Here is a 56052-nt window from a genome sequence, read left to right on the forward strand (position 1 = left end):
GCGGCGGTGGCCTGGAGCACCTTGGCGCTGTGCTCCATCTGCGCCAGCGCCGGCAGCTGGTCCGGTTCCGGCTCGTCCTTGAGCTTGGCGTTGTGCTTCTGCGCGGTGCCTGCCAGGTCCGCCTGCAACTGCCGGCTTTGCTCGACCTGCGCCTGCGCCTCGCGCGAATCGAGCTGGTTGCCGCTGGCGCCGCTGCGCGCGTCGGCCGACAGCAGCATGCCCTGCCCTGCGCGCAGCGCGGCGCTGTGGGCGGTCTTCAGCTCGGCGCCGAAGCCGGCCGTCGGCAGGCGCTGGTTGTCGGTCTGGTGGCGCAGGTGGCCCAGGTTCAGCTCGTCCGTGCCCTGGTGGGCGGCCGCGTGCCGCTGCAGCGCCACGCGCGGCTCGCCCGGGTGGTCGTCGAACACCAGCTGGCTGTAGGCGCCGGTGCCGCTCTGGCTGGCGTTCATGGCTTGCGACTTGATGCCCGACAGCACAGCCGGGTGGGCGTGCGCGCCGCCCTCGCCGGGGAACCAGGGCGGCGCGTTGCCGGTGGCCGGCCCCGCTCCCTGGCTGACGCCGTTGTTCTGCGCATCCGGCTGGCCGGCGCCGTTGTAGACGCTGCCGATCACCACCGGGCGGTCGATGTCGCCGTCGACGAAGTCGATCAGCACTTCGCTGCCGACGCGCGGCACGGCCACCGAACCCCAGTTGGCGCCCGCCACCGGCGCCATGGTCGTGGCAATGCGCACCCAGGTGCCGGCCTGGTCGTCGCCTGGCGCGCCGGCGTGGCCATCCGGCGCGGGATGGGCCAGGCGGCTGTGGCTCTGCTCGCCGCGCTGCCAGTGGAATTGCACCTTGATGCGGTGGTCGCGGTCGGTGTGGATCACCGCGCCCGCCGGGCCGACCACGATGGCGGTCTGCTGGCCTCGCACGGTCGGCTTGGGGTGCAGCAGCAGGCCGTGGCCGTCCGCGTCGGTGCTGCGGTAGGGCACGCTGCTCGGGATGGCGTCGATGCGGTTGCGGTACAGCGGCCGCTCGCCCTTGCCCTGGCCTACCGCGTGCAGGCTGCGCGGGGCGGACTGCTCCTGCTCGCGCGTTACTGCCGCCGCCAGCGCGCCGGCGCCCAGCGCCCGCAGCGCCGTGTGCTGGAACTCGCTGCTCAGATTGTTGTGCGCCAGGTGCACCACACGCACGATGGCGAAGTTGCTGTCCGCGCCTTCCGGCATGACGGCGCCGTCCAGGGTGAAGGTGGTGCCGGGGCTGAACGTGCGCACGGTGCCGGCGCCGGTGTGGATTTCCCGCTGCGCGGCCAAGGCCTCGGCCTGGCGGTCGGCGATGCGCTGGCCGTGCTCGCGCGAGGTGTAGGCGTAGGCTCCTGGTGCGTCGCGGCGCAGCGGAGCATCACCGGCGCCGGCGGCGACGGCGCTGACCGGCCGGGCGCTGTTGCTGCGGTAGTCCCAGCTGGCGATGTCGACGCCGCCGGCATTCCAGCGCTGTTCGCTGCGCCAGCGGTCCAGCGCGTCTTCCTTCATCACCGCGCCGGGCTGGGTGTAGCGCACGGTGGCCTGGGCGTTGGGCTGGAAACTGCCGTTGTGGTCGGCGATCACCATGGTGTGGCTGCCCAGCGCCGGGCTGTCCGGTTCGCCGCTGTGCTCAAAGTAGTAAAACAGGCCCTCCTCGCGCATCAGCCGCTCGGCAAAGGCCATGTTCGATTCCTGGTACTGGCAGGTCAGCGAGCGTTTGGGGTACAGGCCGCGCTCGGCCACGTCGTAGCGCCACTGCGGCACCAGCTTGCCGGCCCCCTGCAAGGCGCCGAACACGGCGTCGAGGATGTCGAACACGGCCATGTCCTGGAACACGCGGCTGTCGCGGCCGGCGGCCAGGAAGGCGTACCAGGGGGCGATGGTCAGTTCGTAGCGCGCCAGGCCGCCGTCGGCGCCCAGCATGTGCGCCGCCGTGACGTGGCCGTGGAAGGGCCGCAACTGCCCGCGGCTGGCGGCCGTCATCAGTTGCAGCAGCACCGGCTGGCCCAGCAGCGACTTCAGTGCCACGCCCGCGTCGCTCGACAGTGCTGCCACCTTCAGCTCGTAGGGCTGGCTGAGGGCCTCCTCGCCGCGCAGGCATTCGGCCACCAGGCGGTCCGGCCCCAGGGGCGTGCTCAAACGCAAGATGCGGTTGTCCTGGGTCAGGCTGTCTGGCGGCGTAAACATGGGATGAAGGCCTTCAAAGATGTAGCAAACGGACTAAATTAGTAAATTACTATGTTTAGTCCCGGCATTACACCTGAGATGGTTCATCGTGGCAAGAGCGATCCAATTGAATCGGGGGTCACTGTTCCCTGAGCAGCCGGTCGAATTGCTCGGCCGGCATGGGCTTGGCGAACAGGTAGCCCTGGCCGTAGTCGCAGCCGGCCTCGGCCAGCAAAGCGCGCTGTTCGGGCGTTTCGACGCCCTCGGCGATCACCTGCAGGCCCAGCTTGTGGGCCATGACGATGATGGCTTCCGACAAGGCCATGTCGCTCGACTCGGGCGCCAGGTTGCGGGTGAAGCTGCGGTCGATCTTCAGGTAGTCGATATCGAACTTCTTCAGGTAGGACAGCGAGGAATAACCGGTGCCGAAGTCGTCCAGCGCCACCTGGATGCCGCCGTCGCGCAGCTGCAGCAGCTTGTCCGTGACGCTGCTGCTGGCGTCGAGCAGCAGGCCCTCGGTGATCTCGATCACCACCGACTGGCCCGGCAGGCCCAGTTCGTCCAGCAGCGCCAGCCAGGCCTCGTAGCCGCCCTCGCGCTGGAATTCCAGCGGCGACTGGTTGACGCTGACCTGGAAGGCGGGATCGACCTCCTTGCGCCAGCGCTGGATCCAGCGCGCCGACTGCTGGAACACCCAGGCGCCGATCTCGACGATGAGCCCGCTGGCCTCTGCCAGCGGTATGAATTCGAGCGGGCTGACCAGGCCGCGCTGCGGATGGCGCCAGCGTATCAGCGCCTCGGCCTTGTGGATGCGGCCGCTCTTCAGGTGCACGATGGGCTGGAAATACAGCTCCAGCTGGTTGCCCTTGACGGCGCCGCGCAGGTCGTTGGTCAGGCGCATGCGGTTCAGCGCGGCCACCTGCAGCGCCGGCGTGAAGTAGCTGAAACGGTTGCGCCCGGCGCCCTTGGCCGCGTACATGGCCTGGTCGGCGTGCTTGAGCAGGTCTTCGATGGAGCCGGCGTCGTCCGGGTACAAGGTGATGCCGATGCTGGCCGACACGAAAGCCTGCTCCTGCCCCAGGGGGAAGGGCGCCAGCAGGCTGTCGAGGATGTTCTGGGCGATGCTCTCGACGCGGCCGATCTCGGCCAGCTCGCCGAGTATCACGGTGAATTCGTCGCCGCCCAGCCGCGCCACCGTGTCGGATTCGCGCACGCAGGCGCCGATGCGGCGCGCCGCGTCGATCAGCAGGATGTCGCCCTGGTGGTGGCCCAGCGTGTCGTTGACTTCCTTGAAGTGGTCCAGGTCGATGAACAGGATGGCGATGCGGGTGCCGTCGCGCCGGCTCTTGACGATGGCCTGCTCGAGCCGGTTGAGGAACATGCGCCGGTTCGGCAGCTGGGTCAGCGGGTCGAAATTGGCTTGCTGCCAGATCAGCGCCTCGGTCTGCTTCTTGTCGGTGATGTCCTCGATCATGCACAGGTGGTGCGGCTGGGGCGCGTCGAGCGCGGTGATCGACGCGTCCACCCACACCACCGAGCCGTCCGGCCGCAGCAGCCGCTTGGCCAGCTTGAAGCCGGCGATGCGGCCCGCCTGCAGCTGCCCCACCTGGTCCTGCTCGGCTTCCACGTCGTCCGGATGGCTGATGTCGCGCCAGCTGCTGGCCTTCATCTCCTCCAGCGTGCGGCCGGCGATCTGCAGGTAGCGCGGGTTGATGTCGCGGAACTGGCCGCTGACGGTGTCGATCAGCGCGATCCCCATCGGCGCCGCCTCGAACATGGTGCGGAAGCGCGCCTCGCCCAGGCGTATCGCTTCCCTGGCGCGCCGGCGCTCGCGCGTGAGCAGGGCGAAGTGCACGGCGGCGCCCAGCACCAGCAGCACGCTGGCCGCCGCCAGCACGCGGTACAGCCAGCCGCGCGCGCGGCTGCCGTCGGGCTGGTACAGGAAACCGTCGAAGCTGGCGCCGCGCGGCAGCATGCCGAGGTCGGTGTAGATGTCGGCGATGTGCTGCCAGCGCTCCGGGTTCATATAGCCGATTTCCACCAGCACCGGCTGCACCAGCGGTACCATGGCGCGCGCCTCGTACAGCAGGTGGCGGCGGTCGTGCCGGCGGGTGTATTTGTTCAGGATCAGGTCGGCGACCTCCTCCTGGTGGCTCATCGCGTAGACCCAGCCGCGCATGCTGGCGGCGCGGAAGGCGCGCACGCGCTCCGGGTGGTCCTTGAGCTCGCGTTCGCTGGTAAACAGGTTGTCGCCGTAGAAGTCGATGCCGGCGTTGCGCGGGCTGTAGATATCGTAGGGGAAGCCGGCCCGGTCCATCAGGTCCGGCTCGTTGGTGACGTAGACGGACATGGCGTCCACCTTGCCCGTGATCAGGTCGTCCGGATTGTAGCTGTGCTCGACCCGCTGCAGGCTGGACGGCGCGATGCCCTCCTTGCGCAGGTAGGCCATGACCTCGTCGGTGCGGGACAGCGCGCCGCTGGCCGGCCCCACCATCACCCGCTTGCCGGCGATGCGGTGCACGTCCGGCGCGGCGCTGGTCTGCTTCATGGCAAGCGCGTAGGGCGAATGCTGGAACACCACGCCCAGCACCACCAGCGGCTTGCCGGCCATGTGCGCCAGCAGCAGCGTGCTGTCGCCGACGCCGTACTCGGCCTTGCCGGCCAGCACGCTGCGCTCCGGTTCGTTGCCGTCGTGCCCCTCCAGGATGCGCACGTCCAGCCCGGCTTCGCGGTAATAGCCTTTTTCCAGCGCCGCGTAGTAGCCGGCGAACTGGAACTGGTGGGTGTGCTTGAGCTGCAGCGCCACCGCCTCCTGCGCCAGCGCGGCCGGCGGCACGGCGCACGCCGCCAGCAGCCATAGGGCCAGGCTCAGTAGGCGGCGCGGCGAAATGGCGGCTCCCTGGGTTCGGGCGGTTACTGCACCAGCAGAACCGGCACCTTCTGGTCCGTGTTCTGGCCGTTGCCCAGTTGGCCGTCGGTGTTCGCGCCCCAGGTCCACAGCGAATTGTCGACCATCATGCCGACCGTATGCAGCTCGCCGGCCGCGATCGCGGTCCAGCCGGTGGCCGTGCCGATCTGCACCGGCGCGAGCTGGTTGAGCAGGCTGTCGTTGCCGACCTGGCCGTTGCCGTTCGCGCCCCAGGCCCACAGCGTGCCGTCGGTGCGGATCGCCACCGTATGGCCCAGGCCGGTCGAGACGGCGGTCCAGTTGTTGGCCGTGCCGGCCAGCACGACCTGCTGCGGCGCATTGGCGTTGATGACGGTGTTCAGGCCCAGTTGGCCGCTGGCGTTGTCGCCCCAGGTCCACAGCGTGGCGTCGCTGCGGATGGCGGCCGAGTGGCCGCCGCCGGCCGCCACGCTGGCCCACACCGCCGTGCCGACGCGCACGGGCGCCGTGTTGCTGACGGTGCCGCCGGTGCCGAGCTGGCCCGTGGCGTTGCCGCCCCAGGCCATCAGGGCGCCGTCGCTGCGGCGCGCCAGCGAGTGGGTGTCGCCCGCCGCTGCCGACGTATAGGTATCGGTCAGCACGCCCGCGCGCACCGGCGCCAGGCGGTCGATGGTGGTGGTATCGCCCAGCTGCCCGGCGGCGTTGCGGCCCCAGGTCCACAGCAAGCCCTTGTCGTCGATGCCGATGCTGTGCGACTTGCCGGCCGCGACATACAGCCACTTCGCGGTGCCGATCTTGGTCGGCACCAGGCGGTTGGTCTGCGTGCCGTCGCCCAGCTGGCCGTTCTGGTTGAAGCCCCAGGCCCATAGCGTACCGTCGGCGCGCAGCGCCAGGGTGTGGAATCCGCCCGTCGCGACCTGCTTCCAGGTGGTGTTGGCGCCAGCCACCACCACCGGCTGGTTGCGCGCGATGGTGGAGTTGTCGCCCAGCTGGCCGTACAGGTTGTTGCCGAAGGCGTACAGGTTGCCATCCTGGTGGCGCGCCACATTGTATTTGCCGCCGGCGGCCACACCCGCCCACTGGCCCTTGACCGTGATGCCGGTGCTGGCGCTGACCGTGCCGACGGTGGCCGTCACGGTGTCGCTGCCGATGCCCTTGCCCGTCACCAGGCCGGTGTCCGCCGCCACCGCAGCCACCGTGCCCTTGGCACTCCAAGTGACGCCGGTGGTGATGGCGCTGCTCTTGCCGTCCGAATAGGTGCCGGTGGCAAGCATTTGCTGCTTGGCGCCCGCGAAAATGGTCGGATTGGCGGGCGTGACCGTGATCGAGGTCAGCGTTGCCGTTGGCGTGGTCGGGGTCGCGGGAGTGCTGCCGCCGCCGCCGCCGCCGCAGGCGGCCATCAGCGCCAGCACGGGCACCATGAAGAGGGTTTTCAGGCTCAGGGTGTTTTTCATTGTCATCCAGTCGGTATCGCGCACGCAAGGCGCGAGTCAGCCGCCAGTGTAGCCGCATCCCGCGCCCCGCGATCAAGGGAGGTGGGCTGAATTATCCATGCTATTGGGGAAAATGAGGGGAGAAAACAACAACAGCGCCCGGGGGCGCTGTTGCGGGCACAGCGCGAACGCTGCTGTTGCTGACTAAGGCTTACTTCCGGCCGCGCGGCGGGGCGGCGGGACGGCCGCCCTTGGCCGGGGCGGCCGCAGGCTTGGCCTTCACCTTGATCGTGTCCAGGATGGACGCGCGCACCTTGGTGTCCACGCTTTCGCGCGCGGTCAGCGAACCGGTCAGCGCGTTGGCGCGGCCGCCGCGGCCGGCCGCCGCCGGCGCCGCCACCACGGCGCGCGCGCCGCGCACGCCCGGCACGGTGCCGGTGGCGCGCGGCTTGGCGCCCGGTGCCGCCATCGGCATGGCGCGCTTGCCCTCCGGCGCCGCCTTCAGGTTTTCCTCGCCCGCCGTCCACGACGGAATCAGGTGCTTCTCGCCGTTGCCGATCAGGTCGCCGCGCCCCATCTTCACCAGCGCCTCGCGCAGGATGGGCCAGTTCTCCGGGTCGTAATAACGCAGGAAGGCCTTGTGCGCCTTGCGCACCTTGCCGCTGCGCGCGGTCTCCACCACCTCCGAATCGGCCGTCACCTTCTTCAGCGGGTTCTTGCGCGAGTGGTACATGGTGGTCGCCATCGCCATCGGGGTCGGCATGAAGGTCTGCACCTGGTCCAGCTTGAAGTTGTTCTTCTTCAGCCACAGCGCCAGGTTCAGCATGTCCTCGTCGGTGGTGCCGGGGTGGGCCGCGATGAAGTAGGGGATCAGGTACTGCTTCTTGCCCGCCTCCAGCGAAAACTTCTCGAACATGGCCTTGAACTCGTCGTAGGCGCCGATGCCGGGCTTCATCATCTTGGAGAGCACGTTCGACTCAGTGTGCTCGGGCGCGATCTTCAGCAGGCCGCCGACGTGGTGGGTCACCAGTTCCTTGACGTATTCGGGCGAACGCACGGCCAGGTCGTAGCGCAGGCCGGAGCCGATCAGGATCTTCTTCACGCCGGGAATGGCGCGCGCCTTGCGGTACAGCTGGATCAGCTTGCTGTGGTCGGTGCCCAGGTTGACGCAGATCGACGGATAGACGCACGACAGGCGGCGGCACGATTCCTCGATCTTCTTGTCCTTGCAGGCCAGGCGGTACATATTCGCGGTCGGGCCGCCCAGGTCCGAGATGGTGCCGGTGAAGCCCTTGGTCTTATCGCGGATGTGCTCGATCTCGCGCAGGATGGACGGCTCGGAGCGGCTCTGGATGATGCGGCCTTCGTGCTCGGTGATCGAGCAGAAGGTGCAGCCGCCGAAGCAGCCGCGCATGATGTTGACCGAGAAACGTATCATTTCCCAGGCCGGGATATGGGCCTTGCCGTAGCTCGGGTGCGGCGCGCGGGCGTAGTTCATGTCGTACACGCCGTCCATCTCGTCCATCGCCAGCGGCAGCGGCGGCGGGTTGATCCACACGTCGCGCTCGCCGTGCGCCTGCACCATGGCGCGCGCGTTGCCGGGATTCGATTCCAGGTGGAACACGCGCGAGGCGTGGGCATACATCACCGGGTCGTCCTTGACGGTCTCGTAGGCCGGCAGGCGCACGACGGTGCGCATGTGCTGCTCGCGCAGCATCTGCTGGCGCTCCTCGCGCGTCATGATGCGGATCGGTTTCACCACTTCCGGCGCGGTGGCCGCGTTATCGGTGGCGCAGGCGCTCTTGTCTTCCTTGGCCATGGCGTACGGGTCCGGATGCACGTCCACCTTGCCCGGCACGTCGACGCGGGTGCTGTTCTGCACGCCCCAGTCCTCGCCCGGCAGCCAGCCGGCCGGCACCATGAAGGCGGTGCCGCGCAAGTCCTTGATGTTCTTGATGTCCTCGCCCGCGTTGAGGCGGTGGGTCAGGTCGACCAGCGCGCGCTCGGCATTGCCGAAGATCAGCAGGTCGGCCTTCGAGTCCGGCAGCACCGAGCGGCGCACCTTGTCGGACCAGTAGTCGTAATGCGCGATGCGGCGCAGCGAGGCCTCGATGCTGCCGATGACCACCGGCACGTCCGAATAGGCCTCGCGCGCGCGCTGCGAATAGACGGTGACGGCACGGTCGGGGCGCTTGTTCGGCTCGGCGTTCGCGGTATAGGCGTCGTCCGAGCGGATCTTGCGGTCCGAGGTGTAGCGGTTGACCATGGAATCCATATTGCCGGCGGTGATGCCGAAATACAGGCGCGGCTTGCCCAGCGCGCGGAAGGCGTCGGCCGAGTGCCAGTCCGGCTGGCTGATGATGCCGACCTTGTAGCCCTGCGCTTCGAGCAGGCGGCCGACCAGGGCCATGCCGAAACTCGGATGGTCGATATAGGCGTCGCCAGTGACAAGCACGACGTCGCACTGGTCCCATCCCAGCGCATCCATTTCGGCGCGGGACATGGGCAGGAAAGGCGCGGTGGCAGCGCGCGCAGACCGCTTGGGGACGGTCGCAAAGAGATTGGTGGGGGTCATAGGGACGCGATTGTACCGGAAATGCGCCGCCCCTGCTCAAGCGATAGGCACAATCAATTGGAAATTCTTTTTATTTTCAATAACTTGTGAAGAACGGGCAAGCATGTCGTCCGTACAAAAAATCACAGGCGACACCCTTGCCTTTGTCATTGCCTTTGTCATTAAGTTTGCTATAACTAAAACAACACCCCAAGGAGATCACTATGCGCCGCCGCCTCTACTTCCTGCTACCCGATGTCCCCAGCGCCCGCGCCATGCTGGACGAAATGCTGCTGGCCCGCATTGAAGAGCGCCACATGAAATTCATGGCCCGCGAAGGCACCCTGCCCGACGACATGCCGGACTGCAGCTTCCTGCAGCGCACGGACCTGATCCACGGCGCGCAGCTGGGCATGGTCATCGGCGGCATTGTCGGCCTGGCGGCCGCCATCTTCCTGACCGTGTTCCCGCCCGACGGCATCACGCTGCGCACGGCGGCCATCCTGCTGGTGGCCCTGGGCGGCGCGATCTTCGGCGGCTGGGCATCCGGCATGAACGCGGCGGCCGTGCCGAACAAGAAACTGGAACAATTCGGGCCCGCCATCGAGCAGGGCAAGGTATTGATGATCGTGGACGTGCCGCCCCGGCGCGTGCTTGAGATCGAGGAGATGATCGCCAAGCGGCATCCCGAAATCAGCTTTGGCGGTATTGAACCGCCCATGCTGGCGTTTCCGTAACGCCGGCTGCCCGGGAGCCGGCCTTAGCGAGGCTGGCGGCCCCGGGTTCGCATGCCAGACCGGGAGCGGTGCCGATGGCGCCGCTCCCGGTTTTTTCGCATGCATGCCGCCTCAGATGCCCATATTGCCCAGGATACGGCCCAGCTCGCGCAGCGCCGGTTCCAGCGTCGGATGCTTGACGGCGAACTTGGCGGAGATTTCCTGCGTGCGCTCGGCCAGGCCGTAGGTGGTGGTGTCCTCGCCGCCCGCGTTCTCCTGCTCGATGCGCCGTTCCAGCAACTGCCGGATGTCGCCGTCCAACTGCTGCAGCAAATCCTGCAATTCCTCGTCCACCGGGCCGGGCGTGCTGGCCAGTTCGCTGTGCAGTGTCTTCAACGATGCCTTCAGATTGCTGTCCATAGTCCCGTCCCCGTAGTTGTCCCTATACCGAATTTATACACCCAATTGCCGCAGCCAGCTATGACCTGGAGTCACGCAACCATTCGGCGTAGGCGCAGGAAGGGAAATCTTCCGCGAAAGCGGCGCGCAAGGTGGTCAGCGAAGGCCAGTCGCGCGACAGGCCGTCGATCTGTTCGACGCTGACGGAATTGACATGGTCCATCATATTGAGTTCGCCCAGCTCGCCCATGGCGAAGATCTCGGCCAACTCTTCCAGCTCGGCCTGGCCCAGCTGGCGCAGCGGGCCGGGCGGCACGCCCAGCACCAGGTCGACCATGTCCTTGAAGGCGCGCAGCTGCACCCCCAGCAGATCGCCCTCGATGGCCAGCACCTCGTCGCCGGCCTGCGCTTCCAGGTAGATGTCGCCGGCGCGCGGCGGCACGCCGATATCGATGACCCAGCCCTCGCCGGCCAGCGGCAAGCTGCCCGAGGCGGATGCCCGTTCGCGGAATTCCGGCGCGTTGCGCACGGCCAGGCTCAGGCGCAGCAGATTGGCGTCGAGCGGATCCGGCCCCAGTTCCCAGCCCAGGTCCGGGTATTCCTCCAGCGCGCCGCTGATCAAGCCCACGAATTCCTCCTGGCCCACATGGTCCAGCTGATTCATCGCATGCGCCAGCCCGTCAAGCAATTCCCTCATTGCAACCTCCAAATTTTACCCGTCATCCCCCATGATACCTCGACCGCAAAATGGCCCTGACCAGCCAGCCCTGCGGGACTGGCTGGTGTCGTTTACCCGAACAGCTTGTTCGCCGTCTTGGCGATCAGACCGCCCTGGAAGCGGGCGCCGTCCAGCTCGATCTGGCTAGGCTGGCGCTGCCCCTGCCCGCCCGCGATCGTGGTGGCGCCGTAGGGGCTGCCGCCGACTATCTCGTCCAGCGTCATCTGTCCCTGGTAGCTGTACGGCAACCCGACGATCGTCATGCCGAAGTGCATCAGGTTGGTGATGATGGAAAACAGTGTCACTTCCTGTCCGCCGTGCTGTGTGGCGGTGGATGTGAAGGCGCCGCCGACCTTGCCGTTCAGGGCGCCGCTCATCCACAGGCCGCCGGCCTGGTCCAGAAACGCGGCCATCTGCGAGGGCATGCGTCCGAAGCGGGTCGGCGCGCCGACGATGATGGCGTCGTAGTTGGCCAGCTCGGCCACGGTAGCCACCGGCGCGCCCTGCTGCAGTTTGAAATGCGACTTCGTGGCGACCTCATCGGGAACGGTTTCCGGCACGCGCTTGATGTCCACCGTCGCTCCTTCCGCCCGCGCGCCCTCCGCCATCGCTCCCGCCATGGTTTCAATGTGGCCGTACGACGAGTAATACAGAACAAGTACCTTCGACATAGCTTTCTCCATTTAAATGACTAATCGGACACGCGCCAGCGAGGCGTGCGTCGTTAGCATAAAGCCATTCGAAAAAGCCTGCGCGCGACTCGGCCATGCAAGCCTGTAAGCCGCTGCCGGCGGCGCTGCCACGCGGGCTGAGACTACTTCGCGAGCGCGGCCTCGATGCGGCGGTCGGGTATGAACCACCATACCGCGACCAGCACGTACAGGCCCACGCTGAGCAAGGGGTGCAGCGCCGCCGCGGCGATGCCCAGCACATAGACGCCGAGGGAGACCCAGACCTTATGGTCCTTGCCGACGGCCCGCGCCAATGGCGAGTTGGGGCCGTGCAGCTTGATCAGCACGTGCTCCAGCCACACGTAGGCCAGCGAACTCATGGCCAGCACCACGCCATAAATGGCGGCCGGCAGCGCGGCGAAGCGGTTCTCGCCCATCCAGCCGGTAACGAAGGGGATCAGCGAAAGCCAGAACAGCAGGTGCAGATTGGCCCACAGCACGCCGCCGCTGACCTTGCTCACGGTGTGCATCATGTGGTGATGGTTGTTCCAATATATCCCGACGTAGACGAAGCTCAGCACATAGCTCAGCAGCACCGACGCCAGCGGCAGCAAGGCGTCCCATGTCGCACCGTGCGGCACCTTCAGTTCCAGCACCATGATGGTGATGATGATGGCGATCACGCCATCGCTGAATGCCTCGAGTCGGCCTTTCCCCATCTTTCCTATTCTCCTAGTAAGTAATTCAACAGGCTTGCTTCTACCTGTTCGGTGGCGTCACCCTGAAGGCTTCCACGCCCCCTTGTACTGTGGTGCGCTGCCTCTGCCAGTATGCCGGTTCGTGTAGAATTCCCCAACCACCCCAAGGAAGCGTTGCGCAATGAGTTTTCAGGCATTACACGGTATTACTTTAGAATCGGTACTGACCCGGCTGGTTTCACATTACGGCTGGGGCGGGCTTGCCAGCCGAATCGACATCAACTGTTTCATCAAGGAGCCGAGCATCAAGTCGAGCCTGAAATTCCTGCGCCGGACCCCATGGGCGCGGGATCAGGTCGAACGGCTATACCTCGAGACCAAGTTCCACGATTAGAGAGCATGCCTTCCGATACCCGCAGTGCCAACAACTCAAGCTCGGACCAGGTTCTGATTGCCAATGTATCGCCAGCGCTCAGCATGAACTGCTCTGCTGCTGCGCTACCAGGCCCGGGCGTTAAATACGCGACCAGTACGCCGATGTCGACGTAACGCATCAGTAACGGTCGCTGTCCCGCGGTTTCCGCACGAATTCACCAGCCGGTTCGCTTTGATGTGGCAGCCTTGCGCGCAGCTCGGCCAGGCCGGGCATTTGCTGGCGAGGCGGAGCACTACGCACCAGGCGCACGACCGCCTGGCCTCTTTTGGTGATGGTGACGTCCTCACCCGCTTCGACCATTGCCACCAGGCGGCTCAATTGCGCCTTGGCTTCGGCCAAGGAACTGTGTGCATGATGCACCTCATCACTATCCAGATGCTCGTTCATCATAACAAAAAAAATCACGCGGATCGAACTGGCCTTTCGGGAGATCCCGTTTAGCCAAACGGCCGCACGCCGATCAGCATGCCGTGCAGCCAGAACGCGAACGCGGCCCAGGCCGCCAGCCCGACCGCCACGGTGATGGCGGTGCCGGAGGCCGTGCCGGGCGGGTAGACCGTGCCGCTGGCGCGGTCGCGCCGGCGCGCGGAAGCGAAGTCCACGATGGCCCACACCAGGAAGCCGCCGAACAGCAGCACGTCGGCCAGGGTGCCGTTGGCCAGCAGATGCGCCAGCGCCCAACTCTTCACACCCAGCAGCATGGGATGGTGCAGCCTGGCCTTGATGCCGTTGCGCGGCACGTAGGCGGCCGTGATGAAGACGAAAGCGATGGCCGTCAGCAGCGCGGCCAGGTGGCGCATGGCCGCCGGCGGCGTCCACAGCACGACGGGCGCCTGGCGCGCCTGGCCGTAACCCCAGACCAGCAGCGCGAAGCCGGCCAGCGCCACCAGCGAATACAAGCCCTTCCAGCCATTTTCACCCAGCCGCGCAAGCATCGCGCCGCGCCATGGGTCGGCGACGATGCGCACCGAATGCACGCCCAGGAAAATCAGCAAACCCAGCACCAGAATAGTCATCGCGCATCCCTATTAATGAAAGTTAATGAAAACTTGACGATAACGCAAAATAGCCAAGCCGGCACCTGATTTGATGTCGACCTGGCATCAAATCGCGTGCTACGATGCTTGCATGCCTAGCTCACTCAAGCACTCATACGACGCCATCGTCGTTGGCAGCGGCCCCGGCGGCGCCAGCGTGGCGCGCGCCATGGCCGCGCGCGGCCTGCGCGTGCTGGTGCTGGAGCAAGGCAGCGCCGCGCCGCTCAAGGGCACGCTGGGCCAGATGGCGGCCATCGCCGCCGTGCCCGGCAAGGGCGCCTTCTTCCACGGCGACGCGTCGCTGCTGGTGCGCGGCCTGGTGGCCGGCGGCAGTTCGGCCATCAATTTCGCGACGGCGGCGCCGCCGCCCGCAGCCATGTTCGCCGCCCACGGCATCGACCTGGAACCGCAACTGGCGGCGCTGCGCGCGGAGCTCCCGATGGCGCCGCTGCCGGACGCGCTGGTCGGCCCGATGGCGGCCCGCATCATGCAGGCGGCCTTGTCGCTCGGGCTGGACTGGCACAAACTCGACAAGATGATACGTCCGCAGATCTGCCGCGCCGGCTGCTGGCGCTGCGTCTACGGCTGCCCCTACGGCGCGAAATGGACGGCGCGCGATTTCCTCGACGAGGCTTGCGCCCACGGCGCGCATCTGGTGGACAACGCGCCAGTCACGCGCGTGCTGGTGCTGGGCGGGCGCGCGGCCGGGGTGGAAGTGCAGATCGACGGCGTCTCGACGGCTGTGCTGGCCGACACCGTGGTGCTGGCCGCCGGCGGCATCGGCAGCCCGCGCCTGCTGCACGGCTCCGGCCTGGCGCCGCGCGTCTCGCCCTTTTTCAGCGATCCCGTGATCGCGGTGATGGGCAGCGTGGACGATGTGGACGGCGGCGCCGAGGTGCCGATGGCGGCGGGACTGAACTTGCACGCGGAGGGCATCGCGCTGGCCGACCTGACCTTGCCCAAGCCGATGTACCAGGCCTTCGCGCTGCAGGTGGGCCGCTTCGGCCGCCTGTCGGCGCACCGCCGCACGCTCAGCATCATGGTGAAGATCCGCGACGAGATCGGCGGCGCGATCGGGCCGCACTGGGTCGACAAGCGGCTGCGGGACGCCGACCGCGCCAAGCTGAAGCAAGGCGTGGCCATGGCGCACGGCATCCTCGCGGCGGCCGGCGCCAAACACGTGTTCCAGAGCTGGCATTTCGCCGCGCACCCGGGCGGCAGCGTCCGGGTAGGGGAAGGCGTAGATGGCGATTTGCAGACGCCGACGGGCGGCCTGTATGTGTGCGACGCGTCGGTGATACCGGGCCCGTGGGGCCTGCCGCCCACGCTCACGCTGCTGTGCCTGGGCCAGCGCCTGGGCGAGCACCTGGCGGGCAGCGCGGCCAGCCAGCGCCAGCAGCGCATGCCGATGTTTATTGCCGCGTCCGGCCCGCCGGTCAGTAGTGCGGCGGACGCTCGTTGACCGCACCCTGCCCGCCTTGCGGATTGTCGCGGATGTGCTGCGCCAGCGCGGCCAGCCGCTGCTCCAGCTTGTCGATCTGCTTCTGCTGCTCGTAGACGCGCTGGTTCAGTTCGTCCACCATGTCTTCCAGGTGGGCGACCTTGATCTCGATGGTGATGAAGCGCTCTTCGTTGCTGTTGTCGTTGCTCACTGCGTGCTCCCGGCGGTAAAGGCGGCATTGTACTCCCGCCCCCGCTGCGTCGCGGTCACGGCTTGGGCACGTCCTGCTTGTTGCCGGCCAACAGCTCCTTCATGCGTGCCAGGCGTTCGCGCGGCGTGATGATCTCCGATTCCTTGGGCACGGCGTCGCCCACGTCGAGCTCCATCTCCTTGATGAAGCGCGACTGGTCGCAATGCACCTGCTCGCCGGCACGCTTGCGCTTCTTGCACCAGGTGATCTGCAAGGTGCGCTTGGCGCGCGTGATGCCGACGTACATCAGGCGCCGCTCTTCCTCGATGCGCTGCGCCAGCGTTTCGACGGGCGCGTCCGGATCGCCCTTGTGCGGCAGGATGCCCTCTTCGCACCCGACCAGGAACACGTGCGGATACTCCAGCCCCTTGGACGCGTGCAGGGTGGACATGCGGATCGCGTCGGGCTCCTCGTCCTTGCCTTCCAGCATGGTCATCAAGGCCACCATCTGGGTCAGCTCCAGCACGTTCTTTTCCTCGCCTTCGCGGTCCTTGCCGCCGCGGCCTCGGTCCTTCAGCCAGTTGACGAATTCGGTCACGTTCTGGAACTTGCTCTGTGCCGGGCGCTCCTCGAAGCTGTCGTACAGGTAGGATTCGTAGTGGATCGCTTCCATCAGGTCGTCCAGCACCTGGGCGGCGTTGTCGCCGCTGCCGGACGGGCCGGGACGGCTGGCGCGCGCCTCCAGGTTGTTGATGAAGTTGCAGAACTCGCGCAGCGGCAGCAACTGGCGGTCGGGCAGCTTGGCTTCGATGCCGCCCTTGAACACGGCCTCGAACAGCGAGCACTGCCACTGGCCGGAAAACGCGCCCAGCACTTCCAGCGTGGACTGGCCTATGCCCCGGCGCGGCGTGGTGACGGCGCGGATGAAGGCGGGGTCGTCGTCCGGGTTGGCCAGCAGGCGCAGGTAGGCGATGATGTCCTTGATCTCGGCCTTGTCGAAGAAGCTCTGGCCGCCCGAGATCGTGTAAGGGATGCGCTGGTTGCGCAGCGCCTGCTCGATGATGCGGGCCTGGTGGTTGCCGCGATACAGAATCGCGTAATCGGTCCACTGGTTCTTGCGCTCGAAATGGTCGGCCGAAATCATGATGGCGACCTGCTCGGCCTCCTGCTCGTCGTTGGGCATCGCGTGCACCTTGATCGGCTCGCCCAGGCCGTGCTCGGACCACAGCTTCTTCTCGAACAGCTTGGGGTTGTTGCCGATGACGGCGTTGGCCGCCTGCAGGATGCGCGTGGTGGAGCGGTAGTTCTGCTCCAGCTTGATCAGCCTCAGGTCCGGGAAGTCCACCTTCAGGTTGGACAGGTTCTCGACCGTGGCGCCGCGCCAGGCGTAGATCGCCTGGTCGTCGTCGCCCACGGCGGTGAACATGGGCTTCTTGCCGATGCCGGTCACCATCAGTTTCACCAGTTCGTACTGGCAGGTGTTGGTGTCCTGGTATTCGTCCACCAGCAGGTAGCGCAGGCGGCGCTGCCATTTGTCGCGCACGGCGCCGTTGTCGCGGAACAGCTCGACCGGCAGGCGTATCAGGTCGTCGAAATCGACCGCCTGGTAGGCCGACAGGGTCGACACATAGCTGGCGTAGATGCGCGCCGATTGCGCCTCGTCCTCGGTGGTGGCGTTGCACAGCGCCAGCTCGGGCTCGACCAGGCCGTTTTTCCACAGCGAAATATCGTTCTGGATGCCGCGGATGATCTGCTTGTCGGTGGTGATGGCCAGGTCCTGCACCAGGGAATAGCAGTCGTCGCTGTCCATGATGGAGAAGCGGTCCTTCAAGCCCAGGTGGTTCGCTTCCTGGCGCAGGATTTTCACGCCCAGCGAGTGGAAGGTGGACACCGTCAGCTGCTTGGCCTGGCGCGGCTGCTTGAGCAGCTTGGCGACCCGCTCCTGCATCTCCAGCGCGGCCTTGTTGGTGAAGGTCAGCGCGGCGATGGTGCGCGGGTCGTAGCCCCGGTCCTCGACCAGATGGGTGATTTTCTGCGTGATGACGCGGGTTTTCCCCGAGCCCGCGCCGGCCAGCACCAGGCAGGGGCCGTCCAGGTAGAGCACGGCTTCACTTTGCGGGGCGTTGAGACCGAACTGTGGTGCGTTAGACATGGTTTCCAGGCGGGAGGGGCGAAACAAGCCGCTTATTGTAGCAGCGCAAGCATTGGTATTTCAGGATGGGGGAGAATATAGTGTCAGCCAACTCTTCCCTTTTAGGCAGCATCATGAAATTTGAACATCTGATCGAAATCAACGATCCACTCAACCCGCTGATCGACGAACTCAGCCATGAACAACTGTGGCGCGGCTTGGTGCTGCGCGCCGAATCGCCCATGCTGTTCGTGCCCCACCTGGATGAATGCCAGATCGACGACCGCCGCGAAACCAGCTTCAAGCGGCGCCTGCGCTACGGGGAGCTGGTGATCGCCGACAAGGTGCTGCTGGAGCCGATGCGCCGGGTGCGCTACGAAGTTGCTCCACAGCAGGACATCAGCGCGTCCAGCCTGACCATGACCATCGAAACGCCGCAGCCCGGCACGCTGTGGGTGCGTTTCGAATACGACGACGGCCACGACGCGCAGACCGACCAGGCCAACGCCATGTATGACGAATTCCGCAAATCGGCCTACCAGGAGTCGGACATCGACACCATCCGCGTGCTGCGCGATCTGGCCGAACAGGGCCGGCTCGATTCCTTGCTGAATTAACGCTATTGCGCGGCCGCGCGGCCCCACACCTGTTCCATGCGGAACTGCAAGTCGGCATGGTCCAGGTCCAGCACTTCGCGGATGGCGCAGTGTTCGGCGCGCGTATCGCGCGGCAGCGGGGAGTGCAGCGGCGCCCCGTGCGGCCCCAGCAGCGAGGTCACCCACGGCGTAGTGGAATGGAGTCCCTTGCGGGCGACCACGCCGAGCTCGCCGTTCAGCAGCCGCACGCAGGTGCCCACCGGATAAATCCCCAGTTCCCGTATCAATACGGCGCACGGCAGGCCGTCCGTGTTCCTGGCTTCGAGCAAGAGGTCGCGCAGGGCCGCGTTCGGCGTGAGCGTCCTGCGGTAGCTGCGCCGCGACACGCGGGCGCAGTAGCGGTCGGCCAGCGCGATCAGCTTGGCCGGCTCGGGCACGCAGGCGCCGGCATTGCCGTCCGGATAGCCGCTGCCGTCCTCGTTCTCGTGGTGCGCCAGCACGCAGGCGAGCCAGCCCGCGTGCGCGATGCCGGCCTGGCGCAGCAGCACCGCGCCCGCCCGCGGATGGTCCTGGATCAAGCGGTGATCGGCCTCGCACAGCGGGCCGCTGGACGCCTGCAGGCGGTCGTGGCCGGCCAGCATGCCCACGTTCATCGTCAGCGCGGCCAAGGTCATGGTCAGGATGTCTTCGTCCGGCTTTTTCAGTCCCAGCGCCACCACCTGCGCCACCACCGCCGTGTCGACACTGTGGCGCACCGAATACGGCATGGCCGACTGCTGGTGCAGGATGCAGGCGACCGCCACGTCGGCGTTGACCCGCACCGCTTCCGTCACCAGCGCGGCGATCTCCTCCAGCACGCCTCGCGCATGGGCCACGGGGACGCCGGAGGCGATCTGCTGCAGCACCGGCTGCAATCGCAGCTGGGCACAAGTGAGCAGCCGCAGCACCGACTGCGGCTCGCGCGACTGCGGCAGCGCAGCGCTCCAGTCCTCGTAGACGCCGCGCTCGGCCAAACTGTCGAGCTCGCTGATATTGCCGATCAGCTGCCCTTTGCGCGCCAGCAGGCCGCCGCCGTTCCCGTACACGTCCCAAGGCAGCAGTTGGCCGACGAGCAAATCGCCGGGGCTGATCTTCCGAATTTTCACTGCTTGTCTCCCGCTGTTTTCAGGCACGCAGCGGCTTGCCCATTAGTTGCCGTAAATCAACCACGTCTAAGCATAGGCAATGTCTGCCGGAAGTTCAAGTACCGGGCTCAGGTACCGGGCTCAGGTACCGGGCTCAAGTGCCGGGCGTGCAATCGGGACAAGGTTGCGGCGCGGGAGGCTCGGCCGCCAGCTGCTCGGCCAGGTCGCGCAGCGCGGTGCGCACGCCCTCTTCCACTACCGGATGGTAGAAGGGCATGTCCAGCATGGCCTGCACCGTCAGCCCGGCCTGCACGGCCCAGGACAGCAGGTGGCCGATATGCTCGGCGCGCGGCCCTATCATTTCGGCGCCCAGGAAACGGCCGCTGCCGAATTCGCCGTACACGCGCAGCAAACCGTGGTTCTGCAGCATGACGCGGCTGCGCCCCTGCTTGCTGAAGGACACCGCGCCGACCGCGAAACGGCCGCTGTGGCTGCTGCACAAGGCCTGGTAGCCCGCACCCATGGTGGCGATCTGCGGCTCGCAGAAGGCCACGGTCAGCGGCGTGCGGCGCAAACCCGGCCGTACCGCCGGGAAGCCGGCAGCGTTGGCGCCGGCGATCTTGCCCTGGTCGGCGGCCTCGCCCAGCAGCGGCAACTCGTCGTCGGCGTCGCCGGCGATGAAGATGGCGCTGCTGCCGCACTGCATGGTGCGGCGGTCGTACAGCGGAATGCCGCGCCGGTCCAGCGCGATCTGCGCCACGTCCAGGTTCAGCGCCTGCACATTGGGGCTGCGGCCGATGGCGGCCAGCACGTAGTCGTAGCGTTCCCGGCGTTCCCGGCCGGCGCCGTCGCGGCTGGTGAGCACCAGGCCGCCGCCGCCGTCGGCCGCGCGCTCGACCGACGCCACCTGGGTCTGGAAGCGGATGTCCAGCTCGGCCGCCAGCACGCGCGCCGCCTCGGCCAGCACCTGCGGGTCGCCAAGCTGGGCCACGCTGCCGCCGCGCGCGTACAGCGCCACGCGCACGCCAAGACGGTGCAGCGCCTGGCCCAGCTCCAGGCCGATGACGCCGGTGCCCACCACGGCCACCGATGTCGGCAGATCGGTCCAGCCGAACACCGCGTCGCTGGTGATGACGCGCTCGCCCGCCTTTTTCCATTCCTCGGGCACGATGGGGCTGGACCCGGTGGCGATGACGATGCGCTCGGCCTGTACCAGGGTGTGCTCGTCGAGCTGCAGTTCGCGCGGCCCGGTGAAGCGGGCGTGGCCGCGCAGCTTGTCCTCCTCGGGGATGTGCTCCATGCCCTCCAGCACGAAACCGACAAAGCGGTCGCGCTCGCCGCGCACGCGCGCCATCACCGCCGCGCCGTCGATGCGGACCTGGCCGGGATGCACGCCGAAAGCGGGCGCGGCCGTCAGCGCGTGGGCCGCGTCGGCCGCCGCGATCAGCAGCTTGCTGGGCATGCAGCCGACCCGGGCGCAGGTGGTGCCGTAGGGTCCGCTCTCGATGAGCACAGCGCGCTTGCCGCCGGCGCGCGCGGCGCGGTAGGCGCTCAGGCCGGCGCTGCCGGCGCCGATCACGGCCACATCGGTACGTATGGTCTTCATTGCGCGCTCTCCACTGGTTTCTCGACGATAAATTTCTTAGCTATAAATACTACCCTGTTGCGAAATATCGAGCATGAAACCCGGAAACCCATTAGTATCACTTATCGTTTTGTATTTTTATAAGCAGTACTTATGGCAAATCTCGACTACAAAGCGCTGGCGGTGCTGGACGCCGTGGCCAGCCACGGCAGTTTTGAAAAGGCCGCCATGGCGCTGGGCATCAGCCAGTCCGCCGTCTCGCAGCGCATCAAGGCGCTGGAGGACAGCAGCGGCCGTTTGCTGATCGTGCGCGGCGTGCCCTGCGTGCCGACCGGGCTCGGCCAGCGGCTGATCTCCCACCAGCGCAATGTGCGCCTGATGGAAGCGGCGCTGGACATCGACCTCGGCAACCGGGTCAGCATGCCGGAAATTTCCATCGCGGTGGATGGCGCCAGCCTGGCTACCTGGTTCCCGCAGGCCTTGCCGCCGCTGCTGCTGCCGCCGCGCTGCCAGCTCGACGTGCGTCAGGCCGGGCGCGAGCAGGCGCTGCACATGGTGCAGGAAGGCAGCGTGTTCGGCGCCATCGCGGCGCGCGGGGACGCGGCATCCGGCCCGGCCAGCCTGAACGGCCCCGCCACCACACCGCTGGGCGCGATGCGCTACCTGTGCGTGGCGACGCCCGAGTTCGCCGGACGCTGGTTCGGCGACGGCTTCTCGGCCGAGGCGGTGCAGCTGACGCCGGCCGTGGTCAGCGAGCGCGCGCTGATGGCGCGCTTCCTGGCTGCGGCGGTCGGCGAACGGGGCGCCTTCCCGCACCACACGCTGCCGGTGTCGCCGGCGCTGTACGAATGCATCTATGGCGGTTTGTCCTACGGCCTGCTGCCGCAGTTGCATGTGGCCGGCGCCATCGACAGCGGGCGCCTGGTCGACCTCGCGCCCGGCCACGCGCTCGACGTGCCGCTCGACTGGCACGCCTGGAACCTCGACACCCCGTTTACGCGCGCGCTGTCCGAGCAAATCGTCGCCAGCGCCCGCCGCTACCTGCCGCAGCCCTAAAACATGACGCCATGAAGCATGGCTGAGCCGCACCAGGGCCGGACGGGGACGCCGAGTCCCCGAACACGGCTCAGGCTGCTTTCTTGCGGCACGGCGGGCGGACTCAAATATCCAGCGGGTCGACTTCGAGCGACCATTTGACGCGGCTTTTCAGCCCGCGCAGCGTGTCCATCCATTCTTTGAGAAACACTTGTAAATTCGGCCGCGACGGCGACTCGACCAGCAGCTGGGCGCGGTCGACATTGTGCACGCGCGTCATCGTCATCGGGATGGGGTCGTTGATCGTGATGCCGGGGTGCAGCACGCAGTCGCGGGCGATTTCCAGGAACTCGATCGCCGTGGCCAGCTCGGGCGCCTCGGCGCGCAGCAGGGCCTGGAACAGATAGGGCGGCAAGCCGGCCTGCTTGCGCTCCTCCAGCAGGGCCGACGCGAAATGGTCGTAGTCGTGGTTCACCACCGCCGAGTACAGCGGATGCTGCGTATAGCGGGTCTGGATCAGCACTTCGGCCGCGCTGCCGCCCTCGGTCTGCGCCGCCCGCCCGGCCCGGCCGGCCACCTGCATCAGCTGCGCAAACAGGCGCTCGCTGGCGCGGTAGTCCTGCGAAAACAGCGCCGTGTCCGGATTCATGATGCCCACCAGCGTCAATTTCTGGAAGTCATGCCCTTTGGCCACCATCTGCGTGCCGATCAGGATGTCGACCTCGCCCCGGTGCACGGTGTCGAAGGCCGCCTGCGCGCTGCCCTTCTTGCGCGTGCTGTCGGCGTCGATGCGCAGGATGCGCGCTGCCGGGAACAGCGCCTGCAAGCCCTCTTCCACGCGCTGCGTGCCGCGCCCCACGGGTTGCAGGTCGACATTGCCGCATGTGGGGCAGTGGTGGGGTATCCGCATTTCCAGGCTGCAGTGGTGGCAGCGCAGCCGGTGCTCCGGCTTGTGCAGCACCATGAAGGAGGTGCAGCGCGTGCAGTCGCTGATCCAGCCGCATGATTCGCAACAGATCACCGGAGCGTAACCGCGCCGGTTCAGGAACAGCAGCGACTGCTCGCCGCGCTCCATGCGCAGCTTCAGCGCGGCCACCAGCGCGCCCGTGAGGCCGTCGCGCGGCTTGTCGCGCTCCATGTCGATCAGCTTGACCGCAGGCAACACAGCCTGCTTGACGGCCCGCTCGCGCAGTTCCAGCAGCTTGTAGCGCCCGCCCTGCGCATGGTGCCAGCTCTCCAGCGACGGCGTGGCCGATCCCAGCACGATGGGGATCTTGAGCTGCCAGGCGCGCCACACGGCCAGGTCGCGCGCCGAATAGCGCAAGCCTTCCTGCTGCTTGTAGGATGGATCGTGCTCCTCGTCGATGACGATCAGTTTCAAATTCGGCAGCGAGGACAGGATGGCCAGCCGGGTGCCGAGCACGATGCGGGCCTGGCCCTGGTGCGCGGCCAGCCAGTGCAGCATGCGCTCGCCCTCGGACAGGCTGCTGTGCAAGGTGGCCAGCATCACGCCGGGGAAGCGCGCGCGGATATTGCCTTCCAGCTGAGGCGTGAGATTGATCTCGGGCACCATGATCAGGATCTGGCCCTGCGGTTCGCGCTGCAGGATCTGCGCGCAGGCCTGCAGATAGACCTCGGTCTTGCCGCTGCCGGTGACGCCGTACAGCAGCGCCGGCTGGTAGCCCAGCGCGCTGCCGATGCAGTCCGCCGCGGTCTGCTGCTCGGGATTCAGCCTGGGCATGTTCAGCGGCGTGTGGTCGTGGCTGTCCTCCAGCTTGCCCAGCTTCTTGATGGCGCGGTCCAGCGCCACCGTGGTCAGCACGCGCAGATTCTTCGGCAAGCCCGGCAGCGCGACCTCGCCCAGCGGACGCTGGTAGTAATCGGCGGCGAAGCCGGCCAGCGCCAGCCACTGCGCCGACAGCGGTGCCAGCTGGTGCCGCACCGACAGCGCGTCCTTCAGCTTTTCAGCCGGCACGTCGCTGTGCTCGGCCAGGCCGACGATCAAGCCCATCACCTCGCGGCGTCCGAACGGCACCAGCGCCAGCTGTCCGATTTGCGGCCGGGCATCGTCCTCGCAGCGCCAGCGATAGTCGAATACGGCATTCAACGGGGTGTCGAGCGCGATTTTCAGTATGCACTGCGCCATCGGGTCCTAACAGGGTCAAAAAAGTGTCGAAAGTGCTGCAGTTTTCAAGGCAAATATATATCCGCCAGTTTGTGGATAACTTTGTGAACAACGGGTACTTAATTTCAGGAAACCGTTAACAGTGACTGGCAATCTACCTGGATTCAGCCAAAATGCCGATTTTTTCCTCTTTATAATCAACCACTTGCAAAGCCCTCCCCAGAGGGCGGCAAAACCATACCACTTTTCGTCCCGCTGTGCATAAGTGAAGTATTTGAGCCCGGGAATTTCGCCGAAATCAAGTACTTTCTTGCAAGCGGTCAGGCCGCCGGCGCGCTGCTGCAGCACAGCATGAAGCCCCCGTACGCGGACCGGCGCATTCTACACATTCTGTGATGCCAGGTTTGTGGAAACGCAATGGTTTTATGCCAAGGAAATCGACACTAAATATCATGCGGCGCAGCATTTTGAGACCCAAAATCTTGGCAATGTGACTAAGTCCCGGTTTACTAAGCCCTTTTCTTTTTTATCCACAGTTTTTGTGGATAACTTTGTGGAGAATGATCCGATAAGACCACTTTCCCCTTGGGATAAGGTTTACTTTGGCCACTGCAAGGCCCGAAGACGATGAAAATAAATCCTTTTAAATCAAACGGTTGCATTACATCTCCGGGCTGGAGAAATTTCACTGCCTGTTATTTCCGCAGCAAAAAAAATTGTGCATAAGTCGGATACGAAAAGTTCGTTCAGCCATGAAAAAAAGGCGCGTTCCAGCGGAAACGCGCCTTTTATTTCCCAGCTACATCAAGCGTCGCGCAGCGTGCGGCTATGCGCATGCACAGCATCGACCATGGCCGCGACCGCCTCCGGCGGCGTGAACTGCGAGATGCCGTGGCCCAGGTTGAACACGTGGCCGGTGTCGTGCTTGCCGTAGGCGTCCAGCACCTTGACCACCTCGGCGCGGATCTGGTCCGGGCCGGCGAACAGGATGGCCGGGTCCAGGTTGCCTTGCAGCGCCACCTTGTCGCCCACCAGGGCGCGGATCTTGCTCAGGTTGGCGGTCCAGTCCAGTCCGATGGCGTCGGCGCCGATGGCGGCGATTTCCTCGGCCCAGTGACCGCCGCCCTTGGTGAAGACGATGGCGGGTATCTTCACGCCGTCCTTTTCACGTTTCAGCAGCGAAACCACTTTCTGCATGTATTGCAAGGAGAATTCCTGGAAGGCGCCGTCGGCCAGCGCGCCGCCCCACGAATCGAACACCATCACCGCCTGGGCGCCGGCGTCGATCTGGGCATTCAGGTAGTCCGCCACCGACTGTGCGTTGATGCTCAGGATGCGGTGCATCAGGTCCGGGCGGCTGTACAGCATCTTCTTGATGGTGTGAAACTCGCGCGAGCCCTGGCCTTCGACCATATAGCATGCCAGTGTCCACGGGCTGCCGGAGAAGCCGATCAGCGGCACGCGGCCGTTCAGTTCGGTGCGGATCTGGGTCACGGCCTTGAAAACATAGTCCAGCGAGCCCGGCTCCGGCGCTTTCAGGGCCAGCACGTCTTCCTCGGTGCGCAGCGGACGCTCGAATTTCGGGCCTTCGCCTTCGACGAAGTACAGGCCCAGGCCCATCGCGTCCGGCACGGTCAGGATGTCCGAGAACAGGATGGCGGCGTCCAGCGGGTAGCGCTCGACCGGCTGCAGCGTGACTTCGGTGGCCAGGTCGGGGTTGGTGGCCAGCCCCATGAAGGAACCGCCCTTGGCGCGCGTGGCGCGGTATTCCGGCAGATATCGCCCGGCCTGGCGCATCAGCCACACGGGCGTGTACTCGGTCGGCTGGCGCAGTAGCGCGCGCAGGAAGGTGTCGTTCTTCAGCGGGGCGAATTGTGGCATGGAATGCAATCAAAAAGCGAAGTAAAGAGGCTATTATCGCATCCCCTGCCGCCTTTTTTGCGCATGGCCTTGCGGCTGTCTGTATCATTCGGCAGATATTTATGGAGCGATGACATGTCCACCACGCCGCAGTCCCCTGCCAGCCTGGCGCCGTACGGCGCGTGGGCCTCCCCGATCAGCGCCGCCATGGTGGCGGCGGGCGCCACGCCGCTGTCGTCCCTGGCCCTGGGCGCCGATGGCGACATCTACTGGCTGGCCGGCCGCGCCAGCGAGGCGGGGCGCCAGACGCTGCAGCGCCGCCACGGTGCGCGCACCGACGAAATCACGCCCTTGCCGCTGAATGTGCGCAGCCGCGTACACGAGTACGGCGGCGGCGCCTACGCGGTACACGGCCATACCGTCTATTTTTCGCATTTCGCCGATAACCGCCTGTACCGCCGCGCCGGCGACGCCGAGGCCGAGCCCATCACCTCCGCCAACTGCCAGCGCTATGCCGATTTCGTGGTCGACGCGGCGCGTTCGCGCCTGATCGCGGTGCGCGAGCAGCATGCAGCCACGCCGGCGTCCCCCGGCACGCCGCACCCGCAACCGGGCAACACGCTGTGCGCGGTGGGCTTCGACGGCAGCGAGACCGTGCTGGCCTCGGGCCACGACTTCTATTCCTCGCCGCGCCTGTCGCCCAACGGCCGCATGCTGGCCTGGCTGACCTGGGACCATCCGCGCATGCCGTGGCAAGGCACCGAGCTGTGGCAGGCCGCCGTGCTGGACGACGGCACGCTGGGCACGGCCATGCTGGTGGCCGGCGGCGCCGAGGAATCGGTGGGCCAGCCCGAGTGGGCGCCGGACGGGCGCTTGTACTTCGTGTCCGACCGCAGCGGCTTCTGGAACCTGTACCGCCACAGCGACGGCGGCGCGGTCGCTGTCTGCCCCATGGCAGCCGAATTCGCCACCCCGCACTGGACCTTCGGCAATGCGATGTACGGCTTCACCAGCGCGGCGGAAATCGTCTGCAGCTATATAGAACAGGGAGTGAGCCGGCTGGCGCGGCTGGACATCGAAAGCGGCAGGCTGGCGGCCATTGCCAACCCTTACGAGGAAATCCGCGAACTGCGCGTGGGATCGGGATCGGGGGCAAGCTTCCTGGCGCTGCTCGGCGGCAGTCCCACCATCCCGCTGGAACTGGCGCGCATCGACCTGTCCAACGGCGAACTGGAAGTGCTGGCCCATTCGATCGCCGACACGCCGGCGCTGGGCTATTTGTCCGTCCCCAAAAGCATCAGCTACGCCAGCGCCAACGGCCGCACGTCGCACGCCTTCTTCTATCCGCCAGCCAACCAGGACATGCGCGCGCAAGGAGTTGATACCCCAGGCAGCAAGCCGCCGGTGATCGTCATCAGCCATGGCGGCCCGACCGGCATGACCGTCAACACGCTGAAGCTGGCCACGCAATACTGGACCAGCCGGGGCTTCGGCGTGCTGGACGTGAACTACGGCGGCAGCACCGGCTTCGGCCGCGCTTACCGCGACGCGCTGAAGGGCCAGTGGGGCGTGGTCGACGTGGAAGACTGCATCGCCGGCGCGCAATACCTGGTCCGGCACGGCATGGCCGACGGCGACCGCCTGATCATCCGCGGCGGCAGCGCCGGCGGCCTGACGACCTTGTGCGCCCTCACCTTCCACGACGTCTTCAAGCTCGGCGCCAGCTACTACGGCGTGTCCGACCTGAAGGGCCTGGACCAGGATTCGCACAAATTCGAATCGCACTACAATGAATACCTGATCGCGCCCGCGCCGCACGCCGAGGCGCTGTACCAGGCGCGCTCGCCGATCAACCACACGGCCCGCCTGTCGCGCCCCATGATTTTCTTCCAGGGCCTGGACGACAAGGTGGTGCCGCCGCAGCAATCGGAAGCGATGGTGCGCGCGCTGAAGGAACGCGGCGTGCCGGTGGCCTATGTGCCGCTCGAGGGGGAAGGCCACGGCTTCCGCAAGGCCGAGAACATCATCCGCACGCTGGAGGCGGAGCTGTACTTCTACCAGCGCATGTTCGGCCTGCACGATGCCGCTGCGCCAGCGCCGGTCGAGATCCACAACCTGTAGAGAACGATGACGGACCAGCAACTGCTCGCGGAATTCGAGGCCCTCAGTCTCGACGAGAAAATGATTTTGGCGCTGCTCGCGCTGATCGGCGACGCCACCGGCCGCACGGCCATCCTCGACCTGCTGAACAAGGCCGGCGTGCGCGACCCGCGCGGCTTCATGTTCAATGTGGACTCGCTGGACGAGCCGCTGCGCAAGCTGGAACGCCTGGCTTTCGCCAGCGTGGTGACCGCGCGCGGCTACGTCTGCAACGCCAAGCTGCGCTGGCCGGCGATCCGCGCCGCCATCGGCGCGCACACGCTGAACGACCTGTGCACCGCCTACGACACGCTGAACCCGATGCGCCAGGGCTGGAACGGCGCGCTGGAGGCGCGCAGCTACCGCCAGGCCGTGGCGCGCCTGCGCATGGCGCTGCTGCGCGGCCAGGCGCCGCAGCAAGTGCTGCCGCTGCTGCAGGCCTGCATGGTGTGCTACGAAGCGGCGCAGCTGCATCCGGTGGTGGACATCTTCACCAAGCCGCTGGAAGCGGGCATGCTGATCCTGGTGCACCCGCTGCTGGTGGACGACGTGCTCACGCTGCTGCTGCAGCACTGCCAGCGGGATCCCGCGTTCGCGGCCGCCGTGCGCGGCTACACCGACCGCCACGTGCAGCGCCGCCTGGCCAAGAACGAATACATCACCGAGACCTTCCGCATGGCACTGGCCGAGGACGCCATCCTGTGCGGGGAGCTGAAGCAGGCCGTCGTCTACCTGGAAGGGCTGGACGGCGCGCTGCCGCAGTTCCTCCTCAGCGTGGTCCTGCTGCTGCGCGGCGACCTCGACAAGTCGCTGGCCGGTTTCGAGGCCGCGCTCAAATCGCTGCGGCGCGAATCCGGCAAACGCAAGCTGCTGTTCCAGGGCATGGGCGGCCACCTGTACGTGCTGGCCATGCTGCGCAGCGCCGATCCGAAAATGCAGAAGGCGGCCGAGAGCTATCTCGACCTGGCGGTCCACGCGCAAGCGAACCCGGACAGCGCGGTGTACGCGCAGCTGAGCATGCTGCGCCAGATCCGCGCCGGCACCATGCAGACCGACGTGGTGCTCTCGCGTAGCTGGGAGACGGCGCTGCAGCCGCAGATGTTCCAGGCGCTGCTGTGGTTCTGGCTCGCGCTGCCGCAGCTGGAGGACAAGCGCGAACAGCTGCACGCGCTGGTGCAGCAGGCCGAGGCGGCCGGGTACAGACTGATCGCCGCGCAAGCGGCCGGCCTGCTGGGCCAGCACGGCGACGCCGACATGGCCACCCACGCGGCCGCGCTGCGCGAGCGGCACGGCTTCGTCGACATGGGCAGCTGGTTCGAGCGCCAGGAAGCCTGGCAGCGCCAGCTGACCGCGTTGATCAACCTGCAGCAGGGCGCCCCCGAAACGGCCGGCAACGAGGCGCGGCTGGTGTGGATGATCACCTTCGACCCGCGCCACGGCATCACGGAGATCGAACCGCGCGAGCAACGGCGCGACGTGAAAGGCGCCTGGGGCAAGGGCCGCCCGCTGGCCTTGAAGCGCTTGCGCGAGGACGCGGCGCAGATGGAGTTTCTGACGCCGCAGGACATCCGCATCAGCAGCACCATCGCCCCGTCGCGCCAGGCCTACTCGTCCGGCCTGCGCTACGACATCGACCATGAACAGGCCGCGCTCGCGCTGGTCGGCCACCCCCACGCCTATTGGCTGGAAGCGCCGGACACGCGCGTGGAACTGCTGGCCGGCACGCCGGAACTGCTGATACGCAAGCAGCGCGGCGAGCTGCGCCTGACCCTGCAGCCCGCGCTGAGCAACATCAACGCGGCCGTGATGGTGGTGCGGGAGACGCCGACGCGCTTGCGCGTGGTCAGCATCGAGGACGAGCACCGCCGCATCGCCGCCATCGTCGGCGACGGCCTGGAAGTGCCCGAGAGCGCCGAGCAGCAGGTGCTGCAAGCGATCGGCGCGGTGTCGTCGCTGGTGACGGTGCAGTCGGATATCGGCGGCGGCACCGGCAACGCCGAGCAGGTCGAGGCGGACCAGCGCCTGCACGTCCATCTGCTGCCCTACCAGCACGGCCTGAAGATGCAAATCATGGTGCGCCCGCTGGCCGGCGGCGCCTATTACACGCCAGGCAGCGGCGCCGAGAGCATGAGCGCCGAAGTCGAGGGCAAGCCGGTGCAGACGCGCCGCAGCCTGAGCGGCGAGCGCGACGCGGAGCGCCGCCTGATCGGGCGCTGCCTGGTGCTGGAACAGGCCGAACAGGACCACGGCGAGTGGCTGCTGGGCCAGCCCGCGCTGTGCCTGCAGCTGCTGTCCGAGCTGCAGGAGCTGCCGCCGGAATTGCTGGTGGTGGCCTGGCCGGAAGGCGAGAAATTCCGCGTCACGCAGCGCGTCGGCGGCAAGCAGTTCCGCCTCCATATCAAGACCGAAAAGGACTGGTTCGCCGCCAGCGGCCAGTTGCAGGTCGACGAGGACCGCGTGATGGACCTGCGCGCGCTGCTGGAGCTGATGCAGGCGAACAAGAGCCGCTTCGTGGAACTGGGGAACAACCAGTACCTGGCGCTGACCGAGGAGCTGCACCGCCGCCTGCACGAGCTGCAAGCCTATGGCGACGTCAGCGCCGACGGCGTCCACGTCCATCCGCTGGCCGCCTTCGCGCTGGAGGACCTGGCGGCGGAGGCGGGCGAAGTGGAAGCCGATCCGGCCTGGCGCGCGCACCTGACGCGCATGCAGGCCAGCACCGATTACACGCCGCAGCTGCCGAGCACCCTGCAGGCGGAGCTGCGCGACTACCAGCGCGACGGCTACGACTGGCTGGCGCGCCTGGCCCACTGGGGCGTGGGCGCCTGCCTGGCCGACGACATGGGCCTGGGCAAAACGCTGCAGGCGCTGGCGCTGATCCTGTCGCGCGCGCCGCAAGGCCCGGCGCTGGTGATCGCGCCGACCTCGGTCTGCCTGAACTGGGTCAGCGAGGCGGCGCGCTTCGCGCCCACGCTGAACGTCAAGATGTTCGGCAGCGGCGACCGCGCCGGGATGCTGTCCGGCGCCGGCGCCTTCGACCTTGTCGTCGCCAGCTACGGCCTGCTGCAGCAGGAAGCCGAGCGCTTCGCCGGCAAGCAGTGGCACACCATCGTGCTCGACGAGGCGCAGGCGATCAAGAACGGCGCCACCAAGCGCTCGCAGGCCGTGATGGCGCTGCAGGGCGACTTCCGCATGGTGGCCACCGGCACGCCGCTGGAAAACCATCTCGGCGAGCTGTGGAATTTATTCCGCTTCATCAATCCGGGCCTGCTCGGCAGCATCGAGCAATTCAACCTGCGCTTCGCCGGACCGATAGAAAAGCAGCAGGACCACCGCGCCGAAGTGGGCGCGCGCAACCGCCTGCGGCGCCTGATCGGCCCCTTCATCCTGCGCCGCACCAAGACACAGGTGCTGACCGAACTGCCGTCGCGCACCGAGATCGTGCTGGAAGTCGATCTGTCGGGCGAAGAAACGGCGCTGTACGAATCGCTGCGGCGCGAGGCGCTGGAGAACCTGGCGGCGGTCGAAGGCCCGGCCGAGAAGAAATCGATCCAGATCCTGGCCGAGATCATGAAGCTGCGCCGCGCCTGCTGCAACCCCAACCTGGTGGCGCCGGGGCTCAAGCTGCCGAGCAGCAAGCTGGCCGCGTTCGCGCGCCTGCTGGAGGGCTTGCTGGAGAACCGCCACAAGGTGCTGGTGTTCAGCCAGTTCGTCGACCACCTGACCCTGATCCGCGAGCACCTGGAACGCCAGGGCGTGGCCTACCAGTACCTGGACGGCGCCACCCCGATGGCGGCGCGCAAGCAGCGCGTGGACGCCTTCCAGGCCGGCGAGGGGGACGTCTTCCTCATCAGCCTGAAAGCGGGCGGCATGGGCATCAACCTGACGGCGGCGGACTACGTGATCCACATGGATCCGTGGTGGAACCCGGCGGTGGAAGACCAGGCATCGGACCGCGCGCACCGCATGGGCCAGTTGCGTCCCGTCACCATCTACCGGCTGGTTGCACGGCATACTATCGAGGAAGGCATCGTCGACCTGCACCAGCACAAGCGCGACCTGGCAGACAGCCTGCTCGACGGCAGCGACATGGCGGCCCGCATGTCGGCCAGCGAGATGCTGGCGATGCTGCAGGAAGGCCTGAAAATTTAACCCCGCACTTAGGAATACCCTATGGAAGAAGACAACGCATCCCGCCCGGCCGGCCATGGCACGCTGCTGTGCGTGAAATCCTGGACCGCCTACCTGAACACCTTGCTGCTCGCGCTGCTGCTGTTCGGCTTCGCGCTGCCGTTCGCGTTCCGCTACAGCGAGCTCGCCGCCGCCGGCGTGATGCTGTTCGCGGTGCTGGTGGTGGGCTACCGCATCCTCGTCATCCGCAGCGTGCAGCTGTACTACGACGACCTGGGCGTGTGGCTCTATTCCGGCATCCTGCCCTGGTCCAAGGGCGTACAGGGCGTGAAATGGCGCGACATGGACGAGGCCACCTATGTGGCATCGTTCTTCAGCTGGCTGTTCCGCTCGTACTCGATCCGCATCGGCCACCGCTACACCAAGGGCAGCGAGATCATGCTCACGCGTATGGCGCGCGGCAAGGACGCCGTCGCCAAGCTCAATGCCCAGCATCAGGCGCTGATCCGCGCCCATGCGATCAACTGAACTCCTTACAAAGGCTGTACCCATGATGAAAACCAAACTTGCCCTGGCCGCAGTGCTGACCTGTCTTGCGCTCGCGCCAGCCTCCGCCGCCAAGGCGCCGCAAAAGGCCAAGACCGGCAAGACTGCCAAGTCCTCCGCCGCCAAATCCGGCGACAAGCATGCAGGCGGCACCAAGGGCGGTTCGAAGAAGAAGGCCGGCAAGGGCGCGGCCGCTGCCGGTGCCGGTGCCGCAGCCGGTGCCGCTGCCGTGGCCACGCCGATGATCAGGCAGGCGCCGTCCGAACGCAGCCAGGACCGCCGCATGGACGCGCTGTCGACCCAGTTCCTGGGCGCGCTGTGGAAGATCGATCCGGAAACCGCCATCTCGGTCGGCAAATACGAAACCGCCGCCAGCTTGACCATCCCGGACGCGGCCAACCGCGCCAGCCAGCTGGCCTTCATCGACGACTGGCTGTCGCGCTTTGCCAAGACCGATCCCCGCCAGCTGTCGGCCAAGCAGCGCACCGACCTGGCGCTGCTGGTCAACAAGCTCAGTTCGGACCGCTGGTATCTCACCACCTTCCGTGATTTCGAATGGAACCCGGCGCTGTACAACATCGCCAGTCCGATCGACTTCATCCTCAACACGGAATACGCGGCCAAGCCCCAGCGCCTGCGCACGCTGCTCAAGCGCATCGCCAAGGTGCCGGCCTACTACGACGCGGCGCGCGCCAACATCAGCAATCCGACCCGCGAACACACGCAACTGGCCATCGCCCAGGCGCCCGGCGTCATCGGCCTGCTGGCGGACCTGGACAAGGACGCGCAAGCGTCCATCCTGTCGCCTATCGAAAAACAGCTGTTCGCGCAGCGCATCAGCCAGGCCAGGATGGCGGTGGACGGCTACGCCGCCTGGCTCGGCGAGCTGGACAAGAATATGGCGCAGACCGGCGGCGGCCGCTCCTTCCGCATCGGCAAGGAACTGTACGAGGCAAAGTTCGCCTTCGACATCCAGGCCGGCAGCAGCGGCGAGCAGACCTACCAGAAAGCGCTGGCGGCGCGCGAGCAGCTGCTGGCCAATATGGACCGCCTGTCCGACGAACTGTGGCCGAAATACATGGGAGGCACGGCCAAGCCGGGCGACCGTACCGCGAAAATCGGGCTGATGATAGACAAGCTGTCGGCCAACCACGTCAGGCGCGAGGACTTCTTCGCCGAGATACGGCGCCAGATCCCGCTGCTGCAGGACTGGGTGATCCAGAAAGACTTGCTGACGCTGGATCCGAAAAAGCCGCTGGAAGTGCGCGAGACGCCGGCCTACCAGCGCGGCGTGGCGGGCGCCAGCATCGAGGCGCCGGGACCGTACCGCCCGCAGGACCGCACCTATTACAACGTGACGCCGCTCGACAGCGAAACGCCGGAGCAGGCCGAGAGCAGCCTGCGCGAATACAACCACTGGATACTGCAGATCCTGAACATCCACGAAGCGATCCCGGGCCACTACGCGCAGCTGGTGTACGCCAACAAGTCGCCGTCCATCGTCAAGTCCATCTTCGGCAACGGCGCCATGGTGGAAGGCTGGGCGGTGTACGGCGAGCGCATGATGCTCGAGTCCGGCTACGGCGACAACGCGCCGGAGATGTGGCTGATGTATTCGAAGTGGAACCTGCGCAGCGTGACCAACACCATCCTCGACTACAGCATCCACGTGCTGGGCATGCAGGAGGCCGAGGCCATGGACTTGCTGACGCGCCAGGCTTTCCAGACCCCGCGCGAGGCGGCCGAGAAATGGCGCCGTGCCCGGCTGACGTCGGTGCAGCTGGCAAGCTACTTCAGCGGCTACAGCGAGATCATGGAATTGCGCGAGGAGCGCAGGCAGGCGCTGGGCAGCAAGTTCGTGCTGAAGGATTTCAACGAGCAATTCCTCAGCTACGGCAGCGCGCCCGTGCGCGTGATCCGCGAGCTGATGACGCAATAGTTCAGCGCGCCGCCTTGACCGGGCACAAGGAGCGGCGCCCGCGATCCGATAGCATGGGGAACTGGGACTTTGTCCCTAATCTGCTACTATGAGTTGGGAGCGATCATGACCATGCCTATCCAGTTCGACACCTTGAAATACGCGCGGCTGCTGAAGGAAGGTGGTTTGCCGGAAGAGCAGGCTGAGCTGCATGCCGAGGCGCTCGGCACCGTCCTGGGAGAGTGCCAGGTGGCCGTCGAATCCGATCTCGTGCTTCAGCGCGGCGACCTTCTGGCCAGGATGGACCTGCTGAAGCAGGAAATTTACGCGGGACTGGATGCGCTGAAGCAGGAAGTGTTCAGCGGACTCGGTTCACTGAAGCAGGAAGTGTTCAGCGGACTCGGTTCGCTGAAGCAGGAAGTGTTCAGCGGACTCGGTTCGCTGAAGCAGGAAGTGTTCAGCGGCCTCGGTTCGCTGAGGCAGGAAATGGACGCCAGATTTAACGCCGTCGAACTCAAATTCAAGTTCCTCTACGTCCTGTTCGGCGTCCAGTTCCTGATCGACGGCCTGATCCTGGCCAAGCTGTATTCCTAGACCGACTCTTCCGGCGCCTGCGTCACCTTGACGAAAACCGGCGCCAGCAGCAAGCCCAGTTCAAACAGGATCCACATCGGTATCGCCAGCGAGAACTGGCTGACCACGTCCGGCGGCGTGACGATGGCGGCGATCACGAAGGCGCCCACGACCACGTAAGGCCGCACTTCCTTCAGCTTGGCCACCGACACGATGCCCATCCGCACCAGCACCACCACCACCACAGGCACCTCGAAAGTGGCGCCGAAAGCGAGGCACATGGACATGACGAAGTCGAGATAGTTCTCGATGTCCGGCGTCACCGCGATGGAACTGGGCGAAAAGTCCGAAATGAAGTGGAACACGCGGCCGAACACGAAGAAGTAGCAGAACGCCACACCCGCCATGAACAGCAGCGAGGACGAGATCACCAGCGGCGCGATCAGGCGCTTCTCGTGCGCGTACAGGCCTGGGGCGATAAAGGCCCACAGCTGATACAGCACCCACGGCAGGGACAGGATGAAGGCGATCAGCAAGGTCACCTTCATCGGCACCAGGAAGGGCGAAATGACGCCGGTGGCGATCATCTTGGACCCGGCCGGCAGCGACGCCAGCATGGGCGCGGCGATGATGTCGTAGATGGCCGCAGGGCCGGGCCAGAACATCAGCGCAGCGCAGACGATGACGATGCCGATCGAGGCTTTGACCAGGCGGTCGCGCAACTCGATCAGGTGGGAGATGAAAGTCTCCTCAACCGGGGTTTGTTCACTCATTAGTAAAACGATGCAGGAGGTTTGCTGCTGGGGCGGAAGCGCGCGACCCGCGCGGCGCCGGACGTGACATGCATGCGCGTGCCGTTCTGCTGCTTGTACCAGGCCGGCAGCGCCGAGTTGCGCACCAGGCGCTTGCGGCGGAATTCCTTGGCCTTGCGCGCCAGGTGCTCGGTACTGGCCGGCACCTGCGCATAGTCGCTGCCGTGGCTGTCGTGCCAGGCGTCCCGCACCTCGGCCACATTGTCGGAAATCGACTGCTCCACGCCCTGCTTGATCGACTGGGCGGTTTCCTGCACTTCCTTCTGCAGGTTGCGCAGTTCCTCCAGTTCGATTTCGCGGCTCACTTCGGACTTGATGTCGTGCAGGTAGCGCTGCGCGCGGCCGTACAGCGTCCCGGCCATGCGCGCCACCTTGGGCAGCTTTTCAGGACCGATGACGATCAGCGCGACCACGCCGATGATGGCTATTTTGGAGAGACCGAGATCGATCATGAGCGTTCAGCTGCCGGGCCGCGGCCCATTACAGCTTGTTTTTCTCTTTGGCTTCGACGTCGATGGTGCTCTTGTCGGCCACCTGCTGGGTGCTGGCCGGGGCGCCGGGCGCACCTGCAGCCTTGTTCTCTTCTTCGCCGCCCTTCACGCCATCCTTGAAGCCCTTGACGGCCTTGCCCACGTCGGAGCCGATATTGCCCAGTTTTTTGGTGCCGAAGACCAGCATGATAATTACCAGTACCACCAGCCAGTGCCAGATGCTCATAGAACCCATCATTTTCCCCTTGCGGAACGCGGTCGCGTCCCAAAAAATTGCGGTTAGTGCAGACAGTATACGCTACGCGCGCCTGTCATGTGCTGGTCATGATGCAGGGGCAATGTTTCTTGCCACGGCCCCAGCTCAGCGCTCCACGCGCCACGGATGCGGGCCGCCGATCACGTGCAAATGCAGGTGGTAGATTTCCTGGCCGCCGTCCGGACCGCTGTTGATCACCGTCTTGTAGCCGCCGGCCGGTGCGCCGTCCTGGTCGTAGGAGACGGCGCAGCCGTGTTCCTCGGCCAGGCGCGGCGCCAGCGCCAGCATCTTGCCCAGCAGCGCGGCGTGGCCGGCGCTGCAGTCCGACAGCGTGGAGATATGGGCCTTCGGGATCACCAGCAGGTGCACCGGCGCGTGCGGATGGATATCCTTGAACGCAAGCAACTCCTCGTCCTCGTAGACGATGGTCGCGGGGATTTGCTTCTTGGCGATTTTACAAAACAGGCAGTTTTCCACTCACAGCTCCGATCTATGTTCTTTATTCCGCGCGCGACGCTTTTTCTTCTATGCCGGAGACGCCTTCGCGGCGCGCCAGCTCGTCGAGCACCTGTTGCGGCGTCAACCCGAACTGGGCCAGCATGACCATCGAATGGAACCACAAGTCGGCGCACTCGTACAGTACTTTGGACGCGTCGCCGCCGTGGCGCGCGTCTTTCGAGGCCATGACGAACTCAGTGGCTTCCTCGCCGACCTTTTTCAGGATGGCGTCGTCGCCCTTGGCGAACAGCTTGGCCACATAGGAGGTGGCGGGGTCGCCGCCGTTGGCCGGCTTGCGCGACTCGATGGTGGCCGCGACGCGGTCCAGGATGGTGCTCATTTGTTTTTCACTTCCATGTAGATCGTGTCCGGGTCTTTCAGCACCGGCTCGGTGGCCTGCCAGTCGCCCTCTTTGGCATCGCCGTCGAACTTGTTGAAGAAGCAGGAATGGCGGCCGGTGTGGCAGGCGATGCCGCCGGCCTGCTCGATCTTCAGCAGCACCACGTCCTCGTCGCAGTCGAGGCGGATTTCCAGCACCTTCTGCACATGGCCGGACTCCTCGCCCTTGTGCCACAGCTTCTTGCGCGAGCGGCTCCAGTACACCGCCTCGCCCAGCTCCACCGTCTTGTACAAGGCGTCGCGGTTCATCCAGGCGAACATCAGCACATCGTTGCTGCCGGCCTCCTGCGCGATCACCGGCACCAGGCCGTGCTCGTCCCACTTGATCTTGTTGAGCCACTTGGCTTTCGCCACGCTCAGCGTTACGTTCGGCATCATGATTTCTTTCCTCGGTCAGGTCAGGCGCATCGGGATGCCCTGCTGCGCCATGAAGCGCTTGGCTTCCTGCACGGTGTGCTGGCCATAGTGGAAGATGCTGGCCGCCAGCACCGCGTCCGCGCGGCCCAGCTTGACGCCGTCCGCCAGGTCCTGCAGGCCGCCGACGCCGCCCGAGGCGATCACCGGGATACCCACCGCGTCCGATACGGCGCGGGTCAGGCCCAGGTCGAAGCCGGACTTGGTGCCGTCGCGGTCCATGCTGGTGAGCAGCAGTTCGCCCGCCCCCAGCGCTTCCATCTTTTTCGCCCACTCGACGGCGTCCATGCCGGTGGCCTTGCGGCCGCCGTGCGTGAACACTTCCCAGCGGCCCGGCTGCACCTGCTTGGCGTCGATCGCCACCACGATGCACTGCGAACCGTGCTTCTGCGAGGCGTCGAACACGAGCTGCGGATTGGTCACCGCCGAGGTGTTCATGCTGACCTTGTCCGCGCCTGCGTTGAGCAGGCGGCGCACATCGGCCACCTCGCGCACGCCGCCGCCCACGGTCAGCGGAATGAACACCTGCGAGGCGACCGCCTCGATGATGTCCAGGATCAGCCCGCGGTTGTCGGACGAGGCGGTGATGTCGAGGAAGGTCAGTTCGTCGGCGCCCTGTTCATCGTAGCGGCGCGCGATCTCCACCGGGTCGCCGGCGTCGCGCAGCTCGGTGAAGTTGACGCCTTTGACGACGCGGCCGTTGGTCACGTCGAGGCAGGGAATAATGCGTTTTGCAAGCATGGTGGGATCAGTCTTCCAGACTGCCTTCCGTCAGTTCGTCGGCGCGCAGCTGCGCCGCGTTGAGGTCCAGCGTGCCCTCGTAGATCGAGCGGCCGCAGATGACGCCTTCGATGCCCTCGTCCTGCACCGCGCACAGCGCTTCCACGTCGGACAGGTTGTGCAGGCCGCCGGAGGCGATCACCGGGATCTTCACCGCCTGCGCCAGGCGCACGGTGGCTTCGATGTTGACGCCGCCCATCATGCCGTCGCGGCCGATGTCCGTGTAGATGATGGACTCGACGCCGTAGGCTTCGAATTTCTGCGCCAGGTCGATCACTTCGTGGCCGGACATCTTGCTCCAGCCGTCGGTGGCGACCTTGCCGTCCTTGGCGTCCAGGCCGACGATGATGTGGCCGGGGAAGGCGCCGCAGGCGTCGTGCAGGAAACCGGGCTCTTTCACGGCGGCGGTGCCGATGATGACGTAGCTGATGCCGGCGTCCAGGTAGCGTTCGATGGTATCGAGGTCGCGGATGCCGCCGCCCAGCTGGACGGGGATCTCTTCGATGTCGTTTTCCAGCGCGAACTCTTGCACCACCTTGAGGATGGCCTTCACCGCGCCTTCGTTCTTCGGCTTGCCGGCGAAGGCGCCGTTCAGGTCGACCAGGTGCAGGCGGCGCGCGCCCTGCTTGAGCCAGTGCAGGGCCATGTCGGCCGGGTTGTCGGAAAATACCGTGGCAAGTTCCATGTCGCCTTGTTTCAGGCGCACGCAGTGACCGTCTTTGAGGTCGATGGCAGGAATGAGCAGCATAATGGTGTCAGTGAGTTGGTGTCAGTGAGTAAGAGTGAAAGCGGGCTGGTTTGCTTACGGCTGCCAATGCACGAAATTCTTGTACAGCTGCAGGCCGACGGCGGCGCTCTTTTCCGGGTGGAACTGCGTGGCGAACACATTGTCGCGCGCCACCGCGCAGCAGAACGGCTGGCCGTACACGGTCTCGCCCACGCTGTGCGCGGCATCGCCCGGCTGCGCATAGTAGCTGTGCACGAAGTAAAAATAGCTGTTGTCCGGAATGCCGTCCCACATAGGGTGAGACGCGCTCTGGCGCACTTGGTTCCAGCCCATTTGCGGAACTTTGAAGCGCGAGCCGTCTTCCTGCAGCTGGCCGTCCAGCTGGAAGCGCACCACTTTGCCGGGCAGCAAGCCCAGGCCGGCAGCGCCACCCTCCTCCGAGGAATCGAACAGCATCTGCTCGCCGATGCACACGCCCATCAGCGGCTTGCTTTCGGCCGCGCGCAGCACGGCATCCTGCACGCCGGATTCGCGCAGGCTGCGCATGCAGTCCGGCATGGCGCCCTGGCCGGGCAGCACGATGCGGTCGGCGTTGGCGATGTCGGCCGCGGCGCCCGAGATCAGGATATCGGCTTCCGGCGCGACGGCGCGCAGCGCTTGCGCCACCGAGCGCAGATTGCCCATGCCGTAATCAACAACAACAATTTTCTTCATAATGCCATTCAAGCAGAGACAGCGCCGCCCACGCAAGGGCAATCCGCGCTGCGATTGATTACAAGCTACCTTTGGTCGACGGAATGGTGCCGGCGGCGCGCTCGTCCAGGGTGGTGGCCATGCGCAGCGCGCGGCCGAATGCCTTGAACACGGTTTCGCACTGGTGGTGGGCGTTGCTGCCGCGCAGATTGTCGATATGCAAGGTGACCAGCGCGTGGTTGACGAAACCGCGGAAGAATTCCAAGGTCAGGTCGACGTCGAAACCGGCGATCATCGCGCGGGTGAACGGGATGTGGTATTCGATGCCGGGCCGGCCGGAGAAATCGATCACCACGCGCGACAGCGCCTCGTCCAGCGGCACGTAGGCATGGCCGTAGCGGGCGATGCCCTTCTTGTCGCCGATGGCCTTGGCGAACGCCATGCCCAGGGTGATGCCGACATCTTCCACCGTGTGGTGGTTGTCGATGTGGGTGTCGCCGGTGGCTTCGATGTCCAGGTCGAACAGGCCGTGGCGGGCGATCTGGTCCAGCATGTGGTCCAGGAAGGGGACGCCCGTGTTCAGTTTCTGCACGCCGGTGCCGTCCAGGTTGATGGCGACACGGACCTGGGTCTCGTTGGTGTTGCGGGTGATTTCTGCGGTGCGGTTCATGGAAAGCTCTACGATGGTCTTAGGCTGCCTGCGATGCTTTAAATGCATCGAGGAAAGCGGCATTTTCTTCCGGAGTGCTGACAGTGATGCGCAGACAATTGGCCAGCACACTGTGCATTTTACCCACATTTTTGACTAGCACCTTACGCGACAGCAGATAGGCATTAGTCGCGTCGGCGTCAGGCACCCGGGCGAGGATGAAATTGGCGGCGGAGGGGAACACCTGCACGCCGGGTACGGCGGCCAGGCCCTCGGCCAGCTGTGCGCGTTGTTCGCGCAAAATGGCGGCTTGCTGGTTCAGCACATCGATGTTGTCGAGTGCGAATTCGGCTGCGACTTGGGTCAGCACATTGACATTATACGGTGGACGGACCTTGTCCAACTGTTCCAGCAATTTCGGCGCGGCCGACATATAGCCGAGGCGGATGCCGGCCAGGCCCAGTTTGGACACGGTGCGCATCACCACCAGGTTGTCGAACTCGGGCAGGCGGCCCATGAAACTTTGCTGGGCGAAGGGCTCGTAGGCCTCGTCCACCACGGCAATGCCGGTGTCGCCCAGGGCGCGGATGATGTCGGCGACGTCGCCGGCGTCGAACAGGTTGCCGGTCGGATTGTTGGGGTAGGACAGGTAGACCAGCGCCGGCTTGTGCTGGGCGATGGCGGCCAGCATGGCGGCCTTGTCCAGGGTCAGATCGTCGTTCAGCGGCACGCCGACGAAATCCATGCCGGCGAATTGCGCCGAGCGCGCGTACATGACGAAGGTCGGCACCGGCGCCAGCACCACGGCGCGGCGGTCCTGGTGGGCGCAGGCCATGTCCAGGATGGAAATGAGCTCGTCGGAACCGTTGCCCAGCAGAACGTCGTAGCCGGCCGGCACCCCGAGTTGCCTGCAGATGCGTTCCTTCACGCTGGCGTAGGAGGCGACCGGGTAGCGGTTCAGGGCGACGTTGGCCAGGCGGGCGGCCAGCTCGGCGGCCAGGTGCCCGGGCAGCGGGTAAGGATTTTCCATCGCGTCCAGTTTGATGAAACCGCTCGCATCGGCCACGTGGTAGCCGGGGGCGGCCAGAACGTCGGTACGGATGGTGTTGCGGATGAGACTGTCGATGGACATCTTGCTGCACTCCTCTTTTAGATGGTGACTTCTTCGGGGGGCGCCTTTTTCACGGCGCGTGATCGTTTCGGCGCCTCCGCCTTGGCGGCGGGGGCGGCTTTCCTTGCTACGGTTTTTTTGACCGGCGCGGCGGGCACCAGGGCTGCGGTGGGGGCGGCCACAAGCTTGGCGCCCACGGGCTTGGAGACCGCGCGCTTGGCGGCAGCGGATTTAGCGGCAGCTGGTTTAGCGGCAGCTGGTTTAGCGGCAGCAAGTTTGGAGGCTGCGGGTTTGACGGCCGGGGGCTTGCCGGCTGCCGGTTTGGCGGCCGCGCTCTTTGCGGCCGCGGATTTGACGCCTGCGGGTTTGACGGCGTCAGCTGGGGTGGCGGCGCGTTTGCGCGCGGGCCTGGCAGGCGTGCCGGCGGAGGCTGCCATGGCCTTTGCCTGGGCTCCGGGCCCGGCGGCGGCCGGTTTCGCCTTGGCCTTCCCCCTCGTCTTCGCCTTGGCCGGTTTGTCAGGCGCGGCGGCGATCGCCAGCGCTTCGATGGTTTCCAGCGCGGCCAGGCGCTCGCCTATGATGGCGCAATATTCGGCGTTCAGTTCGAAACCGACGAACTGGCGGCCGCAGCGGCGCGCTGCCAGCGCGGTGGTGCCGCTGCCCATGAACAGGTCCAGCACCACGCCGCCCGGCGGGCACGAGGCCTTGACCATGCGTTCGATGATCTCCAGCGGCTTCTGGGTCGGATGGTTGGCGCGCTCCGGGTGCTCGCGGTGCAGGCGCGACACGCTCCACACGTCCTTCGGGTTGTAGCCCACTTCCAGCCACTTGGCGCCGATGAAGATGGAGCGCGAGCGCGCCTTCTTGGTCTCGGCGTCGTAGGGGATGCGCACGGCGTCCAGGTCGAAGTAGTAATCCTTGCGGCCGACGAAAAAGCCCACCGTGTCGTGCACCGACGAGTAGCTGCGCACGCTGCCGCCCATCGACGGCACGCGGCGGTCCCAGATGATTTCATTCATCATCGTCATGCGCTGTTTCAGCATGACGAAGATCTCCGGCGAAAAGCGCCAGGTCAGGAAGATGTACAGGCTGCCGTTGGGCTTGAGCTTGGGCAGCGCCGCGTCTATCCACTGCTCGGTCCAGCGCAGGTATTCCTCCACCGTTTGCTGGTCCGATGCATTGCCGTAATCCTTGCCCAGGTTGTAGGGCGGATCGGTCAGGATCAGGTCGACGCAGCCGTCCGGGATGCGCGCCAGTCCGGACAGCGCATCCTCGCAAAAGACCTGGTTCAGCCAGTCGCTCATCAGTCGGTTCCGCTCGCCTTGATGCGCAGCTCCGCGCTGCGGGCATGCGCCTGCAGGCCTTCGCCGTAGGCCAGTTCGGCCGCGACCTTGCCCAGTGTTTGCGCGCCGGCTTCGGAAACATGAATGATGGACGAACGCTTCTGGAAGTCGTATACGCCCAGCGGCGACGAGAAGCGCGCGGTGCGCGAGGTCGGCAGCACGTGGTTCGGGCCGCAGCAGTAGTCGCCCAGCGATTCGGACGAGTAGCGGCCCAGGAACATGGCGCCCGCGTGGCGGATCTTGTCTGCCCATTGCTGCGGTTCGGCGGCGGAAATCTCCAGGTGCTCGGCGGCGATGCTGTTGGCGATGGCGCAGGCTTCGTCCATGTCGCGCACCTTGACCAGCGCGCCGCGGTCGCTCAGCGAAGTGCGTATCACTTCCTGGCGCGGCATCGTCGGCAGCAGCTTTTCTATGCTCGCTTCCACCTGCGCGATATAGTCCGCGTCCGGGCACAGCAGGATAGCCTGCGCCAGCTCGTCGTGCTCGGCCTGCGAGAACAGGTCCATGGCCACCCAGTCCGGGTCGGTGGTGCCGTCGCACACGATCAGGATCTCGGACGGGCCGGCGATCATGTCGATGCCGACGGTGCCGAACACGCGGCGCTTGGCGGCCGCCACGTAGGCATTGCCGGGGCCGACGATCTTGTCGACGGCGGCGATGGTCTCGGTGCCGTAGGCCAGCGCGCCGACGGCTTGCGCGCCGCCGATGGTGATCACCCGCGTGACGCCGGCCAGCGCGGCGGCGGCCAGCACCATCCGGTTCTTCACGCCGTCCGGGGTCGGCACCACCATGATGATCTCGCCGACGCCGGCCACCTGCGCCGGTATCGCGTTCATCAGCACCGACGACGGATAGGCGGCCTTGCCGCCCGGGACGTAGATGCCGACGCGGTCCAGCGGCGTGATGCGCTGGCCCAGCACCGTGCCGTCCGGCTCGGTGTAAGTGAAACCATGCAGTTCCTGCTTCTGGCGCTCGTGGAACACGCGGATGCGGTCGGCCGCCACCTGCAGCGCGGCGCGCTGCGCTGCCGGCAGCGCGTCCAGCGCGGCCTGCAATTCGGCCTGCGGCAGGTCCAGCGTGTCGACCGAGGCGGCGCCGCCGTTGGGCAGGCGGTCGAAACGGTTGGTGTATTCCAGCACCGCGGCGTTGCCGCGCGCCTTCACGTCGGACAAAATCCTGGCGACGGCGGTTTCGATGGCGTCGTCGGTGGACGCTTCGAACGCCAGCAGCGTGCCGAGGCGCTGCTGGAAGCCGGGCTCGGTGGAATCGAGTTTGCTGATCTGGATAGGCATGGTGTTCACCTTCCCAGCTTCGAAGCGCGCTCGAAGGCTTCGATGATCGGTTGCAAACGCTGGCGCTTGAGCTTGAGCGCCGCCTGGTTTACCACCAGGCGCGAGGAGATCTGCATGATCTCTTCGACTTCCACCAGATTGTTGGCGCGCAGCGTGCTGCCGGTCGACACCAGGTCGACGATGGCGTCCGACAGGCCGACCAGCGGCGCCAGCTCCATCGAGCCGTACAGCTTGATCAGGTCCACGTGCACGCCCTTGGCGGCGAAGTGCTCGCGCGCGGTCTGGGTAAACTTGGTGGCCACGCGCAGGCGCGCGCCCTGGCGCACGGCGGCCTCGTAGTCGAAGCCGGATTTGACAGCGACCGACATGCGGCACTGCGCGATGTTCAGGTCCACCGGCTGGTACAGGCCCTCGCCGCCGTGCTCGATCAGCACGTCCTTGCCGGCCACGCCGAAGTCCGCCGCGCCATGTTGCACATAGGTCGGCACGTCGGTGGCGCGCACGATCAGCACGCGCACATTGGGATCGTTGGTGGCCAGGATCAGCTTGCGCGAAGTTTCCGGGTTCTCGGTGACGGTGATGCCGGCCGCTTCGAGCAGCGGCAAGGTGTCTTCGAAAATACGGCCCTTCGACAGCGCAAGGATCAGCTGGGAATTGGCGTCGCTGTTAAATCCGCTCATGATGGTCTCTTTACTTGATTCTGCTGATGTTGGCGCCGATCGCCTGAAGCTTCACTTCCATGCGGTCGTAGCCGCGGTCGAGGTGATAGATGCGGTCGATCAGCGTTTCGCCCTTGGCGGCCAGGCCTGCGATCACCAGCGAAGCCGAAGCGCGCAGGTCGGTCGCCATCACGGGCGCCCCCACCAGCTGGTCCACGCCTTTGATAAAGGCCGTGTTGCCGTCGGTTTCAATTGCCGCGCCCAGGCGGTTCATCTCCTGGACGTGCATGAAGCGGTTCTCGAAAATGGTTTCGGTCACGCGGCTGGCGCCAGTGGCGATGGTGTTCACCGCCATGAACTGGGCCTGCATATCGGTCGGGAAGCCAGGGTATTCGGTGGTACGGAAGGTGACCGGCTTGGGGCGCGCGTCCATCTGGGCGCGTATCGTATCCTTGCCGATGGTCATTTGCAGGCCGACTTCGCGCAGCTTGTCGAGCGCCGCGTCCATGATGTCGGTGCGGGTGTTGCGCAGCGTGATGTCGCCGCCGGTGGCCGCCACGGCGCACAGGAAGGTGGCCGCTTCGATGCGGTCCGAGATCACCGCGTGGGAGGCGCCGTGCAATTCTGGCACGCCCTGGATCACCAGGCGGTCGGTGCCGATGCCGGCGATCTGCGCGCCCATGGCCACCAGCAGGTTGGCCAGGTCGGTCACTTCCGGCTCGCGCGCGGCGTTTTCCAGGATGGTCTCGCCTTCGGCCAGGGTGGCGGCCATCAGCAGGTTCTCGGTGCCGGTGACCGTGATCATGTCGGTCACGATGCGGGCGCCCTTCAGTTTCTTGCACTTGGCGTAGATGTAGCCGGCGTCGATGGTGATCTCGGCGCCCAGCGCCTGCAAGCCCTTGATGTGCTGGTCCACCGGGCGCGAGCCGATGGCGCAGCCGCCCGGCAGCGACACTTTCGCTTCGCCGAAGCGCGCCAGCAGCGGGCCCAGCACCAGGATGGAGGCGCGCATGGTTTTCACCAGCTCGTAGGGCGCTTCCAGCTTGTCGATGGCGCTGCCGTTCAGGGTGACCCTGTCGCCGTCCTGCGCCACCTTCAGGCCGGTCTGGCCCAGCAGCTTGAGCATGGTGGCCACGTCGTGCAGGTGCGGCACATTGTCCAGCACCACGTCGCCCGCCGTCAGCAGGCCGGCGCACAGGATGGGCAGCGCCGCGTTCTTGGCGCCGGAGATGGTGACGTCGCCGACCAGGCGCTTGCCGCCCGTGATGAGGAGTTTGTCCATGGTGTCGTCCTTAGCCTTGGTATTCTTCTGGGGTCAGCGTTTTCATCGACAGCGCGTGGATTTCCTCGCGCATGCGGTCGCCCAAGGCCGCGTACACCAGCTGGTGGCGCTGGATGGGGCGCTTGCCGGCGAACGCCGGCGAGACGATAACGGCTTGGAAGTGCTGGCCGTCGCCCTCCACTTCGAGGTGGGTGCATTCGAGGCCGGCGGCGATGTAGCCGTGGATCGCTTCAGGGGTGGTGGTCATGGTGGTGGTTCCTATCAGTGGTGCTTATCAGTGGCGCTTATCAGTGGCACTTAATGGCGTAAGCGATAACCGCTGCTCAATAAACGAATGGCCAGCAAGGACAGCACGGCCAGGAAGGCGCCGACGATGCCGAGGCTGAGGTATGGGTTGACGTCGGACTGGCCGAAGAAACCGTGGCGGAAGCCGTCTATCATGTAGAAGAACGGATTCAGATGCGACACGGTGAGCCAGAACGGCGGCAGCGAATGGATAGAATAGAACACGCCGGACAGGAAGGTCAGCGGCATGATCAGGAAGTTCTGGAACGCGGCCAGCTGGTCGAATTTCTCGGCCCAGATGCCGGCGATCAGGCCCATGGTGCCGAGGATGGCGGCGCCCAGCAGGGCGAACACCAGTATCCACAGCGGCGCCACGAAGCGCATGTCGGCGAACCAGGCGGTGACGACGAACACGCCCGTCCCCACCACCAGGCCGCGCACCATGGCGGCGATCACGTAGGCCGAGAAGATTTCCCAGTGCGACAGCGGCGTGAGCAGCACGAACACCAGGTTGCCGGTGATCTTGGACTGGATCAGAGAGGACGAGGAATTGGCGAAGGCGTTCTGCAGCACGCTCATCATCACCAGCCCGGGGATCAGGAAGGCGGTGTACGTCACGCCCGGATACACCTGCACGCGGCCTTCGAGCACGTGGCCGAAGATCAGCAGGTAGAGCATGGCGGTCAGGATGGGCGCGGCCACGGTTTGCGTCGCGACCTTGTAGAAGCGCAGCGTTTCCTTGTAGACCAGGGTGCGGAAGCCGGTCGATATCATAAGGCCCCCTTGTCCATGATCTGCAGGAAGATGTCTTCCAGGTCGGCCTGCTGCAGCTGCATCTCGTCGATGACGGCGCCGCTTTCGCGCACGCGCGCCAGGATAGCCTCCACTTCGGTGACCTCGTTGATGCGCAGGCTGTATTTGCCCAGCGCCGCGTCCTCCGGGTGCGTGACCAGGTGGCGCAGGTCTTCCGGCAGCGCCCCCTGCTTCAGATGCAGGATCAGCTGCGAGCCGGAGATGCGGCGGATCAGCGCTGACATGGTGTCGAGCGCCACCACCTTGCCGCTCTTGAGCATGGCGACGCGCTTGCACATCGCCTGCGCCTCCTCCAGGTAGTGCGTGGTCAGCACCACGGTGTGGCCCTCGCGGTTCAGGCGGGAGATAAATTTCCACAGCGTCTGGCGCAGTTCCACGTCGACGCCGGCGGTCGGCTCGTCGAGCACGATGACGGGCGGCTTGTGCACCAGCGCCTGGGCCACCAGCACGCGGCGCTTCATGCCGCCGGACAGGGCGCGCATATTGACGTCCGCCTTGCCGGTCAGGTCGAGGTTGTCCATCACCTCGTCGATCCACTTGTCGTTGTTGGGCAGGCCGAAATAGCCGGACTGCAGGCGCAGGGTTTCGCGCACGGTGAAGAAGGGGTCGAACACCAGCTCCTGCGGCACCACGCCGAGCTTGCGGCGCGCCTCACGGAAGTCCGTGGTGACGTCGTGGCCATGGATGCTGACCTTGCCCGCGTCGGGGCGGATCAGGCCGGCGATGATGGAGATGAGTGTTGTTTTTCCGGCACCATTGGGGCCAAGCAGGCCGAAGAACTCGCCCTCCTCGATGGTGAGGGAGACGCCGCCCAGTGCCTGGAGCGACTTGTAGCGCTTCTCGACATTGCTGATTTGGATTGCTGGCATGCTAGTCTTATAGTTGGCTTCGGCACAGACCGTCGCGGGAAGGGCACAGGGCCCGGAGATGCGAAGCGCCGTGGCACTCAGGCAACGGCAACGGTCAATTATATTGGATATTTGCTTGGCTTACGCCGGACTGGCTCGGCGCTGCAGCGGATACTGCTGCTGATACGATGCTGCGCGGGGGGAAGGCGGGGGTCAATGATGGTGATGCTGCGGCTCGGCGGCCGCCTGGGGGAGAGCGGAGGCATCGCCGCAATCGGTCAGCGACGGCGACACCAGCGAGCACACGCCGTACAGCTTGGTCAGGCTCTTCAGGTTGGCGGGCAGGTTCTTCAGCTCGAGCTTCATGCCGGCCTCGTGCGCCGCGCGCTGCCACGCCAGCATCACCGACACGGCCGCCGAGTCCACCGCCTGCACATTGCGCAGGTCGAACACGGACTGGCCGGCAAGGATGGCCGCCACGCCCTGCTCCAGCGCCGCCGTGGCGTTGGCGACGGTCAGGGACGTGAGGGACTGCATGTTGTCGGTGGTGGCGGACATGATATCGTCGAATGTGGCGTCGAATGTGGCGTCGTTATTTAGCGGAAGCAGCCTTGATCGGCTTGCTGGCCAGCTTCTTGTTCTTTTCGGACAAGGTCTTGATCAGGCCGTCGATGCCGCCCTTGCTGATTTCCGAAGCGAACGTGCCCTTGTAGGTCTCGACCAGCCACGCGCCCAGCACGTTGATGTCGTAGATCTTCCAGCCGGTGGGCGACTTGGCCACGCGGTAGTTCAGCGGGATCGGTTCGCCACGGGCCACGTTCACCTGCGAACGCACTTCGACTTCGGTGTCGCCCGGATCGGCGCGCAGCGGCTTGAATTCGACGGTTTCGTTTTTCACCTGGGACAGCGCGCCCGAGTAGGTGTAGATCAGCAGCGAGCGGAACTCGGTGGCCAGCTGTTTCTGCTGTTCCGGGCTCGCCTCGCGCCAGTAGCGGCCGGCCGCCAGCGACGTCATGCGCTGGAAGTCGACATAGGGCAGGATCTTGGTTTCGACCAGGTCCATCACGCGCTTCTGGTTGCCGGCCTGGATTTCCTTGTCGGCCTTGGCCGTGTCCAGCACGTCCTGGCTGATGCGCTTGACGAGCACGTCCGGTGCTTCATTGCCGACCGGGGCCGGGGCTGCGGTGGCGGCGATCGCTGCGGAAGCGAAAGCGACCGTGGCGAAGGCGAAAAGTTGCTTGATCAATTTCATCTGTATTAAACCTTATATGTGTGCTTCAGGGTCACAGGCTGGCGTTGTTTTCCGCAGCCGGTGGCGCCATTATAGCCTCGGCGGTGGGAGGCGCCGCTTCCTTGGCGCTTTCCGCGTCGGCCGCCGGCGGTTTCGCGTCTTTCTTCTCGTTGTCCTTGCCGCCGCGCGGGCCGGACTCGCCGTTGAACACCTTGCTCTGGCGTGCCTGCAGGAAACTATCGCGCACGAACTCGTAGCGGTCCAGCGCGGCTTCCTCCATCAGGTTGGACGCGTCGAGCAGCACAGCGCGCTGATCGATTACCCGAGTAACGGTTCCGATGTTGCGGACGTTGACAGGATCTTTGTATTGCCAAGGGTCGGCCTTGATATCGAGCGGCAGCGCCACCGTGTCGCGCACGGTGGACGGGCCCAGCAGCGGCAGCATCAGGTAAGGGCCGGAGGCCACGCCCCAGTAGCCCAGGGTCTGGCCGAAGTCCTCGTTGTGCTTGCGCAAGCCGGCCTCGGAGGCGATGTCCAGCACGCCCAGCAGGCCGAAGGTGGAGTTCAGCGCCACGCGCATCACGTCCGACATGCCCTGCTCGCCCTTGCCCTGCATAAAGCCGTTGGCAGCGGTCCAGACGTCGGACAGGTTGCCGAAGAAGTTGTTGACGCCGGTCTGCACAAAGGTCGGCAGCACGTTCTTGTAGGCGGTGGCGGCCGGCTTCAGCGCGGCCTGGTCGATCGCGTCGTTGAACTTGAACATGCTGCGGTTGAAGCCCTCGTAGGGGTCGCGCGGGTTCGGGCCGGCGCAGCCGGTCAGGGCGGCGGCGGCCACCACAGCCAGGGCCAGGGAACGGAATTTCGTCGATGCGCTCAAAGAATTTGCCATCTTACTTGCCATCCTTTCCTTCTGCAGCTTTGCTGTAGATAAATTGATTGATCAGGTCCTCGAGCACGGTGGCGGACTGGGTGCGGGCGATCTTGTCGCCCTCCACCAGGTTGTTGGTGTCGCCGCCGGCCTCGATGCCGACATATTGTTCGCCCAGCAAGCCCGCGGTCAGGATTTTAGCCGAGCTGTCTTTCGGGAAGTTGTAGCCGGTTTCCATATTCAGGGTCACCAGCGCCTTATAAGACTTGTCGTCGAAGCGGATGCGGGCCACGCGGCCGACCACCACGCCGGACGCCTTGACCGCGGCCTGCTCGCGCAAGCTGCCGATGTTGTCGAACTTGGCCGTCACTTCATAGGTCTTGGCGAAGGACAGGGAGCTCGCGTTGCCGGCTTTCAGCGCCAGAAAGGCCAAGGCGGCCACGCCCAGCACCACAAACAAACCCACCCACAGATCCAGAGATTTACGTTGCATGACACTATCCTAACTTGTTTTTATTTCTGAGGCGCAGCGCGCCTTAGCGAACTCAGTTGCAGAACAACACTATTTGCACACTATTTGCTGAACATCAGGGCCGTCAGCATGAAGTCCAGCCACCAGATCATCAGCGACGAGATCACCACCGTGCGGGTGGTGGCGCCGGCCACGTCTTCCGGCGTCGGGCGGGCTTCGTAGCCCTGGTACAGCGCGATGAAGGTGATGGCGATGCCGAACACGATGCTTTTCGCGAAACCGTTGAACACGTCCTTCCAGATGTCCACGCCGCCCTGCATCTGCGACCAGAAGGCGCCCTCGTCGACGCCGATCAGCTGTACGCCGACCAGGTAGCCGCCGAAAATGCCGACCGCGCTGAAAATCGAGGCCAGCACCGGCACGGCGATCACGCCGGCCCAGAAACGCGGGGCCAGCACGCGCTGCACCGGGTTCACCGCCATCATTTCCATGGCCGACAGCTGCTCGCCGGCCTTCATCAGGCCGATTTCGGCGGTCAGCGAGGTGCCGGCCCGGCCGGCGAACAGCAGCGCGGTGATGACCGGCCCCAGTTCGCGGGTCAAGCCCAGCGCCACCAGCAGGCCGAGCGACTGCTCGGCGCCGTATTTGTTAAGCGTGTAATAACCCTGCAGGCCCAGCACCATGCCGACAAACAGGCCGGACAGGGTGATGATGACCAGCGAATAGTTGCCGATGAAGTGCAGTTGCTCGACGATCAGGCGCGGCCGGCGCAGCAGGCCGGGCGATACGCCCAGCATGTAGAAGAAGGTGCGGGTGCTGTAGCCCACGCCTTCGACGTGGTCGCGCACCCAGCTGCCCAGGCGTTCCAGGATGCGGCCTATCATGCGCGTTCTCCCAGGCCCAGGTCGGCCGCCAGGCTCTTGCCCGGATAATGGAAGGGCACGGGGCCGTCGGCCTCGGCGTGCACGAATTGCTTCACGTAAGGGTCGGTCGAGACCATCATTTCATCCGGCGTGCCGTGCGCGACAACCTTGCCCTGCGACAGGAAATAGACATAGTCGGCGATGTGGAACGATTCCTTCACGTCGTGCGAGACCAGGATGGTGGTCGAGCCGAGCGCGTCGTTCAGATTGCGGATCAGGTTGGCGGTCACGCCCATCGATATCGGGTCCAGGCCGGCGAAAGGCTCGTCGTACATGATCAACTGCGGGTCGAGCGCGATGGAGCGGGCCAGCGCGACGCGGCGCGCCATGCCGCCGGAAATCTCGCCCGGCTTCATCCTGGCGGCGTTGCGCAGGCCGACCGCGTGCAGCTTCATCAGCACCAGGTCGCGGATCAGCTCTTCCGGCAGGTCGGTGTGCTCGCGCAGCGGGAAGGCCACGTTCTCGTACACGGTCAGGTCGGTGAACAGCGCGCCGTGCTGGAATAGCATGCCCATTTTGCGGCGCAACAGATACAAATCGGCGGTTTTCAGCTTGTGCACGACCTGGCCGTCGACCGACACGCTTCCCCTGGACGGGCGGATCTGGCCGCCGATCAAGCGCAGCACCGTAGTCTTGCCGCTGCCCGAGCCGCCCATGACCGCCACCACCTTCCCGCGCGGGAAGTCCATCTGGAGGCCCGACAGAATCGACCTTTTTCCATAGGAGAAGTGTAAATCACGGATTTCGACTAGATTCGGCACGACCACGCTCACTTTTTTGAATCCCGTATTGTAGTGCAGAAACGCCAAGCTCTGCTGAGAGCCCCTATATGAGGGGTAGACAAGAGGCAAATACTACAACATTAATAACTGCCAAGTCATCAATTTACAATTGGAAATAGGTAGGGATTTGTTGCGCCGCAACACGAGGCGGTCCGGGCGGCGCGCGCGAAAAAAAACCGGAGCCAACGAGGATCGCCCGTCGTGCTCCGGTGGGAGTGAAAACCACTACTGGGAATCAGCGCGGCAGGACGGACGAACCCATCAGGAATTCATCGACTGCGCGGGCGCACTGGCGCCCTTCGCGGATGGCCCAGACCACCAGGGACTGGCCACGGCGCATGTCGCCTGCTGCAAATACTTTCGGTGCCGAGGTCTTGTAGCTGTGCTCGCCCTCGGTGGCGGCCTTGGCGTTGCCGCGACCATCTTTTTCGACGCTGAAGGCGTCCAGGATGTTCTGCACCGGCGACACGAAGCCCATGGCCAGGAACACCAGGTCGGCCTTCATTTCGAATTCGGAATTCGGCACTTCGGCCATCTTGCCGTCCTTCCATTCCACGCGGCAGGCGATCAGCTTCTCGACCTTGCCGCCCTTGCCTTCCAGGCGCTTGGTGGCGACGGCCCAGTCGCGCTCGCAGCCTTCCTCGTGCGAAGAGGAGGTGCGCAGCTTGGTCGGCCAGTACGGCCACACCAGCGGCTTGTTTTCCTGCTCGGGCGGCATCGGCATCAGTTCGAACTGGGTCACCGAGGCGGCGCCGTGGCGGTTGGAGGTGCCGACGCAGTCGGAACCGGTGTCGCCGCCGCCGATCACGACCACGTGCTTGCCGGTGGCCTTGATCTGGTCCTTCACCTTGTCGCCGGCGTTGACCTTGTTCTGCTGCGGCAGGAAGTCCATGGCGAAATGCACGCCCTTCAGTTCGCGGCCGGGAACCGGCAGGTCGCGCGGCTGCTCGGCGCCGCCGGCCAGGACCACGGCGTCGAATTCCTTCTCCAGGTCCTCGGGGAAGATGGTTTCCTTGGCCCAGTTGTTGACGTTGGCCGGGAAGTCCTTGCCGATCAGCACGCTGGTGCGGAAGGTCACGCCTTCGGCCTGCATCTGCTCGACGCGGCGGTCGATGTGCGACTTTTCCATCTTGAAGTCGGGGATGCCGTAGCGCAGCAGGCCGCCGACGCGGTCGCTCTTCTCGAACACGGTCACGTCGTGGCCGACGCGGGCCAGCTGCTGGGCCGCGGCCAGGCCGGCGGGGCCGGAACCGACCACGGCGACCTTCTTGCCGGTGCGGGTGGCCGACGGTTCCGGCACCACCCAGCCGTGCGCCCAGCCTTCGTCGATGATCTTGTGCTCGATCGACTTGATGCCGACCGGATCGTCGCTGATGCCCAGGGTGCAGGCGGACTCGCACGGCGCAGGGCAGATGCGGCCGGTGAATTCCGGGAAGTTGTTGGTCGAGTGCAGCACGTCCAGCGCGTCGCGGTAGTTGCCGCGATAAACCAGGTCGTTCCAGTCCGGGATGATGTTGTTGACCGGGCAGCCGTTGTTGCAGAACGGGATGCCGCAGTCCATGCAGCGCGCGCCCTGCACCTTGGCCTGCTCGTTGCTCAGGTGCAGGACGAATTCCTTGTAGTTCTTGAGGCGCGACTCGGGAGCCAGATAGCTCTCATCCTGACGCTTGAATTCCATGAAGCCGGTGATTTTACCCACGATATTTCCTTATTCTTGTCCAGATCAGGCAGCGATGGCCTGGGTTTCCATTTCCAGCGCGGCGTTTTCAGCCATCTCGATCAGCGCGCGCTTGTATTCGTTCGGGAACACTTTCACGAACTTGGCGCGGCCTTCGGCCCAGTTGTCGAGCAGCAGACGGGCGCGGGTGCTGCCGGTGTGCTTGAAGTGGCGCTCGATCAGGCGCTTCAGGATGACCTCGTCGGCCTCCGCCTCGCCGTCGCGGTGCTGGGCGTGCCAGGTGGTCTGGTCCACCTTCTGCTCCGACGCCGGCACCACGGCTTCCAGGCTGACCATGGCCGGGTTGCATTTCTGCGCGAAATCGCCGTCCGGGTCGTACACGTAGGCGATGCCGCCCGACATGCCCGCCGCGAAGTTGCGGCCGGTGGCGCCCAGTACCACGACGGTGCCGCCGGTCATGTATTCGCAGCCGTGGTCGCCCAGGCCTTCGACCACGGTGGTGGCGCCCGAGTTACGCACAGCGAAACGCTCGCCCGCCACGCCGTTGAAGAAGGCTTCGCCGGCGATCGCGCCGTACAGCACGGTGTTGCCGATGATGATGTTGTTGACCGCCCAGCCGCGGAACTCGGTGTTCGGACGCACGATGATGCGGCCGCCCGACAAGCCCTTGCCGACGTAGTCGTTGCCCTCGCCCACCAGGTCGATGGTGATGCCGTGCGCCAGGAAGGCGGCGGCGGACTGGCCGGCCGTGCCTTGCAGCTGGATGTGGATGGTGTCGTCCGGCAAGCCTGCATGGCCGTAGCGCTTGGCCACTTCGCCCGACAGCATGGTGCCGACGGTGCGGTTGACGTTGCGCACCGGCGAGATGAAGGAGACGCGTTCGCCCTTCTCCAGCGCGGCTTTCGCTTGCGCGATCAGCTTGTGGTCCAGCGCCTTGTCCAGACCGTGGTCCTGGTCTTCGACGTGGCGGATGGCCTGGCCGTTCTGCACTTCCGGCTGGTAGAAGATGGCGCTGAAGTCCAGGCCTTTCGCTTTCCAGTGGCTCACGGCTTTCGACTTGTCCAGCAGGTCGACGCGGCCGATCAGCTCGTCATAGCTGCGGATGCCCAGCTGGGCCATCAGCTGGCGCGCTTCCTCGGCGACGAAGAAGAAATAGTTGACCACGTATTCAGGCTTGCCCTGGAACTTGGCGCGCAGCACGGGGTCCTGCGTGGCGACGCCGACCGGGCAGGTGTTCAGGTGGCACTTGCGCATCATGATGCAGCCCTCGACCACCAGCGGCGCGGTCGCGAAACCGATCTCGTCGGCGCCCAGCATGGCGGCGATGACGACGTCGCGGCCGGTACGCATCTGTCCGTCTGCTTGCACCCGGATGCGGCTGCGCAGGCCGTTCAGCACCAGCGTCTGCTGGGTCTCCGCCAGGCCCAGCTCCCACGGGGTGCCGGCGTGCTTGACCGAGGACAGCGGCGAAGCGCCGGTGCCGCCGTCGTGGCCGGCCACGACCACGTGGTCGGCCTTGGCCTTGGTGACGCCCGCGGCCACGGTGCCGATACCGACTTCGGACACCAGCTTGACCGAGATCGAGGCGCGCGGATTGACGTTCTTCAAGTCGTGGATCAGCTGTGCCAGATCTTC

52 protein-coding genes and 1 pseudogene (2 of these 53 cut by a window edge) are annotated in these 56052 nt (G+C 65.7%); 10 read left to right on the forward strand and 43 right to left on the reverse strand.

Features of this window, described 5'->3' with window-relative positions:
• From ACSQ8Y_RS23560 to ACSQ8Y_RS23575, 4 genes are all read right to left on the reverse strand, one after another.
• Positions 1-2189, reverse strand: the 5' portion of a protein-coding gene (locus ACSQ8Y_RS23560; RefSeq protein WP_436268834.1) for a type VI secretion system Vgr family protein. Its footprint begins 604 nt before the window's first position; the window shows 2189 of its 2793 coding nt (coding positions 1-2189); the start codon lies at positions 2187-2189; its stop codon lies off the left edge, out of view.
• Between the two features lie 118 nt (positions 2190-2307).
• Positions 2308-5004, reverse strand: coding sequence for an EAL domain-containing protein (locus ACSQ8Y_RS23565; protein ID WP_436268835.1), 2697 nt, complete (start codon positions 5002-5004; stop codon positions 2308-2310).
• Between the two features lie 77 nt (positions 5005-5081).
• A complete protein-coding gene (locus tag ACSQ8Y_RS23570) occupies positions 5082-6509 on the reverse strand; it encodes an Ig-like domain-containing protein (RefSeq protein ID WP_436268836.1) in 1428 nt (475 codons plus the stop codon).
• Between the two features lie 190 nt (positions 6510-6699).
• Positions 6700-8991, reverse strand: coding sequence for a YgiQ family radical SAM protein (locus ACSQ8Y_RS23575; RefSeq protein ID WP_436269898.1), 2292 nt, complete (start codon positions 8989-8991; stop codon positions 6700-6702).
• A 275-nt stretch (positions 8992-9266) separates the two neighbouring features.
• Here ACSQ8Y_RS23575 and ACSQ8Y_RS23580 point away from each other — a divergent pair, with 275 nt between their 5' ends.
• Positions 9267-9779, forward strand: coding sequence for a DUF1269 domain-containing protein (locus ACSQ8Y_RS23580; RefSeq protein ID WP_436268837.1), 513 nt, complete (start codon positions 9267-9269; stop codon positions 9777-9779).
• 111 nt (positions 9780-9890) lie between these two features.
• Here the strand turns inward: ACSQ8Y_RS23580 and ACSQ8Y_RS23585 are convergent, their stop codons facing one another.
• From ACSQ8Y_RS23585 to ACSQ8Y_RS23600, 4 genes are all read right to left on the reverse strand, one after another.
• Complete coding sequence (locus ACSQ8Y_RS23585; protein ID WP_436268838.1) at positions 9891-10178, reverse strand: DUF4404 family protein; 288 nt, start codon at positions 10176-10178, stop codon at positions 9891-9893.
• Positions 10179-10236: 58 nt separating this feature from the next.
• Positions 10237-10854 carry a hypothetical protein gene (locus ACSQ8Y_RS23590; protein WP_436268839.1) on the reverse strand — a complete coding sequence of 206 codons (618 nt, stop codon included), beginning with the start codon at positions 10852-10854 and terminating at the stop codon, positions 10237-10239.
• Positions 10855-10946: 92 nt separating this feature from the next.
• The gene (wrbA, locus tag ACSQ8Y_RS23595; protein WP_436268840.1) at positions 10947-11546 is read right to left on the reverse strand and encodes an NAD(P)H:quinone oxidoreductase; all 600 of its coding nucleotides are present in this window, start codon (positions 11544-11546) and stop codon (positions 10947-10949) included.
• Positions 11547-11689: 143 nt separating this feature from the next.
• Positions 11690-12265: a TMEM175 family protein gene (locus ACSQ8Y_RS23600; protein WP_436268841.1), complete on the reverse strand. Its 576-nt coding sequence runs from the start codon at positions 12263-12265 to the stop codon at positions 11690-11692.
• 160 nt (positions 12266-12425) lie between these two features.
• On the opposite strand from ACSQ8Y_RS23600, the gene ACSQ8Y_RS23605 reads away from it, so the two are divergent.
• Positions 12426-12638, forward strand: coding sequence for a VF530 family DNA-binding protein (locus ACSQ8Y_RS23605; protein WP_436268842.1), 213 nt, complete (start codon positions 12426-12428; stop codon positions 12636-12638).
• A gap of 159 nt (positions 12639-12797) precedes the next feature.
• On the opposite strand, the gene ACSQ8Y_RS23610 is transcribed toward ACSQ8Y_RS23605, so the two are convergent.
• Both ACSQ8Y_RS23610 and ACSQ8Y_RS23615 read right to left on the reverse strand, forming a co-directional pair.
• On the reverse strand, positions 12798-13070 hold the full coding sequence (locus tag ACSQ8Y_RS23610; RefSeq protein WP_436268843.1) for a type II toxin-antitoxin system Phd/YefM family antitoxin: 273 nt from the start codon (positions 13068-13070) through the stop codon (positions 12798-12800).
• Between the two features lie 47 nt (positions 13071-13117).
• Entirely contained in the window at positions 13118-13696 is a 579-nt protein-coding gene (locus ACSQ8Y_RS23615) for an NnrU family protein (RefSeq protein ID WP_436268844.1), read from the reverse strand.
• 112 nt (positions 13697-13808) lie between these two features.
• On the opposite strand from ACSQ8Y_RS23615, the gene ACSQ8Y_RS23620 reads away from it, so the two are divergent.
• Entirely contained in the window at positions 13809-15179 is a 1371-nt protein-coding gene (locus tag ACSQ8Y_RS23620; protein ID WP_436268845.1) for a GMC family oxidoreductase N-terminal domain-containing protein, read from the forward strand.
• Here ACSQ8Y_RS23620 and ACSQ8Y_RS23625 read toward each other — a convergent pair.
• Together ACSQ8Y_RS23625 and ACSQ8Y_RS23630 are read right to left on the reverse strand one after the other, a co-directional pair.
• A complete protein-coding gene (locus ACSQ8Y_RS23625; protein ID WP_436268846.1) occupies positions 15154-15369 on the reverse strand; it encodes a SlyX family protein in 216 nt (71 codons plus the stop codon). The two genes, ACSQ8Y_RS23620 and ACSQ8Y_RS23625, sit on opposite strands and share 26 nt — an antisense overlap.
• 55 nt (positions 15370-15424) lie before the next feature.
• Positions 15425-17500 carry a UvrD-helicase domain-containing protein gene (locus ACSQ8Y_RS23630; RefSeq protein ID WP_436268847.1) on the reverse strand — a complete coding sequence of 692 codons (2076 nt, stop codon included), beginning with the start codon at positions 17498-17500 and terminating at the stop codon, positions 15425-15427.
• Positions 17501-17613: 113 nt separating this feature from the next.
• On the opposite strand from ACSQ8Y_RS23630, the gene ACSQ8Y_RS23635 reads away from it, so the two are divergent.
• The gene (locus ACSQ8Y_RS23635) at positions 17614-18096 is read left to right on the forward strand and encodes an SRPBCC family protein (protein ID WP_436268848.1); all 483 of its coding nucleotides are present in this window, start codon (positions 17614-17616) and stop codon (positions 18094-18096) included.
• Positions 18097-18098: 2 nt separating this feature from the next.
• Here ACSQ8Y_RS23635 and ACSQ8Y_RS23640 read toward each other — a convergent pair whose 3' ends face one another.
• Complete coding sequence (locus tag ACSQ8Y_RS23640) at positions 18099-19220, reverse strand: HD-GYP domain-containing protein (protein ID WP_436268849.1); 1122 nt, start codon at positions 19218-19220, stop codon at positions 18099-18101.
• A gap of 133 nt (positions 19221-19353) precedes the next feature.
• Entirely contained in the window at positions 19354-20805 is a 1452-nt protein-coding gene (locus ACSQ8Y_RS23645) for a dihydrolipoyl dehydrogenase (RefSeq protein WP_436268851.1), read from the reverse strand.
• A gap of 132 nt (positions 20806-20937) precedes the next feature.
• Here ACSQ8Y_RS23645 and ACSQ8Y_RS23650 point away from each other — a divergent pair, with 132 nt between their 5' ends.
• Positions 20938-21840: an ArgP/LysG family DNA-binding transcriptional regulator gene (locus ACSQ8Y_RS23650; protein ID WP_436268852.1), complete on the forward strand. Its 903-nt coding sequence runs from the start codon at positions 20938-20940 to the stop codon at positions 21838-21840.
• Between the two features lie 103 nt (positions 21841-21943).
• Here ACSQ8Y_RS23650 and ACSQ8Y_RS23655 read toward each other — a convergent pair whose 3' ends face one another.
• The 3 genes from ACSQ8Y_RS23655 to hemE form a co-directional block, all read right to left on the reverse strand.
• Positions 21944-23965 carry a primosomal protein N' gene (locus tag ACSQ8Y_RS23655; protein WP_436268853.1) on the reverse strand — a complete coding sequence of 674 codons (2022 nt, stop codon included), beginning with the start codon at positions 23963-23965 and terminating at the stop codon, positions 21944-21946.
• Positions 23966-23980: 15 nt separating this feature from the next.
• Positions 23981-24292 carry a hypothetical protein gene (locus tag ACSQ8Y_RS23660; protein ID WP_436268854.1) on the reverse strand — a complete coding sequence of 104 codons (312 nt, stop codon included), beginning with the start codon at positions 24290-24292 and terminating at the stop codon, positions 23981-23983.
• A 456-nt stretch (positions 24293-24748) separates the two neighbouring features.
• Positions 24749-25825 carry a uroporphyrinogen decarboxylase gene (gene hemE / locus ACSQ8Y_RS23665; protein ID WP_436268855.1) on the reverse strand — a complete coding sequence of 359 codons (1077 nt, stop codon included), beginning with the start codon at positions 25823-25825 and terminating at the stop codon, positions 24749-24751.
• A 114-nt stretch (positions 25826-25939) separates the two neighbouring features.
• Between hemE and ACSQ8Y_RS23670 the strand changes: the two genes are divergently transcribed.
• From ACSQ8Y_RS23670 to ACSQ8Y_RS23690, 5 genes are all read left to right on the forward strand, one after another.
• Positions 25940-27925, forward strand: a complete 1986-nt coding sequence (locus ACSQ8Y_RS23670; protein ID WP_436268856.1) for a prolyl oligopeptidase family serine peptidase — start codon at positions 25940-25942, stop codon at positions 27923-27925.
• 6 nt (positions 27926-27931) lie between these two features.
• The gene (locus tag ACSQ8Y_RS23675) at positions 27932-32095 is read left to right on the forward strand and encodes an SNF2-related protein (protein ID WP_436268857.1); all 4164 of its coding nucleotides are present in this window, start codon (positions 27932-27934) and stop codon (positions 32093-32095) included.
• A 21-nt stretch (positions 32096-32116) separates the two neighbouring features.
• Positions 32117-32602: a hypothetical protein gene (locus tag ACSQ8Y_RS23680; protein ID WP_436268858.1), complete on the forward strand. Its 486-nt coding sequence runs from the start codon at positions 32117-32119 to the stop codon at positions 32600-32602.
• 22 nt (positions 32603-32624) lie between these two features.
• The gene (locus ACSQ8Y_RS23685; RefSeq protein WP_436268859.1) at positions 32625-34559 is read left to right on the forward strand and encodes a DUF885 domain-containing protein; all 1935 of its coding nucleotides are present in this window, start codon (positions 32625-32627) and stop codon (positions 34557-34559) included.
• A 105-nt stretch (positions 34560-34664) separates the two neighbouring features.
• Complete coding sequence (locus ACSQ8Y_RS23690) at positions 34665-35132, forward strand: hypothetical protein (protein WP_436268860.1); 468 nt, start codon at positions 34665-34667, stop codon at positions 35130-35132.
• Here ACSQ8Y_RS23690 and tatC read toward each other — a convergent pair.
• The 26 genes and pseudogenes from tatC to gltB form a co-directional block, all read right to left on the reverse strand.
• On the reverse strand, positions 35129-35884 hold the full coding sequence (gene tatC / locus ACSQ8Y_RS23695) for a twin-arginine translocase subunit TatC (RefSeq protein ID WP_436268861.1): 756 nt from the start codon (positions 35882-35884) through the stop codon (positions 35129-35131). The two genes, ACSQ8Y_RS23690 and tatC, sit on opposite strands and share 4 nt — an antisense overlap.
• Positions 35884-36375: a Sec-independent protein translocase protein TatB gene (gene tatB / locus ACSQ8Y_RS23700; protein ID WP_436268862.1), complete on the reverse strand. Its 492-nt coding sequence runs from the start codon at positions 36373-36375 to the stop codon at positions 35884-35886. Before tatB ends, tatC begins: the two co-directional genes overlap by 1 nt.
• Before the next feature lie 28 nt (positions 36376-36403).
• The gene (gene tatA, locus ACSQ8Y_RS23705; RefSeq protein WP_436269899.1) at positions 36404-36649 is read right to left on the reverse strand and encodes a Sec-independent protein translocase subunit TatA; all 246 of its coding nucleotides are present in this window, start codon (positions 36647-36649) and stop codon (positions 36404-36406) included.
• A 126-nt stretch (positions 36650-36775) separates the two neighbouring features.
• On the reverse strand, positions 36776-37147 hold the full coding sequence (locus ACSQ8Y_RS23710; protein ID WP_436268863.1) for a histidine triad nucleotide-binding protein: 372 nt from the start codon (positions 37145-37147) through the stop codon (positions 36776-36778).
• Between the two features lie 22 nt (positions 37148-37169).
• Complete coding sequence (locus tag ACSQ8Y_RS23715) at positions 37170-37508, reverse strand: phosphoribosyl-ATP diphosphatase (protein ID WP_436268864.1); 339 nt, start codon at positions 37506-37508, stop codon at positions 37170-37172.
• The gene (gene hisI / locus ACSQ8Y_RS23720) at positions 37505-37942 is read right to left on the reverse strand and encodes a phosphoribosyl-AMP cyclohydrolase (protein WP_436269900.1); all 438 of its coding nucleotides are present in this window, start codon (positions 37940-37942) and stop codon (positions 37505-37507) included. Before hisI ends, ACSQ8Y_RS23715 begins: the two co-directional genes overlap by 4 nt.
• Before the next feature lie 18 nt (positions 37943-37960).
• The gene (gene hisF, locus ACSQ8Y_RS23725) at positions 37961-38722 is read right to left on the reverse strand and encodes an imidazole glycerol phosphate synthase subunit HisF (RefSeq protein WP_436268865.1); all 762 of its coding nucleotides are present in this window, start codon (positions 38720-38722) and stop codon (positions 37961-37963) included.
• 7 nt (positions 38723-38729) lie between these two features.
• Positions 38730-39509 carry a 1-(5-phosphoribosyl)-5-[(5-phosphoribosylamino)methylideneamino]imidazole-4-carboxamide isomerase gene (gene hisA, locus ACSQ8Y_RS23730; RefSeq protein WP_436268866.1) on the reverse strand — a complete coding sequence of 260 codons (780 nt, stop codon included), beginning with the start codon at positions 39507-39509 and terminating at the stop codon, positions 38730-38732.
• Between the two features lie 54 nt (positions 39510-39563).
• Positions 39564-40202 carry an imidazole glycerol phosphate synthase subunit HisH gene (gene hisH, locus ACSQ8Y_RS23735; RefSeq protein ID WP_436268867.1) on the reverse strand — a complete coding sequence of 213 codons (639 nt, stop codon included), beginning with the start codon at positions 40200-40202 and terminating at the stop codon, positions 39564-39566.
• Positions 40203-40260: 58 nt separating this feature from the next.
• Positions 40261-40851 (reverse strand): imidazoleglycerol-phosphate dehydratase HisB, encoded by a 591-nt coding sequence (gene hisB / locus ACSQ8Y_RS23740; RefSeq protein WP_436268868.1) that lies wholly within the window; start codon positions 40849-40851, stop codon positions 40261-40263.
• 19 nt (positions 40852-40870) lie between these two features.
• Positions 40871-41962 (reverse strand): histidinol-phosphate transaminase, encoded by a 1092-nt coding sequence (gene hisC, locus ACSQ8Y_RS23745; RefSeq protein WP_436268869.1) that lies wholly within the window; start codon positions 41960-41962, stop codon positions 40871-40873.
• A 479-nt stretch (positions 41963-42441) separates the two neighbouring features.
• A pseudogene (locus ACSQ8Y_RS23750) lies at positions 42442-43245 on the reverse strand (DNA-methyltransferase); the annotation flags it as partial.
• Positions 43245-44576: a histidinol dehydrogenase gene (gene hisD, locus ACSQ8Y_RS23755; RefSeq protein ID WP_436268870.1), complete on the reverse strand. Its 1332-nt coding sequence runs from the start codon at positions 44574-44576 to the stop codon at positions 43245-43247. The pseudogene ACSQ8Y_RS23750 and the gene hisD, both read right to left, overlap by 1 nt.
• A 5-nt stretch (positions 44577-44581) precedes the next feature.
• Entirely contained in the window at positions 44582-45256 is a 675-nt protein-coding gene (gene hisG / locus ACSQ8Y_RS23760; protein ID WP_436268871.1) for an ATP phosphoribosyltransferase, read from the reverse strand.
• Between the two features lie 10 nt (positions 45257-45266).
• The gene (gene murA, locus ACSQ8Y_RS23765) at positions 45267-46517 is read right to left on the reverse strand and encodes a UDP-N-acetylglucosamine 1-carboxyvinyltransferase (protein WP_436268872.1); all 1251 of its coding nucleotides are present in this window, start codon (positions 46515-46517) and stop codon (positions 45267-45269) included.
• A gap of 10 nt (positions 46518-46527) precedes the next feature.
• Positions 46528-46764 (reverse strand): BolA family protein, encoded by a 237-nt coding sequence (locus ACSQ8Y_RS23770; RefSeq protein WP_057154127.1) that lies wholly within the window; start codon positions 46762-46764, stop codon positions 46528-46530.
• Positions 46765-46814: 50 nt separating this feature from the next.
• Positions 46815-47576 (reverse strand): ABC transporter permease, encoded by a 762-nt coding sequence (locus tag ACSQ8Y_RS23775; protein WP_436268873.1) that lies wholly within the window; start codon positions 47574-47576, stop codon positions 46815-46817.
• Positions 47573-48484, reverse strand: coding sequence for an ABC transporter ATP-binding protein (locus ACSQ8Y_RS23780; RefSeq protein ID WP_436268874.1), 912 nt, complete (start codon positions 48482-48484; stop codon positions 47573-47575). Before ACSQ8Y_RS23780 ends, ACSQ8Y_RS23775 begins: the two co-directional genes overlap by 4 nt.
• Positions 48485-48676: 192 nt before the next feature.
• Positions 48677-49021: an STAS domain-containing protein gene (locus tag ACSQ8Y_RS23785; RefSeq protein ID WP_436268875.1), complete on the reverse strand. Its 345-nt coding sequence runs from the start codon at positions 49019-49021 to the stop codon at positions 48677-48679.
• A 34-nt stretch (positions 49022-49055) separates the two neighbouring features.
• A complete protein-coding gene (locus tag ACSQ8Y_RS23790; protein ID WP_436268876.1) occupies positions 49056-49715 on the reverse strand; it encodes an MlaC/ttg2D family ABC transporter substrate-binding protein in 660 nt (219 codons plus the stop codon).
• Positions 49716-49746: 31 nt separating this feature from the next.
• Positions 49747-50583: an MlaA family lipoprotein gene (locus ACSQ8Y_RS23795; RefSeq protein ID WP_436268877.1), complete on the reverse strand. Its 837-nt coding sequence runs from the start codon at positions 50581-50583 to the stop codon at positions 49747-49749.
• A 1-nt stretch (position 50584) separates the two neighbouring features.
• Complete coding sequence (gene mlaD / locus ACSQ8Y_RS23800; RefSeq protein ID WP_436268878.1) at positions 50585-51055, reverse strand: outer membrane lipid asymmetry maintenance protein MlaD; 471 nt, start codon at positions 51053-51055, stop codon at positions 50585-50587.
• Positions 51056-51135: 80 nt separating this feature from the next.
• The gene (gene mlaE, locus ACSQ8Y_RS23805) at positions 51136-51918 is read right to left on the reverse strand and encodes a lipid asymmetry maintenance ABC transporter permease subunit MlaE (RefSeq protein ID WP_436268879.1); all 783 of its coding nucleotides are present in this window, start codon (positions 51916-51918) and stop codon (positions 51136-51138) included.
• On the reverse strand, positions 51915-52718 hold the full coding sequence (locus ACSQ8Y_RS23810) for an ABC transporter ATP-binding protein (protein WP_436268880.1): 804 nt from the start codon (positions 52716-52718) through the stop codon (positions 51915-51917). Before ACSQ8Y_RS23810 ends, mlaE begins: the two co-directional genes overlap by 4 nt.
• Positions 52719-52974: 256 nt before the next feature.
• On the reverse strand, positions 52975-54438 hold the full coding sequence (locus ACSQ8Y_RS23815; protein ID WP_436268881.1) for a glutamate synthase subunit beta: 1464 nt from the start codon (positions 54436-54438) through the stop codon (positions 52975-52977).
• 24 nt (positions 54439-54462) lie between these two features.
• A protein-coding gene (gene gltB / locus ACSQ8Y_RS23820) for a glutamate synthase large subunit (RefSeq protein WP_436268882.1) crosses the window boundary here: on the reverse strand, positions 54463-56052 show its 3' end. It continues 3132 nt past the right edge of the window; only the last 1590 of its 4722 coding nucleotides appear in the window; its start codon lies off the right edge, out of view; its stop codon occupies positions 54463-54465.

The organism is Pseudoduganella sp. LjRoot289, assembly GCF_964252925.1.
GTDB lineage: Bacteria > Pseudomonadota > Gammaproteobacteria > Burkholderiales > Burkholderiaceae_D > Rugamonas.

What these genes read in the sequence shown, in the direction of transcription:
- hisC (WP_436268869.1), bottom strand. Translation starts at nt 41,962, where the DNA reads ATGTCCATCGACAGTCTCATCCGCAACACCATCCGTACCGACGTTCTG.
- wrbA (WP_436268840.1), bottom strand. Translation starts at nt 11,546, where the DNA reads ATGTCGAAGGTACTTGTTCTGTATTACTCGTCGTACGGCCACATTGAA.
- mlaD (WP_436268878.1), bottom strand. Translation starts at nt 51,055, where the DNA reads ATGCAACGTAAATCTCTGGATCTGTGGGTGGGTTTGTTTGTGGTGCTG.
- ACSQ8Y_RS23795 (WP_436268877.1), bottom strand. Translation starts at nt 50,583, where the DNA reads ATGGCAAATTCTTTGAGCGCATCGACGAAATTCCGTTCCCTGGCCCTG.
- ACSQ8Y_RS23780 (WP_436268874.1), bottom strand. Translation starts at nt 48,484, where the DNA reads ATGCCAGCAATCCAAATCAGCAATGTCGAGAAGCGCTACAAGTCGCTC.
- tatC (WP_436268861.1), bottom strand. Translation starts at nt 35,884, where the DNA reads ATGAGTGAACAAACCCCGGTTGAGGAGACTTTCATCTCCCACCTGATC.
- ACSQ8Y_RS23685 (WP_436268859.1), top strand. Translation starts at nt 32,625, where the DNA reads ATGATGAAAACCAAACTTGCCCTGGCCGCAGTGCTGACCTGTCTTGCG.
- ACSQ8Y_RS23620 (WP_436268845.1), top strand. Translation starts at nt 13,809, where the DNA reads ATGCCTAGCTCACTCAAGCACTCATACGACGCCATCGTCGTTGGCAGC.
- ACSQ8Y_RS23585 (WP_436268838.1), bottom strand. Translation starts at nt 10,178, where the DNA reads ATGGACAGCAATCTGAAGGCATCGTTGAAGACACTGCACAGCGAACTG.
- ACSQ8Y_RS23650 (WP_436268852.1), top strand. Translation starts at nt 20,938, where the DNA reads ATGGCAAATCTCGACTACAAAGCGCTGGCGGTGCTGGACGCCGTGGCC.
- tatB (WP_436268862.1), bottom strand. Translation starts at nt 36,375, where the DNA reads ATGATCGATCTCGGTCTCTCCAAAATAGCCATCATCGGCGTGGTCGCG.
- ACSQ8Y_RS23575 (WP_436269898.1), bottom strand. Translation starts at nt 8,991, where the DNA reads ATGTCCCGCGCCGAAATGGATGCGCTGGGATGGGACCAGTGCGACGTC.
- ACSQ8Y_RS23770 (WP_057154127.1), bottom strand. Translation starts at nt 46,764, where the DNA reads ATGACCACCACCCCTGAAGCGATCCACGGCTACATCGCCGCCGGCCTC.
- ACSQ8Y_RS23605 (WP_436268842.1), top strand. Translation starts at nt 12,426, where the DNA reads ATGAGTTTTCAGGCATTACACGGTATTACTTTAGAATCGGTACTGACC.
- ACSQ8Y_RS23570 (WP_436268836.1), bottom strand. Translation starts at nt 6,509, where the DNA reads ATGAAAAACACCCTGAGCCTGAAAACCCTCTTCATGGTGCCCGTGCTG.
- ACSQ8Y_RS23675 (WP_436268857.1), top strand. Translation starts at nt 27,932, where the DNA reads ATGACGGACCAGCAACTGCTCGCGGAATTCGAGGCCCTCAGTCTCGAC.
- ACSQ8Y_RS23635 (WP_436268848.1), top strand. Translation starts at nt 17,614, where the DNA reads ATGAAATTTGAACATCTGATCGAAATCAACGATCCACTCAACCCGCTG.
- ACSQ8Y_RS23785 (WP_436268875.1), bottom strand. Translation starts at nt 49,021, where the DNA reads ATGTCCGCCACCACCGACAACATGCAGTCCCTCACGTCCCTGACCGTC.
- hisI (WP_436269900.1), bottom strand. Translation starts at nt 37,942, where the DNA reads ATGCCGAACGTAACGCTGAGCGTGGCGAAAGCCAAGTGGCTCAACAAG.
- ACSQ8Y_RS23680 (WP_436268858.1), top strand. Translation starts at nt 32,117, where the DNA reads ATGGAAGAAGACAACGCATCCCGCCCGGCCGGCCATGGCACGCTGCTG.
- hisA (WP_436268866.1), bottom strand. Translation starts at nt 39,509, where the DNA reads ATGCTGCTCATTCCTGCCATCGACCTCAAAGACGGTCACTGCGTGCGC.
- ACSQ8Y_RS23655 (WP_436268853.1), bottom strand. Translation starts at nt 23,965, where the DNA reads ATGGCGCAGTGCATACTGAAAATCGCGCTCGACACCCCGTTGAATGCC.
- ACSQ8Y_RS23600 (WP_436268841.1), bottom strand. Translation starts at nt 12,265, where the DNA reads ATGGGGAAAGGCCGACTCGAGGCATTCAGCGATGGCGTGATCGCCATC.
- ACSQ8Y_RS23790 (WP_436268876.1), bottom strand. Translation starts at nt 49,715, where the DNA reads ATGAAATTGATCAAGCAACTTTTCGCCTTCGCCACGGTCGCTTTCGCT.
- tatA (WP_436269899.1), bottom strand. Translation starts at nt 36,649, where the DNA reads ATGGGTTCTATGAGCATCTGGCACTGGCTGGTGGTACTGGTAATTATC.
- murA (WP_436268872.1), bottom strand. Translation starts at nt 46,517, where the DNA reads ATGGACAAACTCCTCATCACGGGCGGCAAGCGCCTGGTCGGCGACGTC.
- ACSQ8Y_RS23645 (WP_436268851.1), bottom strand. Translation starts at nt 20,805, where the DNA reads ATGAAGACCATACGTACCGATGTGGCCGTGATCGGCGCCGGCAGCGCC.
- hemE (WP_436268855.1), bottom strand. Translation starts at nt 25,825, where the DNA reads ATGCCACAATTCGCCCCGCTGAAGAACGACACCTTCCTGCGCGCGCTA.
- hisF (WP_436268865.1), bottom strand. Translation starts at nt 38,722, where the DNA reads ATGCTTGCAAAACGCATTATTCCCTGCCTCGACGTGACCAACGGCCGC.
- ACSQ8Y_RS23610 (WP_436268843.1), bottom strand. Translation starts at nt 13,070, where the DNA reads ATGATGAACGAGCATCTGGATAGTGATGAGGTGCATCATGCACACAGT.
- ACSQ8Y_RS23615 (WP_436268844.1), bottom strand. Translation starts at nt 13,696, where the DNA reads ATGACTATTCTGGTGCTGGGTTTGCTGATTTTCCTGGGCGTGCATTCG.
- ACSQ8Y_RS23590 (WP_436268839.1), bottom strand. Translation starts at nt 10,854, where the DNA reads ATGAGGGAATTGCTTGACGGGCTGGCGCATGCGATGAATCAGCTGGAC.
- hisD (WP_436268870.1), bottom strand. Translation starts at nt 44,576, where the DNA reads ATGCCTATCCAGATCAGCAAACTCGATTCCACCGAGCCCGGCTTCCAG.
- mlaE (WP_436268879.1), bottom strand. Translation starts at nt 51,918, where the DNA reads ATGATAGGCCGCATCCTGGAACGCCTGGGCAGCTGGGTGCGCGACCAC.
- ACSQ8Y_RS23670 (WP_436268856.1), top strand. Translation starts at nt 25,940, where the DNA reads ATGTCCACCACGCCGCAGTCCCCTGCCAGCCTGGCGCCGTACGGCGCG.
- ACSQ8Y_RS23775 (WP_436268873.1), bottom strand. Translation starts at nt 47,576, where the DNA reads ATGATATCGACCGGCTTCCGCACCCTGGTCTACAAGGAAACGCTGCGC.
- ACSQ8Y_RS23715 (WP_436268864.1), bottom strand. Translation starts at nt 37,508, where the DNA reads ATGAGCACCATCCTGGACCGCGTCGCGGCCACCATCGAGTCGCGCAAG.
- ACSQ8Y_RS23630 (WP_436268847.1), bottom strand. Translation starts at nt 17,500, where the DNA reads ATGTCTAACGCACCACAGTTCGGTCTCAACGCCCCGCAAAGTGAAGCC.
- hisG (WP_436268871.1), bottom strand. Translation starts at nt 45,256, where the DNA reads ATGAGCGGATTTAACAGCGACGCCAATTCCCAGCTGATCCTTGCGCTG.
- ACSQ8Y_RS23690 (WP_436268860.1), top strand. Translation starts at nt 34,665, where the DNA reads ATGACCATGCCTATCCAGTTCGACACCTTGAAATACGCGCGGCTGCTG.
- hisB (WP_436268868.1), bottom strand. Translation starts at nt 40,851, where the DNA reads ATGAACCGCACCGCAGAAATCACCCGCAACACCAACGAGACCCAGGTC.
- hisH (WP_436268867.1), bottom strand. Translation starts at nt 40,202, where the DNA reads ATGAAGAAAATTGTTGTTGTTGATTACGGCATGGGCAATCTGCGCTCG.
- ACSQ8Y_RS23580 (WP_436268837.1), top strand. Translation starts at nt 9,267, where the DNA reads ATGCGCCGCCGCCTCTACTTCCTGCTACCCGATGTCCCCAGCGCCCGC.